General features: G+C 43.8%; 58 protein-coding genes (2 of these 58 running past the window's edge). 18 read left to right on the forward strand and 40 right to left on the reverse strand.

Annotated elements, in window-relative coordinates; translation table 11 throughout:
- Window positions 1-1,864 carry the 3' portion of an aminomethyl-transferring glycine dehydrogenase gene (gcvP, locus tag L3V37_RS10610; RefSeq protein WP_053349136.1) on the forward strand. It extends 1,001 nt beyond the left edge of the window, so the window shows 1,864 of its 2,865 coding nt (coding positions 1,002-2,865); its start codon lies beyond the left edge, outside the window; the stop codon is at window positions 1,862-1,864.
- Between the two features lie 239 nt (window positions 1,865-2,103).
- On the opposite strand, the gene L3V37_RS10615 is transcribed toward gcvP, so the two are convergent.
- The 3 genes from L3V37_RS10615 to L3V37_RS10625 all read right to left on the reverse strand — a co-directional run bounded on the left by L3V37_RS10615 (window position 2,104) and on the right by L3V37_RS10625 (window position 4,755).
- Window positions 2,104-2,505, reverse strand: a complete 402-nt coding sequence (locus L3V37_RS10615) for a VOC family protein (protein WP_005388788.1) — start codon at window positions 2,503-2,505, stop codon at window positions 2,104-2,106.
- Between the two features lie 250 nt (window positions 2,506-2,755).
- Window positions 2,756-3,583: an MBL fold metallo-hydrolase gene (locus L3V37_RS10620; protein ID WP_213960945.1), complete on the reverse strand. Its 828-nt coding sequence runs from the start codon at window positions 3,581-3,583 to the stop codon at window positions 2,756-2,758.
- Between the two features lie 266 nt (window positions 3,584-3,849).
- Window positions 3,850-4,755, reverse strand: coding sequence for a LysR family transcriptional regulator (locus L3V37_RS10625; RefSeq protein ID WP_237306283.1), 906 nt, complete (start codon window positions 4,753-4,755; stop codon window positions 3,850-3,852).
- A gap of 93 nt (window positions 4,756-4,848) precedes the next feature.
- Between L3V37_RS10625 and L3V37_RS10630 the strand changes: the two genes are divergently transcribed.
- From L3V37_RS10630 to L3V37_RS10640, 3 genes are all read left to right on the forward strand, one after another.
- Window positions 4,849-5,760 (forward strand): DMT family transporter, encoded by a 912-nt coding sequence (locus L3V37_RS10630; protein ID WP_237306284.1) that lies wholly within the window; start codon window positions 4,849-4,851, stop codon window positions 5,758-5,760.
- Window positions 5,761-5,957: 197 nt separating this feature from the next.
- Window positions 5,958-6,419, forward strand: a complete 462-nt coding sequence (locus L3V37_RS10635) for a carboxymuconolactone decarboxylase family protein (RefSeq protein ID WP_005376442.1) — start codon at window positions 5,958-5,960, stop codon at window positions 6,417-6,419.
- Between the two features lie 104 nt (window positions 6,420-6,523).
- Window positions 6,524-7,264, forward strand: coding sequence for a helix-turn-helix domain-containing protein (locus tag L3V37_RS10640; RefSeq protein WP_170960428.1), 741 nt, complete (start codon window positions 6,524-6,526; stop codon window positions 7,262-7,264).
- Between the two features lie 119 nt (window positions 7,265-7,383).
- Here the strand turns inward: L3V37_RS10640 and L3V37_RS10645 are convergent, their stop codons facing one another.
- The 4 genes from L3V37_RS10645 to L3V37_RS10660 all read right to left on the reverse strand — a co-directional run bounded on the left by L3V37_RS10645 (window position 7,384) and on the right by L3V37_RS10660 (window position 10,520).
- Window positions 7,384-7,878, reverse strand: coding sequence for a YcxB family protein (locus tag L3V37_RS10645; protein ID WP_237306285.1), 495 nt, complete (start codon window positions 7,876-7,878; stop codon window positions 7,384-7,386).
- 224 nt (window positions 7,879-8,102) lie between these two features.
- On the reverse strand, window positions 8,103-8,363 hold the full coding sequence (locus tag L3V37_RS10650; protein ID WP_005376453.1) for a DUF5062 family protein: 261 nt from the start codon (window positions 8,361-8,363) through the stop codon (window positions 8,103-8,105).
- Window positions 8,364-8,445: 82 nt separating this feature from the next.
- Complete coding sequence (locus L3V37_RS10655) at window positions 8,446-9,522, reverse strand: low specificity L-threonine aldolase (RefSeq protein WP_237306286.1); 1,077 nt, start codon at window positions 9,520-9,522, stop codon at window positions 8,446-8,448.
- Between the two features lie 137 nt (window positions 9,523-9,659).
- Window positions 9,660-10,520, reverse strand: a complete 861-nt coding sequence (locus tag L3V37_RS10660) for an immunity 49 family protein (protein WP_237306287.1) — start codon at window positions 10,518-10,520, stop codon at window positions 9,660-9,662.
- 356 nt (window positions 10,521-10,876) lie between these two features.
- Between L3V37_RS10660 and L3V37_RS10665 the strand changes: the two genes are divergently transcribed.
- The 3 genes from L3V37_RS10665 (at window position 10,877) to L3V37_RS10675 (ending at window position 14,307) form a co-directional block, all read left to right on the forward strand.
- The gene (locus tag L3V37_RS10665) at window positions 10,877-11,491 is read left to right on the forward strand and encodes a PolC-type DNA polymerase III (RefSeq protein WP_237306288.1); all 615 of its coding nucleotides are present in this window, start codon (window positions 10,877-10,879) and stop codon (window positions 11,489-11,491) included.
- A gap of 173 nt (window positions 11,492-11,664) precedes the next feature.
- Complete coding sequence (locus tag L3V37_RS10670; RefSeq protein ID WP_237306289.1) at window positions 11,665-13,425, forward strand: ABC transporter ATP-binding protein/permease; 1,761 nt, start codon at window positions 11,665-11,667, stop codon at window positions 13,423-13,425.
- Between the two features lie 489 nt (window positions 13,426-13,914).
- Window positions 13,915-14,307 (forward strand): hypothetical protein, encoded by a 393-nt coding sequence (locus tag L3V37_RS10675; RefSeq protein WP_005376463.1) that lies wholly within the window; start codon window positions 13,915-13,917, stop codon window positions 14,305-14,307.
- 40 nt (window positions 14,308-14,347) lie between these two features.
- On the opposite strand, the gene L3V37_RS10680 is transcribed toward L3V37_RS10675, so the two are convergent.
- The 4 genes from L3V37_RS10680 to L3V37_RS10695 all read right to left on the reverse strand — a co-directional run bounded on the left by L3V37_RS10680 (window position 14,348) and on the right by L3V37_RS10695 (window position 17,991).
- Window positions 14,348-15,352 (reverse strand): metal-dependent hydrolase, encoded by a 1,005-nt coding sequence (locus tag L3V37_RS10680; protein ID WP_005388760.1) that lies wholly within the window; start codon window positions 15,350-15,352, stop codon window positions 14,348-14,350.
- Between the two features lie 328 nt (window positions 15,353-15,680).
- Entirely contained in the window at window positions 15,681-16,139 is a 459-nt protein-coding gene (locus L3V37_RS10685) for a hypothetical protein (RefSeq protein WP_005388759.1), read from the reverse strand.
- A 93-nt stretch (window positions 16,140-16,232) separates the two neighbouring features.
- Window positions 16,233-17,261, reverse strand: a complete 1,029-nt coding sequence (locus L3V37_RS10690) for a phospholipase A (protein WP_005376466.1) — start codon at window positions 17,259-17,261, stop codon at window positions 16,233-16,235.
- Window positions 17,262-17,487: 226 nt separating this feature from the next.
- Entirely contained in the window at window positions 17,488-17,991 is a 504-nt protein-coding gene (locus tag L3V37_RS10695) for a DUF2938 domain-containing protein (RefSeq protein WP_237306290.1), read from the reverse strand.
- 84 nt (window positions 17,992-18,075) lie between these two features.
- Between L3V37_RS10695 and L3V37_RS10700 the strand changes: the two genes are divergently transcribed.
- Window positions 18,076-18,483: a helix-turn-helix domain-containing protein gene (locus L3V37_RS10700; protein WP_031778925.1), complete on the forward strand. Its 408-nt coding sequence runs from the start codon at window positions 18,076-18,078 to the stop codon at window positions 18,481-18,483.
- Window positions 18,484-18,555: 72 nt separating this feature from the next.
- On the opposite strand, the gene def is transcribed toward L3V37_RS10700, so the two are convergent.
- The 6 genes from def to L3V37_RS10730 all read right to left on the reverse strand — a co-directional run bounded on the left by def (window position 18,556) and on the right by L3V37_RS10730 (window position 24,274).
- Window positions 18,556-19,062: a peptide deformylase gene (gene def, locus L3V37_RS10705; RefSeq protein WP_047101472.1), complete on the reverse strand. Its 507-nt coding sequence runs from the start codon at window positions 19,060-19,062 to the stop codon at window positions 18,556-18,558.
- A gap of 234 nt (window positions 19,063-19,296) precedes the next feature.
- Entirely contained in the window at window positions 19,297-19,761 is a 465-nt protein-coding gene (locus tag L3V37_RS10710) for an ABZJ_00895 family protein (RefSeq protein WP_237306291.1), read from the reverse strand.
- 32 nt (window positions 19,762-19,793) lie between these two features.
- Window positions 19,794-20,123, reverse strand: coding sequence for a YceK/YidQ family lipoprotein (locus L3V37_RS10715; protein ID WP_005376478.1), 330 nt, complete (start codon window positions 20,121-20,123; stop codon window positions 19,794-19,796).
- Between the two features lie 416 nt (window positions 20,124-20,539).
- Complete coding sequence (locus tag L3V37_RS10720) at window positions 20,540-21,985, reverse strand: AGE family epimerase/isomerase (RefSeq protein WP_237306292.1); 1,446 nt, start codon at window positions 21,983-21,985, stop codon at window positions 20,540-20,542.
- A gap of 107 nt (window positions 21,986-22,092) precedes the next feature.
- Entirely contained in the window at window positions 22,093-22,635 is a 543-nt protein-coding gene (locus L3V37_RS10725) for an AAA family ATPase (protein WP_130545342.1), read from the reverse strand.
- 295 nt (window positions 22,636-22,930) lie between these two features.
- A complete protein-coding gene (locus tag L3V37_RS10730; protein WP_033906508.1) occupies window positions 22,931-24,274 on the reverse strand; it encodes a magnesium transporter in 1,344 nt (447 codons plus the stop codon).
- A 215-nt stretch (window positions 24,275-24,489) separates the two neighbouring features.
- Between L3V37_RS10730 and L3V37_RS10735 the strand changes: the two genes are divergently transcribed.
- Window positions 24,490-25,365 (forward strand): universal stress protein, encoded by an 876-nt coding sequence (locus tag L3V37_RS10735; RefSeq protein ID WP_170896960.1) that lies wholly within the window; start codon window positions 24,490-24,492, stop codon window positions 25,363-25,365.
- A 43-nt stretch (window positions 25,366-25,408) separates the two neighbouring features.
- Here L3V37_RS10735 and L3V37_RS10740 read toward each other — a convergent pair whose 3' ends face one another.
- Entirely contained in the window at window positions 25,409-25,798 is a 390-nt protein-coding gene (locus L3V37_RS10740; RefSeq protein ID WP_237306293.1) for a MazG nucleotide pyrophosphohydrolase domain-containing protein, read from the reverse strand.
- A gap of 26 nt (window positions 25,799-25,824) precedes the next feature.
- Window positions 25,825-26,253, reverse strand: coding sequence for a PaaI family thioesterase (locus tag L3V37_RS10745; protein ID WP_017820983.1), 429 nt, complete (start codon window positions 26,251-26,253; stop codon window positions 25,825-25,827).
- Between the two features lie 211 nt (window positions 26,254-26,464).
- On the opposite strand from L3V37_RS10745, the gene gloA reads away from it, so the two are divergent.
- Together gloA and L3V37_RS10755 are read left to right on the forward strand one after the other, a co-directional pair.
- Entirely contained in the window at window positions 26,465-26,851 is a 387-nt protein-coding gene (gene gloA, locus L3V37_RS10750; protein ID WP_237306294.1) for a lactoylglutathione lyase, read from the forward strand.
- Window positions 26,852-26,862: 11 nt separating this feature from the next.
- Window positions 26,863-27,963 (forward strand): alkene reductase, encoded by a 1,101-nt coding sequence (locus tag L3V37_RS10755; RefSeq protein ID WP_237306295.1) that lies wholly within the window; start codon window positions 26,863-26,865, stop codon window positions 27,961-27,963.
- 117 nt (window positions 27,964-28,080) lie between these two features.
- Here the strand turns inward: L3V37_RS10755 and L3V37_RS10760 are convergent, their stop codons facing one another.
- On the reverse strand, window positions 28,081-28,356 hold the full coding sequence (locus tag L3V37_RS10760; protein ID WP_237306296.1) for a nitrogenase-stabilizing/protective protein NifW: 276 nt from the start codon (window positions 28,354-28,356) through the stop codon (window positions 28,081-28,083).
- 241 nt (window positions 28,357-28,597) lie between these two features.
- On the opposite strand from L3V37_RS10760, the gene L3V37_RS10765 reads away from it, so the two are divergent.
- Complete coding sequence (locus tag L3V37_RS10765) at window positions 28,598-30,448, forward strand: acyltransferase family protein (RefSeq protein WP_237306297.1); 1,851 nt, start codon at window positions 28,598-28,600, stop codon at window positions 30,446-30,448.
- Between the two features lie 79 nt (window positions 30,449-30,527).
- On the opposite strand, the gene L3V37_RS10770 is transcribed toward L3V37_RS10765, so the two are convergent.
- The 4 genes from L3V37_RS10770 to L3V37_RS10785 all read right to left on the reverse strand — a co-directional run bounded on the left by L3V37_RS10770 (window position 30,528) and on the right by L3V37_RS10785 (window position 35,520).
- A complete protein-coding gene (locus L3V37_RS10770; RefSeq protein ID WP_005376497.1) occupies window positions 30,528-30,998 on the reverse strand; it encodes an RES family NAD+ phosphorylase in 471 nt (156 codons plus the stop codon).
- A gap of 1 nt (window position 30,999) precedes the next feature.
- Window positions 31,000-31,452, reverse strand: coding sequence for an antitoxin Xre/MbcA/ParS toxin-binding domain-containing protein (locus L3V37_RS10775; RefSeq protein ID WP_017820987.1), 453 nt, complete (start codon window positions 31,450-31,452; stop codon window positions 31,000-31,002).
- Window positions 31,453-31,617: 165 nt separating this feature from the next.
- Window positions 31,618-33,792 carry a catalase/peroxidase HPI gene (gene katG, locus L3V37_RS10780; RefSeq protein WP_237306298.1) on the reverse strand — a complete coding sequence of 725 codons (2,175 nt, stop codon included), beginning with the start codon at window positions 33,790-33,792 and terminating at the stop codon, window positions 31,618-31,620.
- Between the two features lie 186 nt (window positions 33,793-33,978).
- Window positions 33,979-35,520 (reverse strand): glutamate synthase-related protein, encoded by a 1,542-nt coding sequence (locus tag L3V37_RS10785; protein ID WP_237306299.1) that lies wholly within the window; start codon window positions 35,518-35,520, stop codon window positions 33,979-33,981.
- A 156-nt stretch (window positions 35,521-35,676) separates the two neighbouring features.
- Between L3V37_RS10785 and L3V37_RS10790 the strand changes: the two genes are divergently transcribed.
- The gene (locus L3V37_RS10790) at window positions 35,677-36,156 is read left to right on the forward strand and encodes an aminoacyl-tRNA deacylase (protein ID WP_005486498.1); all 480 of its coding nucleotides are present in this window, start codon (window positions 35,677-35,679) and stop codon (window positions 36,154-36,156) included.
- A 77-nt stretch (window positions 36,157-36,233) separates the two neighbouring features.
- Here L3V37_RS10790 and L3V37_RS10795 read toward each other — a convergent pair whose 3' ends face one another.
- Both L3V37_RS10795 and L3V37_RS10800 read right to left on the reverse strand, forming a co-directional pair.
- Entirely contained in the window at window positions 36,234-36,911 is a 678-nt protein-coding gene (locus tag L3V37_RS10795) for a response regulator (protein WP_130545335.1), read from the reverse strand.
- Entirely contained in the window at window positions 36,908-38,482 is a 1,575-nt protein-coding gene (locus L3V37_RS10800) for a sensor histidine kinase (protein ID WP_237306300.1), read from the reverse strand. Before L3V37_RS10800 ends, L3V37_RS10795 begins: the two co-directional genes overlap by 4 nt.
- 273 nt (window positions 38,483-38,755) lie before the next feature.
- Here L3V37_RS10800 and L3V37_RS10805 point away from each other — a divergent pair, with 273 nt between their 5' ends.
- The gene (locus L3V37_RS10805; RefSeq protein WP_237306301.1) at window positions 38,756-40,159 is read left to right on the forward strand and encodes an anion permease; all 1,404 of its coding nucleotides are present in this window, start codon (window positions 38,756-38,758) and stop codon (window positions 40,157-40,159) included.
- Window positions 40,160-40,226: 67 nt separating this feature from the next.
- Here L3V37_RS10805 and L3V37_RS10810 read toward each other — a convergent pair whose 3' ends face one another.
- The 3 genes from L3V37_RS10810 to L3V37_RS10820 all read right to left on the reverse strand — a co-directional run bounded on the left by L3V37_RS10810 (window position 40,227) and on the right by L3V37_RS10820 (window position 42,900).
- The gene (locus tag L3V37_RS10810; RefSeq protein ID WP_237306302.1) at window positions 40,227-41,639 is read right to left on the reverse strand and encodes a coniferyl aldehyde dehydrogenase; all 1,413 of its coding nucleotides are present in this window, start codon (window positions 41,637-41,639) and stop codon (window positions 40,227-40,229) included.
- Window positions 41,640-41,764: 125 nt separating this feature from the next.
- Window positions 41,765-42,337 (reverse strand): GNAT family N-acetyltransferase, encoded by a 573-nt coding sequence (locus L3V37_RS10815; RefSeq protein WP_237306303.1) that lies wholly within the window; start codon window positions 42,335-42,337, stop codon window positions 41,765-41,767.
- A gap of 104 nt (window positions 42,338-42,441) precedes the next feature.
- A complete protein-coding gene (locus L3V37_RS10820; protein ID WP_005376504.1) occupies window positions 42,442-42,900 on the reverse strand; it encodes an NUDIX pyrophosphatase in 459 nt (152 codons plus the stop codon).
- 169 nt (window positions 42,901-43,069) lie between these two features.
- Here L3V37_RS10820 and L3V37_RS10825 point away from each other — a divergent pair, with 169 nt between their 5' ends.
- Window positions 43,070-43,975, forward strand: coding sequence for a DMT family transporter (locus tag L3V37_RS10825; RefSeq protein ID WP_005376505.1), 906 nt, complete (start codon window positions 43,070-43,072; stop codon window positions 43,973-43,975).
- A 79-nt stretch (window positions 43,976-44,054) separates the two neighbouring features.
- Here L3V37_RS10825 and L3V37_RS10830 read toward each other — a convergent pair whose 3' ends face one another.
- A complete protein-coding gene (locus tag L3V37_RS10830; protein WP_005376506.1) occupies window positions 44,055-44,369 on the reverse strand; it encodes a multidrug efflux SMR transporter in 315 nt (104 codons plus the stop codon).
- A 394-nt stretch (window positions 44,370-44,763) separates the two neighbouring features.
- Here L3V37_RS10830 and L3V37_RS10835 point away from each other — a divergent pair, with 394 nt between their 5' ends.
- A complete protein-coding gene (locus L3V37_RS10835; RefSeq protein ID WP_237306304.1) occupies window positions 44,764-46,128 on the forward strand; it encodes an endonuclease/exonuclease/phosphatase family protein in 1,365 nt (454 codons plus the stop codon).
- Between the two features lie 284 nt (window positions 46,129-46,412).
- Here the strand turns inward: L3V37_RS10835 and L3V37_RS10840 are convergent, their stop codons facing one another.
- The 4 genes from L3V37_RS10840 to L3V37_RS10855 form a co-directional block, all read right to left on the reverse strand.
- The gene (locus tag L3V37_RS10840) at window positions 46,413-46,946 is read right to left on the reverse strand and encodes a hypothetical protein (RefSeq protein WP_033906497.1); all 534 of its coding nucleotides are present in this window, start codon (window positions 46,944-46,946) and stop codon (window positions 46,413-46,415) included.
- On the reverse strand, window positions 46,940-47,326 hold the full coding sequence (locus tag L3V37_RS10845; RefSeq protein ID WP_005376510.1) for an MAPEG family protein: 387 nt from the start codon (window positions 47,324-47,326) through the stop codon (window positions 46,940-46,942). The genes L3V37_RS10840 and L3V37_RS10845 overlap by 7 nt, the downstream gene beginning before the upstream one ends.
- A gap of 209 nt (window positions 47,327-47,535) precedes the next feature.
- Window positions 47,536-48,441 (reverse strand): EamA family transporter RarD, encoded by a 906-nt coding sequence (gene rarD, locus L3V37_RS10850; RefSeq protein WP_031778926.1) that lies wholly within the window; start codon window positions 48,439-48,441, stop codon window positions 47,536-47,538.
- A 102-nt stretch (window positions 48,442-48,543) separates the two neighbouring features.
- Entirely contained in the window at window positions 48,544-49,266 is a 723-nt protein-coding gene (locus L3V37_RS10855) for a sulfite exporter TauE/SafE family protein (RefSeq protein ID WP_042520743.1), read from the reverse strand.
- 444 nt (window positions 49,267-49,710) lie between these two features.
- Between L3V37_RS10855 and L3V37_RS10860 the strand changes: the two genes are divergently transcribed.
- A complete protein-coding gene (locus tag L3V37_RS10860) occupies window positions 49,711-50,247 on the forward strand; it encodes a prepilin-type N-terminal cleavage/methylation domain-containing protein (protein ID WP_053307631.1) in 537 nt (178 codons plus the stop codon).
- A gap of 49 nt (window positions 50,248-50,296) precedes the next feature.
- Here L3V37_RS10860 and L3V37_RS10865 read toward each other — a convergent pair whose 3' ends face one another.
- A complete protein-coding gene (locus tag L3V37_RS10865; protein ID WP_025998672.1) occupies window positions 50,297-51,277 on the reverse strand; it encodes a chemotaxis protein in 981 nt (326 codons plus the stop codon).
- A 683-nt stretch (window positions 51,278-51,960) separates the two neighbouring features.
- On the opposite strand from L3V37_RS10865, the gene L3V37_RS10870 reads away from it, so the two are divergent.
- Window positions 51,961-52,569, forward strand: coding sequence for a response regulator transcription factor (locus L3V37_RS10870; RefSeq protein ID WP_165401651.1), 609 nt, complete (start codon window positions 51,961-51,963; stop codon window positions 52,567-52,569).
- Between the two features lies 1 nt (window position 52,570).
- Here the strand turns inward: L3V37_RS10870 and L3V37_RS10875 are convergent, their stop codons facing one another.
- The 5 genes from L3V37_RS10875 to L3V37_RS10895 form a co-directional block, all read right to left on the reverse strand.
- Window positions 52,571-53,458, reverse strand: a complete 888-nt coding sequence (locus L3V37_RS10875; RefSeq protein WP_130545329.1) for a LysR family transcriptional regulator — start codon at window positions 53,456-53,458, stop codon at window positions 52,571-52,573.
- A 157-nt stretch (window positions 53,459-53,615) separates the two neighbouring features.
- Window positions 53,616-54,986, reverse strand: a complete 1,371-nt coding sequence (locus L3V37_RS10880) for a GGDEF domain-containing protein (RefSeq protein ID WP_005376517.1) — start codon at window positions 54,984-54,986, stop codon at window positions 53,616-53,618.
- Window positions 54,987-54,995: 9 nt separating this feature from the next.
- Window positions 54,996-55,592, reverse strand: coding sequence for a response regulator transcription factor (locus tag L3V37_RS10885; protein WP_017635347.1), 597 nt, complete (start codon window positions 55,590-55,592; stop codon window positions 54,996-54,998).
- Window positions 55,585-56,751 (reverse strand): EAL domain-containing protein, encoded by a 1,167-nt coding sequence (locus L3V37_RS10890; RefSeq protein WP_237306305.1) that lies wholly within the window; start codon window positions 56,749-56,751, stop codon window positions 55,585-55,587. Before L3V37_RS10890 ends, L3V37_RS10885 begins: the two co-directional genes overlap by 8 nt.
- Window positions 56,735-57,420, reverse strand: the end of a protein-coding gene (locus L3V37_RS10895) for a transporter substrate-binding domain-containing protein (RefSeq protein ID WP_237306306.1). It continues 2,977 nt past the right edge of the window; 686 of the gene's 3,663 nt are visible here — the last part of the coding sequence; its start codon lies beyond the right edge, outside the window; it ends in the stop codon at window positions 56,735-56,737. The genes L3V37_RS10890 and L3V37_RS10895 overlap by 17 nt, the downstream gene beginning before the upstream one ends.

Here is a 57,420-nt window from a genome sequence, read left to right on the forward strand (position 1 = left end):
TGCTCAAGCACTGCTAGCGAACATGGCGTCTTTCTACGCGGTTTACCACGGCGCAGAAGGTCTACGCACGATTGCTCGTCGTACGCACCACATGACAGCCATCCTAGCCGCTGGCCTAACTAAAGGCGGCTTCGAGCTTGCTCACAACAGCTTCTTCGACACCATCACTATCAACACAGGTGCACAAACTGAAGACCTATACGCGAAAGCACTAACCGCAGACATCAACCTACGTAAGTTGGATACTCAGCTAGGTGTGAGCTTCGACGAAACCACAACCGTGGCAGATGTAGAAGCCCTATTCGCAGTATTCGGTGTGAAAGAAGAAGTCGCAGCACTATCAACTGAAATCGCAGGCAACGAGTTTGCAGCCATTCCAGAAGCATTGCGCCGCACAACAGAATATCTAACACACCCTGTGTTTAACACGCACCACAGCGAAACACAGATGATGCGTTACCTAAAACAGCTAGAGAACAAAGACTTCTCACTCACGCACGGCATGATCCCACTGGGCAGCTGTACGATGAAGCTGAACGCAGCAGCAGAGATGATTCCAGTAACTTGGCCTGAGTTTGGTTCGATCCACCCGTTCGCACCAGCAGAACAAGCAGCTGGTTACGCTGCACTCGCAAAAGACCTTAAAGAAAAGCTATGTGAAATCACTGGCTATGACGCATTCTCACTACAACCAAACTCTGGTGCATCGGGTGAGTACGCAGGTCTTATCGCGATTCAACGTTACCACGAAAGCCGTGGCGAAGGTCACCGCAACGTATGTTTGATCCCAAGCTCTGCGCACGGTACTAACCCTGCGACAGCATCTATGGTGTCAATGAAAGTGGTTGTGGTTAAGTGTGATGAAGAAGGCAACATCGACATCGACGACCTAGCAGCGAAAATCGAGAAACACAAAGACAACCTATCAAGCATTATGATCACTTACCCTTCTACGCACGGCGTTTACGAAGAGAAAGTGAAAGAAGTGTGTGAAATGGTTCATGCCGCTGGTGGTCAGGTTTACCTAGACGGCGCTAACATGAACGCGCAGGTTGGTCTAACATCACCAGGCTTCATCGGTTCAGACGTTTCTCACCTAAACCTACACAAAACCTTCTGCATCCCGCACGGTGGTGGCGGTCCGGGTATGGGTCCTATCGGTGTGAAATCTCACCTAGCTCCTTTCTTACCAGGGCATATTGAAGACGGTGTAGAAGGCGCAGATTTCGCAGTATCAGCAGCAGATATGGGTAGCGCTTCTATCCTGCCTATCTCTTGGGCTTACATCGCAATGATGGGCGAAGCTGGCCTAACAGATGCTACAAAAGTAGCAATTCTGAACGCAAACTACGTGATGGAAACACTTCGCCAACACTACCCTGTTCTTTACCGTGGCAAAAATGGCCGCGTAGCGCACGAATGTATTATCGACATTCGTCCGCTGAAAGAAGAAACAGGTATCAGCGAAGAAGACATCGCGAAGCGTCTAATGGACTACGGTTTCCACGCACCAACTATGTCGTTCCCTGTAGCGGGCACGCTAATGGTTGAGCCAACGGAATCGGAAGATCTAGAAGAGCTGGACCGCTTCTGTGATGCGATGATCGCTATCCGCGAAGAAATGGAGAAAGTGAAAAACGGTGAATGGCCACTGGATAACAACCCACTTGTTAACGCGCCACACACACAAGTTGATCTTTCAGCTGAAGATTGGGACCGCCCTTACTCTCGCGAGATTGGCTGCTTCCCGTCTAAAGCGACCAAATCTTGGAAGTACTGGCCAACGGTAAATCGCGTGGATAACGTATACGGTGACCGTAACCTAATCTGTTCATGCCCAAGCATCGATAACTACGAAGATTAATTTTTGTAGAATCTAAATAAACAAAGGCGAACCGATTGGTTCGCCTTTGTTTTTGGTGTGCCGCCCTAACATTTGTTGATACATCGAGAAGGAATGATGGCTAGTTATTGTTTGCACAAAAGTGATTTAGAAATACAGTGACTTCTGAGAACCTTTGAATTAGCACTAATATCTCAGGCCTTAAAAGCTTGTTGGAAACTCCTCATGAACACTATGTTATGCAGGTGCTGTGTAGTTTCTCAGTTCAGTTGCAGTAAGTCCCATTTATTACCATAGAGATCTTGAAACACCACCACTGTCCCGTATTCTTCCACACGAGGCTCTTCATTAAAAACAACACCATTTTTCTTCATCAACTCGTAGTCACGCCAAAAATCATTAGTTTGCAGAAACAGGAAAACACGACCACCTGTTTGATTTCCTACTGCATGCGTTTGCTCCGGTGTACTCGCTTGAGCTAAAAGTAGGTTTGTACCATTGGAGTTTGGAGGAGAAACTTGAACCCAGCGTTTACCACCACCTAGGTTGGTATCTTCAACCAGAGTGAATTGAAGTTTTTGAGTATAGAATTCGATAGCATCGTCGTAATTTTCAACGACTAGAGCAATGTTTCCGATTTGCTGCTGAACAGTTTTGGCCATGATGATTTCCGCTGTGTCAAAACGCTAATTGTACGCTATTTTGAGACTTTTCTAGAAAGCACATAACGCCTTGCAAATGTGTAAGGCACACAATACGAATGTTTACGCACAGCGCCTTTGTCACTAGAACCTACAAATAATATAGCTACCACAAGTGTCGAATCTTGATTGAGCAACTTATTAAAGCCTTAGCTATAACTCAAGAGCAAATCTCTAACCTAATAAAGAAGGCTGCTCGTATACCACGGTATTATAGTTCTTCTAGTTTTCCCTTAGCTAAATCTTCTTGTTGCTTAAGGAACATGAAGAAGTTTGCCTCACTGATAAACGGGTTACCGCTTGTGCCGAGCTTCTTCCTATTTTCAAAAAGGAAATTTTTATGTGGATGGTTCGAAAGGTTAACGTTCACAATAGGTGCCTGTAGTGAAATTTTTCTAATTTTCTCCATGCTAGTCAGGAACTGGCCAATAACTTCTGGATCATTGCTACTTACGCTATGCCCACCAACGATAAAAGCACGATATTGTTCGCCATTATCTTCAACAGTGAAGTCTAAGGAATAATCACCTTCCGTGTGGCCAGGTGTGAGATAGAACTTAAACTCATGTCCACCAATAACCATAGAGCTATCGCTTTTTATCTCTATGTCTAAATTTGGAGGAAGGAACTTGTTCTCACCTTCGCTTTTGTTTGATTGCTGTATAGATAGTTCATGAGCGCTTTTGGTCATCACGACTTTGGAACCATACTTCTCTTGAAGTAACTGGGCGCCTCCAACGTGGTCAGAATGCCCATGAGTTACCAATATGTGCGTTATTGGCTTATCTTTTAGCCCTAGCTTCTCTAGGTTGATAGGTATCCACTCAGAGTAAGGGAAGTCAAGCGTATCAATGATAACGAGTCCGTCGTCTGTAGCAATGGCATATGATGAGACCCACTTGTCTCCTACATAATAGACATTATCAAACATTTGAAATGGTTCTACATAACCGTTCTTATCATTCATTGCTGGAACATATTGACTTAAGGAAGCAAAAGACGAAGCACTTAAAAGTAAACCTACAATAATTTTTTTCACGAAATCACACACAAATATATCCTTAATAATTTCTTATAGAACCTCGCGGATGAGAAAGCTCTAAACGATTTTCAGAGGCAAATACAACTGCAAATACTTTCTACTTAGCTTGAGTTTTAGCTGACCGAATCACTGGTAAACTCGAATCCCATTAACTGCCTATGTATTCATGATTCTTTTAGAGGTTAAATAAATGAACTCAATTGAAGCAGAGTCATGAAGCTTCAATTGAGGTTACCGGCACAGCACAATGTGATAAACCTCTTTCAAGCAAACATTTGAATGCGATTTTTCCAATTTAAGACATGTTCAATAAATGCATCAACTCTTGCAGGCCTTTTATCGCGGTCTCGATACATAATGAATACTTCTTTACCCGAGCATTGCCATTCTGGCAACAAAGGCAGCAGGTTATGTTGATCATGATTTAGCTCATGAAAGTAATAGGTTGGAATCCACGCAATTCCTAAACCATGGATGACAGCGTCTCTAACTAGTAGTACATCATTTGAAGTGAATTGAAACTTTAGCGGATGATCAAATGTTTCATTGGTGATTTGATTAACTAATTTCCATTGGCTGTCGTTGTTTACCGTAATTAGGCGATGATGCACAAGTTGTTCAGGATGGGTAATCGGTTGGTGTTGTTCTAAATAGCTTCGTGATGCACAAAGCGCAAATGGAATCGACCATAATTTCTGAGCAATCCAGTCTTGTTCAATAAGATCACCAAGACGAAAACTAACATCGACACGGTTAGATACAAGATTGATTTTTTCATTCTGTACATCTAAATCGATACATATCTTCGGATGTTGCTCTGCAAATTCATAAACGCACCGCTTTAACCACGTCTGTGTCATGTTAATTGGCGCTGATATTTTGATCGTTCCGCTTAAAGACTGACGCTCAGTCGCAATTCTCGATGTCACATTATTTAAGCTAAGAAGTAACGGCTCACAGAGTTGATAATATTTTTCGCCATCAGTTGTTAACGCAAAGTGGTGTGCACTGCGGTTAAATAGTCTGCAATTTAAGTTTATTTCCAGCCTTTTTAACTTCCGGCTTAGCGTGGCTAACGGGACATTAAGACGCTCAGATGCTTGTGTTAGGCTTTGATAGCGAGCAACAGAAACGAATAACAAAAGGTCATCCAAAGAGTGACGTTCCATATTTGGGATTAACCCTCTTAAATTTGGCTATTAAAAATCAAATATGAAATATATAGCATTATCGCGTCAAGTTAATTTTTATCAGGAAGATCTATGTCTAAGCATTTATCAATTTGGTGCGGTGTTGTTGTCGCTATCTTTTTTTGGTCTAGTAACTTTAACGTAATAAAGGCTATTAATAGCGATGTCTCTCCTTTGGATTCAGCGACGTTACGATTTTCCGTTGCAGCTTTAATACTCTTACTGATAAGAGGTACTAAACGCTCTCCATATGGAGCCAAACTCACACGAAAACGTATGTTGTCGTTGTTTGTTATAGCAACCGTGGGTGTAACTATCCAAAACTTCTCTATTTTCTCTGCAATGAGATTTACTACCCCAGTTAACGCAGCGGTTGTTCAGGCAAACCTACCACTTGTCACTATCTTGTTGTCGGGCTTTATTCTCAAGACTTCCATTTCGGTTAAAACTCTTTTAGGTGCACTAATCAGTTTTTGTGGAGTGGTAATCGTCATTACAGGGGGAAATATTCATTCTATTAGCAGCAATAGTAATATTGGTGGTCTATACATGTTATTTGCTTTAATTAGTGGGTGTTTATACACAATTCTAGCGAAGCGTTTAACATCTCATATCCCAGTAACTCAGCAGTTACGTTGGGTGTTAAGTATTGGTGCCATTCAAATGGTCGCTATAGCGATTTACCACGGCGACTGCAGCCGTAGCTTAAACGCCATAACATTTAAAGACCTATCACTAATAGCGTACATGAGCCTGTTTGGAACTTTGATTGCTTATTACTTTTGGATGAAAGGCGCTATCGTTCTTGGTCCAGATAAAATGTCTCCATTATTTAATATTATGCCGGTATTCACTCTACTGATTTCGTTCATTTCTGGTGATCAGGCTCAATGGGAAAATGTTTTAGGCGTCTTTATCGTTGCGGCTGGTGTGTATATAGGTAACTCAGCACCTTTTGCTCGTTTACGGAAGGTGGTGGAGTAAAAATAGACGCCAACCTTAAGTCGCATTATTTAGAGCAATACTTTGTTAATTGGCATAAGTTTTCTTGGTTTCCAATAGGTACATTTTTTCGCTTTCGTCGTTCACTCTTTTATCTAACTTTATTGAGTGCATGTCGAAAATCTTCAATCTTTTGCTAAGAGCGTTTTTTACTATGTAAAAAACAAAGGAGAATGACCATGAAGAAACGACTCAACTATATTGAAGTAGCGCCAAAGGCAATAGAAATCCTATACGCTCAGGAAGCTTACTTCCATGAACAATTTAGCCAATCAGAAACCATGAACATGATCATATGGGAACTGGTTAAGTTACGCATATCGCAAATCAATCAATGTGCATTTTGTATCGACATGCATAGTAAAGATGCGCTTAAGTTAGGTGAAAAGCCGGAACGCATATGGGGGCTTAGTGCATGGAAAGATATGCCATTCTACAGCGATGCAGAACACGTTGCACTAGGCTGGGCTGAACTACTAACTGCTGGCCTACCAGTAGATGATGATACCTATCAGCTGACCTTGAATACCTTTGGAGAAGAAGCTATGGTCAACCTAACAATTGCGATCAACGCGATCAATAGTTGGAACCGAATAGTTAAGGCATTTAAGCCAAAGGTTGGAGTCTATAAACCTCGATAATTCTATTTGACGGTTCTTACTTGTAAGCCGCTGCTTATACCTCAACTTAATAGGATGAAAAGTACATGTGTATCACTTTCTCATTTAAGTTGAGGTTAAATAGGATGATTCATTTGAACTTAGAATTTGATATTTTAAAACCTCAAAAGGCTTTAGCTGGCTATGTTCAAGCCATTTGGTCAGCATCCGTCAAACCTGATACGACGCAAACCGTACGTAAACAATTACTCAGTGATGCTGGTACAGGTGTGGTATTCATTTTACAGAATGAAGTACAAATGGATGGTGAGTGGCAAACGCCAGGGGTTGTCCTACTGCCTATAAGCATTCTGGCACATCAGGTCTGCCTACCGCCAGGCGCGGTGATGACTGGCGTACGCTTTCATCCTGCTGTTGGTTATCAACTATTTGGTAAACGTCTAGAACAGCTATTGCGGATTCAAGACGACCACCCTTTGGCTTCTTCTGCGCTAGCAACATTTGAGTCTCTGCAAACAGCGCGTTCGCCATATGCAAGGATTTCTACGTTATATCGCTGGGTTCAAACACTGATTGAGGAATATGAACCGCAGTATGTCGGCCACATTATTGACCAACCTACAGGGACCATCAGTCAGCGCCAGAGAGAGCGCAATTTTCAGAAATGGTTGGGGATTACTCCTAAACATTACCAACGCATTAAACGAGTGAAGCACACTTTAGAGCAACTCCGAGCGCAACCCGATCTTACTTTATCGGAGTTGGCGCTGGAGCAAGGTTTTTCCGATCAAGCACACATGACTAGAGAGTGTAAGCAGATTGCGCGCATGACACCGAAGCAGTATGTCCGAAAGAGAAACCTCTAAACCTTATTAGCTTTCTACATCAAACCCCATTGATTCAGAATCGACCATATACTTGTTACAATGTTCGATCATATATCACCTACTTTTTCGATCGCTCATTCCAGCTTGATGTGAGTTGGTTAGCTCGCTTTTGATGCCGCGTGCCGCTCTACCATAAACGCGATCACTTCTTCGTTTAAGCAAGATTTGCTGATGTATTGGCGTTGTTTACCAAGGTGAAGGATAAAGCCCAAATCAGTTTGTTCGAGTTGGTCGATATCATTCCAAGCGAGGCTGCGGTCAACTTTACCGCTTTTGTAGCGCACGCCATCTGCATTCACTTCAAACACCACTTTACTGCCGCGACTTGAGCTGATGGTTTGACGCCACAGCCACCAAGTTCTTTTGAAGTAAACGCTGCACGCTTCAATCACACTCAATACGATAAAGAACCAACCGACGTAACCGTTAGGTAGCAGTTCAAACTCCAATAAAACCACACCAAAGATAAGAAACAGCATCCCTTTTAGGTACGCTTGTGGGAACTTCGTTGGCTGGCTAGTTTGATCATAACACTCAGCAAAGAAAGGTTTGTCGAGTATGTATTCTGTAATGAATTCGAAATCTTTAGACATGTATGGTTACTTCAAGGCTTCTGTAAATGAGTATTCTTGGTTGCACTCTCGCAACGCATGCATTGTAGCGCTTCTCGGGATTTATCTTTAGTCATTTTGATTCTGTTTTGTAAATCAATGATACCGCCACGCCAAAAGACCTCGGTGCACTTGCCAAGAGCAAACAAGGCGAACCATTTGGCTCGCCTTGCTAATTAATAACCTGTGTGACTTGTTGAGGTTTTCTACTTTAGAGGGTCGTTGTCTGGCAATGCACTGTGTATCCAGACTGCCAGTCGGTGTTTGATGCTTGCGCCGTCTAGCTTGCTTTCCGGTAGTGGCGTGATCTGTTTGGCATCGACCAAGAATAGGTAAATCGCTTTTACTCTTAGAGGTTGTGGTGACTGAGGAAGGTCAAAACCTTGTAGCTTCGCCATCTTCCCACCAATCTCTAGTGCCTTCTTAACCAGTTTGTCTTCATTGTGAAGCTTGGAGCTTTTTGACATTGATAAATCCTCTTCTTCGCTTCAATTAAGAATACATGAAGTGTCACGTATGGCGTGTTAGTAAGCTCGCATATTGATAAGTTTATGCGTTATTACCGAGTAACTGATTGAAAAATGACCTTAATTCGTAATCATCAAGGTTGATCAGGTAGTCGCCAACATACCATTCAACAATGGATTGATTTGGATGTGCCGTGACTTGCGGGTTACCAAACCAAATGCCCTTTTCCGTGGCAAACGTGTGTTGGAGTTCTTTCAACTCTTCACAGCTAAATGGCAGGATAAGATGCAACATGTTTGCTTGAGCCTGAGTAGGTCTTACCGCCAAAGATGGGAACTCTTCAATGATCTTGTAGATCTGCTTTGTTCGTTCAAATAGAGCTGGCATTTTTGCCAACCTTTCATCAAACTGCATTGCCGCAGACACCACATAAGGTGTTCTGTGATACAAGTTGCCACCTTGGCGCTTCATCCACATTGAAGCCAGTTCAATGAACGACTTTGAGCCAAGCAGCATAGAGCCGCCCATACCGTTGATGCCTTTGTAGAGTGAAACATAGGTCGTATCAAAACCAGCGGCGATCTCGCGGTATTCTTTCTGATAGTAAGCTGCGGTTTCCCAAAGTCTTGCGCCATCCATGTGGAGATGAATGTCATTTTCGGCGCAGTACGCTTTGATTTCTTCCAGTTCTGACCATGAAGGTAGCTGACCACCAATTTCTCTCATCGGGAGTTCATAAAGAACGGCTGCGATTTCATCCGGCCACGCAGTGAGATCCTCAAGCTTCCATGTTTGATAAGGGTTCCCTACTGGCAAAATACTAAAACGATGTTGAAGCTGGTAGCCTTGTTTTTCATGCACAGGAATATGGCTAGATGCGTGCATAGCGACAATAGGATTACGCTTTTGTCTTGTGACAATTTCGAGCACTGTTGGCTGCGTCATCGTCCCTGTTACAACAAAAAGCCCTGCCTCGTAACCCAGCAGATCGGCAACCTTTTTCTCGAAGGCCTGAACCGTTTCGCCCTCGCCGTAGACATCGTGATTGACGTTGTTTTCTTCGCACCACTTTGCCATTTTCACAAAGTGTTCGGCTGGAGAATCTTCTTTATTACCAGGGAGATGGGTATGACAAAGCTGTTTTAGGTGGGCACTCATTGTTCTGTCCTTTGAATCAAAGTTTCAACAATGTAACTTGTTAAAACGGAGGCGTAAACTGCATTTTCGCGATGCATTTTCTGCTTATGCTTCCATGCTGAACCTCCGATTGGACATAGATTTAACTTAAGAGTGATTTACGCAGAACGAAGATCATGCTCACCGTAAACAAGCCATTTCGGTAAATATGCGGCTTCTGGAATCGTCCAGCCATACTTATCGTATGCTAATGCAGCAAGACCAGTCAGTTTCAGAGAAACATTTCCTTTTGGCGAATAGCGAACATCTTCATTCATGTAGAACTGGTAATGCGCCTCTAACGCATCCCTCAGTGCCTCTTGATAATGTGCCTCATCGCCATCGATAATGGCAACAAACACATTCACAAATGGAATAAACAAAGAGTGTACATATGGCACTCTGGTTGATTCTAAGTATTGCGGGGAGGATTTCTCCATCACAGTTTGCAATAACTCTGGTAACGCTGATGAATTGCTAAATACACCGTTAACGAACTCGACTAGCGCAACATCGAATGGATCTTTTAAACGCACTAACGACTCATCCATGATGGTCATCAGCTCTACGCAGCGCCAATCTCTCGCGGCCATCGCTAAACAGATTTCATCCAACCAAGCATCCATCGTTCCCCCTGCAATAGAACGGTTACCTACTTCCGAAAAATGTCGTTGCCCAACGGAGAATTCAACCACTTTGTCTGAATGATTGGCCAGCAAGTACACGTTATTCAGTAACTCAAGCGCTCTTTTTATATAAGCTGGTGAGGCCTGATGTTGTCCGTATTTTGAAGCTGTGAAGAATGAATCAAGCGAATACCAAGCGTCGCCTTTCATTCTTTTGAGAGGTTGCTGATAAAAAGATTGTTTTTCATCAAGCATTTTTTCCCAAAAACTGTAGAAACGTTCGTCTTCTTCACGAAAAATACGCAATTTTCTTTCTTCAGGTATCTCTAAATAGTGATTTTCCATTGGTTCCATCGTTACCTAGCCTCGCTTTATAAGTTGTTCTAATTTTTTGGCGTGATGATATTCATCCTCAAAATCAAGCCGTGAATGATGCCGAAGTTGATTTATAAAATCAATTTATAATCAGTATGTTGTATCGAAAGTTAATGCTTAATTGAAATGAATCGAAAAGCCGAAAAACATTTGAAATATAAGGCTACTGCACAAGCCGCGATGGGTAAGCCAGAACGTACCTGTCCATAAACAGTGGACGACGAACACTGACTTTGTGGAGTAAAGATAGACAGATATTCACCATTGTGTTCGCCTTTCTTTTTCTGTCGCTTTCGATAATACTCTTGCGCAATATTACTCAGCTGGAAAATTTTATGCCTCAAGCAAACTCTGTGGTCGTACTCGACTTTGAAACCACAGGTCTCTCTCCTACTTTAGGTGATCGCGCAATAGAAATTGGTGCAGTAAAGTTAGTCAATGGCGAGGTTGTCGATAGTTTTCAGCAACTCATGAATCCCGGTTTCAGAGTGAGTTCTTTCATTGAGAACTACACCGGCATTACCAACAATATGTTGCGATCGGCACCAAGCTGCGAAGAGGTAATGGCGTCATTTAGTGAGTTCATTGCAGGCGAAAACCTTATCGCTCACAACGCGTCCTTCGATAAACGATTTTTAGATGCGGAGCTTGAACGAATCAACTGTGGTTATTCGGGTGAGTTTGCTTGCTCCTTACTGGTAGCAAGACGGCTCATTCAAGAAGCCCCATCACATAAGCTAGGTGAACTTGTTCGCTATAAAAATATCGACAACGACGGTGTTTTCCACCGAGCACTAGCCGATGCGCAAATGACAGCCAAGCTTTGGCTCTTAATGGTCGAAGGGATAGAAAACTCAGGCGTCGAAAAACCAAGTTTTCAGTTGATGCAAACGGTCAGTAAAACAGCCAAAGGAAAAGTCGACCGGCTACTCGCCAAAAGCCGTGCGTAACACCCTCCGAACTAAAAGCTGATTCTAGTCTCTTAGACGTTTAAGTGATTTTCGATATACATGCGATATTGGTTATCCCAGTTAATTTCCTGATCCGAAAGCGGCAGTTCGCTGGTCTCACCAACCAAACTGGCTTACTATGCCAGGTACCTAAAACGCTTTGTGAGTCACTCATGAGCAGAAAAAATAACAAAAATCTCTGCATTCTTCTTAAACTCAACACCTTTATTGCACCTTATAAATGGCGGGTTGCGGCGGCCTTGATTGCCCTTGTCGCGACAGCAAGTTTGACGTTATCCGTTGGCTATGGAGTACGCATACTTATCGACCAAGGCTTTGCTCAGCAATCATTGCAAGAGCTTACCAATGCGATTCAGTTTATTGTCGGTGTCACATTGTGTATTGCCATTGGGACTTTCTTTCGCTTTTACCTTGTCTCTTCCGTAGGTGAGCGCGTTAGTGCGGATATTCGCCTTGCGGTGTTTAACCATGTGATTACGCTGCATCCGAGCTATTTTGAGACCAACAGTAGTGGCGACATTATGTCGCGCCTGACTACCGATACCACATTGCTGCAAAGCATTATTGGTTCATCGTTCTCGATGGCGATGCGTAGCGCTCTGATGTGTTTTGGTGCCATCATTATGTTATTCGCTACCAACGTTAAGCTCACGCTGATTGTGCTTGCTTCTGTGCCTTTGGTTCTGGTTCCGATTTTGTTTTATGGACGACGCGTGCGTGCGCTCTCTCGCCAAAGTCAGGACTCAATGGCCGATGTTGGCAGCTACGCTGGAGAAGCGATAGAACATATTAAAACCGTGCAAAGTTTTAGCTCAGAGTCGCATGAACGAGCGGCTTTCGCTGTCGAGGTGGAAAAAGCTTATGAAATAGGTAGACAGAGAGTAAAGCAGCGAGCGATCCTGATATCAGGCGTTATTGTGATTGTGTTCAGCGCGATTGCAGGCATGCTTTGGGTAGGCGGCAGCGATGTGATTCACGGAAAAATGTCTGCGGGTGACCTAGCCGCATTTGTGTTTTATGCCATTATGGTTGCCTCATCGACTGCAACCATTTCCGAAGTCATGGGTGAATTGCAAAGAGCCGCAGGTGCTACCGAACGGCTGATTGAGATCCTTCAAGTAGACAGTGATATTAAAGCGCCAAGCAACCATTTGCCTGTCCGTTCCGACATGCCTGCTGAGATTAACTTTAATTCGGTGAGTTTCAACTACCCTTCTCGCCCAAATCAACCAGCAATCAAAGAATTAAATCTAACCGCTGAACAAGGAAAAGTACTGGCGTTAGTCGGCCCTTCTGGTGCAGGTAAAACAACACTATTCGAACTGCTGCAACGATTTTATGACCCACAGCAAGGGCAAGTGTTGTTTGGTGGTGAAGATATTCGACAGTTCGACCCAAACGAACTTCGACGTCAAATGGCGCTCGTACCACAACAACCAGCGCTGTTTAGCCATGATGTTTTTCATAATATTCGCTACGGTAATCCTGAAGCGACGGATGAACAAGTTATCGAAGCCGCGAAAAAAGCCCATGCCCATGAGTTTATTGAGAAGCTTCCCGAAGGCTATCACAGCTTTTTAGGCGAGCGCGGCGTTAGGCTATCGGGCGGACAAAAGCAGCGCATTGCGATTGCTCGCGCGATTCTAAAAGATCCAAAAATCTTACTGCTAGACGAAGCTACCAGCGCCCTTGATAGTGAAAGTGAACATCACGTTCAGCAAGCACTTGAAGCTCTAATGAAAGGACGCACAACGCTGATCATTGCTCATCGTCTTTCGACTATCCAACATGCGGATAAAATTGCGGTGCTCGACAATGGCGAATTAGTCGATGTTGGTAACCACCAATCATTAATGCAAAGCTGTGAGTTGTATCAGCGACTTGTGGCATTGCAATTTAAGCACTTGGAGTAACGCCTAGTTAAGCGCTCAAAAATAAGCAAAGGCGGACCAAATAATTTAATAACAGGAGTTTAACGATGTTTTTGTGTCAGTCCAGCGAGCCTTGGCGAGACTAGGAATCTAATAGCTGCGCTCTGAGTGGTTAATGAGATATTTTAGACCATGAAGAGCTAGGATAGAAGATCCCACATCATGTCCCATCGTCGCTGTACAAGGTGACGAAATACAAAAGATGCCACTCGCAGTTAAACGAGCGGCATTAAACCAAGCAGCTCGCCTTTTAACAAAGGAATTCCAGTAAGAATCCAGCAACCAGCGTATTCTCCCTTCAACTAAAAACACTCGCTCACAACCACTATATAAAACCCAATCAGCTTCATTTGTAACAATTCAGGTTTCAAAAATAGGAAATCATTACTGAAAAAGTTTACCGCGTTTTGTGTTGCTATCTATGGTTACAATATTTGAGACATCAATGCCTTTAAACCAAGCAACACCGATATGAACAGCGAAGCGAAACAACTATTTTCTTATCTATGTCAGCGATACGATGCGCTTTCTCAAGAGCTTGAGTCTCGCCCTTTTCCTGAATTTTCTGAGACTATTACTCATCCTCTTGGGCACTGTTTAGTCCGTTGCCCAGCAGGTAGCCAACGCTTTTCTATTGTAGCAGTCAACTTTGCACCCTCCGTTCGCGGGCAAGGCGTGCTTACTGCATTTATCGACTACATCAAAAGCAATCCTTACCACTACCAAGGTGTTGAGGTTGCAATCATTGAAAACAAGAACTTAGCTAAACGGCTTTTGTCTCTTGGCTGGAAGTACAAGTCCCTGTTTGGCAAGATTTTCTTCGCTAGCAAGCCGACCCTAGTAAAGGACTTTCAGTCTGCGTAATAGTTATTACGAAACCGCATCGACATCCAAAGTAAAACCATCACTCAAAATCCGTAAGCATGTTGAAAAAAACTTGGCGATCTTCTGCAGTACTTCCTCGATGAGCAGTGTATTCAACGTGCGCGTCTGCGCTGGCTTTTGGGGATAGATTGATGCCCCATAACGCATTAATTTGGTTTGGTACGATGGAATAACGCATATCAACAATTCGCATTTCATTATTCGGATCCGTCGCTACAAAACCGTTTGAAAACCAACGGAAACGTTCGATGTCTCTTGCTTGTTGCGATTGCGGGTTTAGCCACGGAAATTGCTCTTTTATATTTAACTTTGGAGTTGATTCGCCAGGGTAAATTTTTATTGAACGCCCCACCCTTACGGCATCTACATAGTAGCTCTCTTCCGTTTCATAAATTAGTTTCCAAACCAAAAGATTGCTGAAACTTGGTTTGGCTTTTAATTGTATAGCGTTGTGTTGTCGCTCTTTGACGATTTCCCAACCAGCTACTTCTGCTCTATCTCGTTGTATCGTTCCAAGACTTAGGTAAGCCAGGCACCATAAAAATGCAATGCGGGCATAGTTTGGGCTTCGCTTCAGTGCAACAAACAAAAGCAATATTAAAATAGGGAGTGTGAACGCGGGGTCGATTACCGAAATAGTGTTCCAAGCATAACGCGTGTTGCTTATCGGCCATAGAAGCTGTGTTCCATAACTGGTGCATGCGTCTAATAACGCATGGGTACTATAACCAAGCGCGCAGTAAAACCAACTCTGCCGGAAGCTTAGTCCTCGCTTTTTTGCGAACAATGGATACAACACCAAAGCACAAATGAAACTACCAAACGGGATAAACAAGAGCGAGTGAGTAAATTGGCGATGGTATTCCAAATACAGCAAAGGATCAGTTGAAGAACGGATGAGCACATCTAAATCCGGAGCCATCCCAGAGACCACGCCCAACACGCCAACAACTGCAAGGTTTCGCTTGTTGCTCACGGCCAGTGGCAAAGCTGCACCCAATAAACCTTGCGTTAACGGATCCATCGTTCACTTCCTTTAGATAGATGAAGCTCAGCTGGAAAGCGTACACGCTCAATAGTCGGTTCCAATTTAAAAACCAGAAGGTTCTTCGACATAAATTATCCGCATTTAAGTGGAAAACAATACACGACTTAGTCATGCATTTGCTTGTTTAGCAACAAACACCTTGATTTAGTGTAAGAAGGAATCACGCCGTTCGCTAGTGAACGAACAAATCTGAGTCTAGGCTTGTTTGTTATTTCAAACCCGAAGGTTTATCTGACGCGAAAAAACAAGGCGAACCAAATGGCTCGCCTTGTTTCTAATTTACTGAACGATAAACGACAGGTGTTTAGTCTTGAGGATTCTCTTTCGCGTTGATTTCAGCGTAAGTGTGCAGCAGCTCCGTCAATGTTTTTACCCACGCAAAAACATCCGAAGGTGCATTTTCGATTAGTTTTTCCACTAGAGCACAGTGTGTTTCTAGCGTGATGGCCTCTTCCAAACGGAATGAGATCGCGTAGAAATGCCAAAGCACCAATCGCGTCATTCGCTCGCTATTTTGCTTTGCGTTGTCTGAGTCATCAAACGCTTGTTGAATTTCACTCAGTGCGATTGCTGTCATGCGTAGCATTGCATCAAGACGTGCAGACAACATGCGGTCTTCACTATCCACTTCTTCTTGATCAAAAGTGAACAGCTCATTCATCACGTCTTCTGGCACCATTTTACTGATCATACGAGCACTAAACTCTTCCAGCTCATGGCGAGGCATAGTTACAAGACAATCGAAGGTGTAATCACGAAGCATAAAATCACTCTAGGTTAGAAATCAATTTCAGCCTCGCATTCTAAATATTGAAATTTCAATTGCCAGTGTTAATTTCTATCCATCTACGAAAAACTACAAAACACCGTTGATTGCAATACCAACACCAATCCGCTGCTGATTATGATCATAGTCGATCAAGCTCTTACCATAACCCGCTGAGTATTGTGCGTACCCCTGAACTTTGCCCCAAATCGGAAATGACACACCCAGTTCTGCAAAACCCTTATGTGTTTGAAAGTTCTGGCGACCTAAAAAGGTAAACTCGTAACCATTCCACTTGTAAGCACTCGATAGCTCAAAGTGTCCCATATAGTCTTCGATATCCGGGTTATCATCACCTTTGGGATCATTAGGCGATGTCTTTTCATCTTCAGGTATACGCCACCAAGGCTGGATAGAAACCGCAAAATTGTCTTTTGCAAAGGTTACGTTGGCATAGACACGGTTCCAACTGCGCGATAGCTCCTGTCTCTGACCGTTAGACTCATGTTCAATACCAAAACCTAACCAAGTCGAACCATCAAGTGGTTTCCAGTCAGTTGGGGTGTAGTAAAAAAGCTCTGGACGATAATTGGTTTCACGGAATGGACGAGATGCTGCCCCCGTGTATACCTGCCAAAATGATTTAAGAGTCATTCCAAAAAACAGACCATCGCCATCAAACAACAAGTCATCATAGTTCATTGGTACTTTAAAACTGATTTGGAACTCCGCCTCTTCCTTACGCAGTTCATCGCCGTATTTGGTGTCGGCATACGCGCGTTTATTTACTCGATCACTGTACGTAAACGGAAGAATATAGTTAACGCGATGCGCGACTAGGCTAAACGGTTCGAACGCGTTTTCTCGTTCTGATTCCAAACGCTTGTCGACCAAGCTTTCCTGAAGTTCTTCAGGCTCTTCAATTTCTGGATCAGCGGGCACTGTGCTGGTTACTGTGTCAAGCTCACACTGCGCGCGAATGCTCTTTATGGTTTCTTCACCTTTGCTTTGCTTTATTTTGTCTAGCAAACATAAATCATAAGCACTGGCTGTTTCTCCCATCGCAACTGGCGCTGCCAATAAACTCAGTATTGATATCCCTGCCACTTTTGAAGCCATCTGAAACCCTTAATATTCTTTATGTCAAACCAGATAATTTTAGTTTTTCTTGGTAAACCGCTTGCCATTCTGACGTTAAGGCAATGTTAAATGTCCGCCAACTTGACGTCTTGGATAAATGCAACAGACTTTAGACATATCGGTCAACTATGATCAAAGCGCAAAAAACAACCAAGAGTTGAGCATCATAGATAAAAACCACTCGTTTGCATGATGCTCATTTTATCTATGCAAAATACTGGCTCGTAACTTTGATTGCAAACCCGGCTATGAATAAACCCAAACCATAACCCAAATGCGCCAATGTGCTAAGAAAACGGGCTTTCCAAGGTGTTGGGGTTTTACTCGCAGCAAAACCAAATCCTAGACAAGGTTGAATGACCAAAAATGGGAAGATCAACGTTACCACGCCTGTAATTAAGCTGGGCATTAGACTGGGCTCTACCAACCAATGATGACCAAAAACAGTAACGTGAGCCAAAGCGAAAGTAACGCCGATGGCATAATGCAAAAACCAGCCAAGTGACTTTTCTCCCGGCATCGCCTCTGACGCCATAATTGGCGCATGCGTAAGCTTTCCTTGGGGCATGTACAAAACCCAGCGCGCAACCAACGCATAGTTTAATGAAGGAATACCAAACACTCTCCTTTGTAACCATGCCCATAAATCCATTATCAAAGTGGCACCAATCCCTATTAGCACCGCTTGCAATCCCATTAAAAGCAGCATTTTTCTCTCCTCATGTTTTTGATTTGTTAAGGTCTTAGTTGCATGCTACAACTTAAAGCCAACTTGAAGTCAATGGGGAATAATATGGATATTGCAGAAGTGGTTAGAAAATCAGGATTGCCGACTTCAACGCTCAGGTACTACGAACAGCTGGGGTTAATTCGCTCGATAGGAAGGAATGGATTGAGACGCCAATATTCACCAGAGGTACTCAATACACTCAATTTAATTAGTTTGGGGCGTATCGCTGGAATATCGCTTAACGAAATGGCAGAAATGTTGAATCAATCAGAAGTTTCAAAGCCATATATCGATCGTGACTTACTAACGAAAAAGGCACTTGAGATTGATGAGCAAATAAAACGTTTGAAAGCGGTGCGAGACAGCCTCAACCATGTCGCCACCTGCCCTCATGAGTCACATATGGACTGTTCTTCATTTCAGAAGCTTATGAAGGTCGTAAAGCGTTATGTCCCCCAAAAACAGAGATAAACCGCTCTCCCTACCTTCCTATTCTTGATTTAAAAGGAAGTAACTCGACATGGAGGGTTACTTCCTCTCATATTACTTAGCTTTCGCTTTTACGTACTTCTTCACTTTTTTCATCGCCATTTTTTGCTTTAACGGTGAGAGGTAATCAATGAACAAGTTACCCGATAGGTGGTCAATTTCGTGCTGCATCACAATCGCCAAGAACTCATCGCTCTCGATTGTAATCGGGTTGCCATCACGGTCTAGTGCAGACACAACAACTGACGTGTAACGCTCTACATCTGCGTAGTACTCAGGAACAGAGAGACATCCCTCTTGACCAAGTGCTTTGTTTTCTCCGCTCACCACTTCTGGGTTAACCAAGATTAAAGGGTCATTGCGTTCGTCAGAGATATCGATGACAACAACCGCCTCTTTTCTGCCTACTTGGGTTGAAGCTAAACCGATACCATTGCCCGTTGCGTAAAGTGTTTCTAGCATATCGTCGATCAACGTTTGTATTGTCGATACATCAGTGACTTTTTCTGCTTTTACTTTAAGCCTTGGATCAGGAATTGAGAGAATTTCGAGAACTGCCATACTTACCTTTCATATCTATAAATCGTAATTCGTGGCGAATTATACACACGTTTCTCGATACATAAACCTGCTAAGCTATCTTGCGCACAAGGCATAAACCATTAACTCAAACGACAACACAATAAATTGGTTTGCCTTTTAAACAAAAAATCCTACAAACAGGAAACTAAAACGCCAGCACATTATGGCTGGCGTCTTGTCATGATCCTAATTGAATCGTTTGTTGTATTTTATCTACTGACCTTCCTTGGCTTTGAGTAACACTCTAATCGCCATTTTCTCACCACTTTTTAAAATTAAGTAGGCGATGCCAATCGTTATTAGCATTATGATAGCAATAAAAATACTTACCCCACCGAGCTCAGATAATAAATAAAACGGAGAAATATCTAACGACATTAAGATAAGAGAGAACACTACCAAACTTGCTAAAGTCCACAGTAAAACAGCATACCATCTTGTTTTTGATGGCATTACATCTCCAGTCTTGTAGCAGAAGTAATAACCAACACTCATGGCTGGGATTAACGTGCTAAGAAAGCCTGTACCACTCATTTCTATCCCAACAATATATTCAATGGCCAACAGCAATGCTGCCCAACAAAGGGACGCCAGACACAACAGAGACGTAACAAGAAGTACCGATGGTGGCTGGTTTATTTCTGATTCTGAATAGTTATTTTTTAATTCCACTTTCATTTCCCTCCATTTATTTGAATAAAATAAGCGTTTTAGATCATGCTTCCGCTTGGACAACCTAGAGAAACAACACCGCCATAACTCGTTGTTGGCGTAACTACCATGACTAAATCAACAGGAAGAAACACAACGTCCGTTGCTAACGACAAAGGAATGTCAATCAATGAAAGTGGGTATAACGCGATAGAAGTAATATCAGATCTTAAATAGCAAGGTTGTCGCGCAACTGATAACGCGGTGCCTGAAAACGGCTTTCCGTATCCGCCACCAGCATGCGCATCTATAGACGAACACCCCACCATTAAAGATGCTGACACCACAAGAAATACAACTTGTAGCTTTTTAAATAGTTTTATTTTCATTTAACCTAGATTCCAACTAACTATTATTTTTACAACTAAACCCTCTCTCAAATTGTATGTTCAATGAATTTACTCATATGGGCCAAGTGCAACCATGTTAATACGCTCTATGTATTAGAAACAATTCATTTATTTCCAATGACACTAGTGAGACTATGCGACGTGATTGGAATCTCACTTAAGTTTTCATGGACCTATCGCGCTGAAAATTGAATCCTCTACCTGTCATAGAATAAAAAGCCGTCAAAACCAGTGGTTCTGACGGCTTTTTATAAGCGCCCAGGGGTCATTACCTACACAATTACTGCTTGAAGCTTATCTAGTGACAGACCTAGATAGCTAATAGTCATCCTTGCTATCGGAGGACTTTATTGGCTTTTACGCGGACTTTAACTAACACATCACCATCGACCAACCTAAGGTCGAATATTGGTGAATGTCGCGGTGGCGACTCCATCACTTTGTGACGACAACGATTTTACGTCTGCGCTAAAGTAATACGGATTAAGTGGCATTTTATTCTCTGCTGGTCGCGTGTAGTAAAGCTTGGCGGGCTGTTTTGCCATTTGTTGCGCGTACAAATACCCGACCAACGCATGTTCAAACTGGTGGTAACCATTTCCCCAATGGAACGCTTTGGTTGATTTAGGACTCAGACCGACTCCTCCATATTGATGATCCACCCATACGTCCATAAAAGTGGGTAACGTGTATTGAAGCGTTTCTTTCATCGAACCATCGACAAGAGAAACTGTCATCGCCGCTTGATCGAGTTCTGCCCATTCCCAAGACGAACTGTAATGCTTGTGCGGTCTTGATTGCCAAGCAGGAATGCTCTCTTGTGTCCATTTACTCTGCCATTCTGGTGAGAAGAGCGCTTTGACTTGCTCAAAGTTTTGCTGGTATTGCGCTTGTTTAAGTGTATGTTTCATTCCTTTGAAGCCAAACTCTGTCCAATTGGAATTCTCCAACAACTGACCAGTGAGATACGTCATCCAATACGCTTTGATGGTGTGTCCAAAATCATTGTGTTTCGCATCTGGCATCATTACCGCTTTGTGGTGTATCGCGCCATAAAAACGCTGCTCTTTGACGGAATGGTAGTTATCTAGCATCACTTGCGTCAGCCATTGCAGATCTTGCTTCCACTTGGCTTGCGTTGGCGCTGGTAAAAGTGGCGCCGTTAACAACAGATAGCCATTGATCTGGTCAAGTTGAGCGACTAGCTCTTGCTGCTTCGCACTTTCCCCATCACCGTCTTTCAAAACCCACGCCAGACCGCGATCATCGCTTCGTCGGTATTGTTTAAATATAAACGCTTGCTGGTCGATAAGCGCTTGTTCGACCTTTGGATCTTGCGTTAAGTAGTAGTACATCGCCAACCCCACCAAGGCGTAAGCTTGGTCTTGAGAAGTTCGTTGTTGCCACTCCATCCCCGGTTTTCCACTACGCGTAAAGCTCACGAAGCCGCCGTTTTTCTCATCTTGTAGGTGATCAATCAGGTAATAAGCACCTTTCTTTGCCAGCTCTAATGCTTGCTTGTCACCCGTAAGATGAAAAAGCACGCCATAAGCGTAAGTTTGGCGCGATTTCATGCGGGTGTATTCGCGATCGAAGTGCGGGCTAATCCACCCTTTGTTTAATTCATCACACGGCTTTTGTGGGTCGAGAATGACACCGTTATCACAACGAAATGTCGGAAAATTCCCCGCAGGTTGGCCATGCGCGCTTTCCATCATCCAATATGGGGCTAGGCCATTCGTCACATGGTTTAACCAATCATCCCCCGAAGGCAGGCCTACATCAGCAAAGCTGTTTATGCTCGTCGTTGCGAGGAATAAGGTAAGATATTTAAAAGACATAATGCTCAATTAAGTTATTGAATTTTATCCAGTATAAATAACTCCCTTTACGCATATTGTTGTCGTGCTCACAATCGCCTTACGCATTTGTTTGCATCAATCATCTTTCAGCCTTGTTCGATGACTGAGCCGAGAATAAACGCTACTCTGTCTTCGACTGACATTTTGGGCACTTCGATCAATTGATAACCAAATTTGTGATAAGCGCTGGCCATCTGTTGATACGTAGCCACCGCTTCAGAAAAATCTTGCTTTCGCTCTTCGTCGTTGCTGAATATCGATGCCCAAGGTGGAAAAATGAATACTTGAGATTGATAACGAAGCGTCTGGCAATGCGTGATGAGCTCATGCGAGATTGGCAGTTGTTCCAACTTACTGTAGCCATATACGTCCACAATACTGCGATCAAAAAACACGTCCCCTTGGTGAGCATTGAAAGCTCGGTAATTGCTCACTTCTGCCTTCATCATTTCGTCTCGAAAAGCTTGTTTGTCATTCCAAGGTAATGCTGAACCGTGATTGGCAACCTGCGTTTGTATTATTTGACGGCCGGTTTCTGGCGCGCAGATAAAGCCTTGTGTTTTTAGTTGTTCGATAACCGAGGTTTTTCCTGCACCGGGACCACCAGTGAATACGATGAGTTTGTTCAAAATCTTTTCCTTATTTTTTTGTTTGAGTGAAGTAATGCGTGTACAGCCAAGAAAATTGGCATCATTTGGCGTTTGAAATTGGCATGGCATTTGGCACGCCAGCGTTAAGCGAGATCGTTAGTGGAAAGTTTTGGGGTAGAAATGAGCAGTGGAAAATATTGATGAAATGAAAGCTTAAACGGCGTGTTCATCGGTTATGGAAAACGGAGGAATGCTGAGCGAAGCAAGCTCGCCCAAAATACTCGGTTGGGAAGTGGTGCGATTGGTTCTGATGGTTAACACGTCAATTGGCTTTCTATATCAAGAAAATGGCACCTAAGCCTAAGAACGCAAAGAAACCGACGACATCGGTAACGGTTGTTAATACTACCGAGCCAGCCACGGCGGGGTCAATGTTAAACTTCTTCAACGTGAATGGTATCAACGTACCCGATGCCGCGGCCGCCAAACTATTGAGGAAAATTGCACAACAGATAATAAGCGCCAATGGCCAAGAGTCAAACACCATGTAGACGACACCCGCGATGACTAATCCCATGATCAAGCCATTAATGGTGGCGATTTTTAATTCCTTATTCACCAATAGCTTCAAGTTACTTTGGTGCAAGTGGTTCAATGCGATACCCCGAATGGCCACCGCTAAGGTTTGGCTACCTGCGATGCCGCCCATACTCGCCACAACGGGCATTAAGATAGCAAGCGCAACGACTTGCTCGACCACATTATCAAAAAGCCCAATGATGGCGGAGGCTACGAAAGCGGTCAGCAAGTTAATCACCAACCAAAGTGCTCTTAGCCTTGTAGCCACGCTTAATGGTGTAAACAAATCTTCTTCGCTTCGTACGTTTTCTGCCACTACAGCTTGTAGGCTGAGTTCACGCAAGGTAATCGCGATGGTCGCCATCGACAAGACGCCCATAATTTTGCCACCAGCCATGATAGGAAACCAATGTGCTCCACCATCAATCGAGACTTGTTTGCTGACGCTTTGAATCGTTTGAATATCTTCTAGAATTGGCGTAACTACGGTCAAGTCGGTAAGTTTGATATGATTTTCGTGCAGCAACAGGGTTTGCGGCTCTATCGTACCAATCACACCACTTGCATCACGCACAATAATCAACCGCACTGGACTTTGCCCACGTTTTAGCAGCTCGGTTTTGATGCCTCCTACGCTGTTTTTAGGGTTTGCGACCAGAAAGTGAGGCTCGGCATAACGTCCAACTTTGTTGTCTTCATACGACAATGCTTGTTGGATATGCGCGACAGACTCTTCACTTTGATCAATAAGGTATTCATCTACAAATTCGGTCGGTAGAAAGTCCGCAAAGATGATCAGTTCAGAATCAGTTATGTACGCCAAGCGTTCATGTTGTAAGTCTTTATTGAGTGATTGATGAATGTGCTTGGCGGTGTCGTATCGGAGCAAATTTAATACCGTCCAATACTTCTCAGGCGGCACTGCTTCTATGACACGTTTACGGTAAGCAATGTTGACCGATTCCAAAATGTTCGCAATCTGTGCTTCTTGATAGTCTTTCAAAAAGCTCAAGTCTTCGGTCGATTCTATCGCTTTAATGATCTCAGCAAGCAAATGTGGCACTTTGCGGTTAATTTGCAATTGGTTGGAATCTATCATTACTTTTACCTATAGCTTTCACTACCACATTCGCCGCATTGACGATATGTGCTATCCGAAGGCATGAATTCTTGATGTTAAAATTCTAGGCGATAGTTGACTTAATTGCGGAATTTATATTTCGCTCGCAGAAACAAAACGCCTCTGCATCAGTTCATGGTATAGACTTGAATGTGTGTCAGGCTCATTCGCCTTGTTTGATAATGGAGTAATCAATGGCACCTGTATTTTTTCTGACTCAGCAGGCCGCCTTACCAAGTCGTAAGGTGCTTCGTAAAGTGATTCAATTTTCGACAGCGCTGGCTCAGCCTATTGTAGTTTTAGTGGAAGACCATCGCCGAAGTGAAGATCACGCATTCGCTCATTTTCTCAGTTTCAACTCTGACCATATAGAAAAAAGACAAGCTGAGTTTGAAGCTTGGACCTTAAAGTTCAACGCATTAATTGTCGAACTTTGTGAAGAAGAAGAGCTTGAAACGCCAACGCTCTCTTACGAGCATTTCAAAGGGAGTCATTGGGTTGAGCAAGTTACGAAACGGCTTGTTGACCACACTGACTTACTGCTCGTGGGACACTTTAACAAACACGAGATTCAAACGATGCTCACAGAACTAGCACAACAAGATTGCGACTTGTTGCTACTGAGTGAGCGTTCATGGCCTTCTCACGCCAACATGCTTTGTGCAATCGACCCACTTCATCGAGGGGATGAAAAGTCGATAGTAGATAAAGCCATCGTCTCGCGAGGCTCAAAATTAGAACAAACCTTAAGCGGGAAAATGACGCTCGTTTACTGCCGATACGTCGCGCCATACCTCTCTCGCTATCGTGCAGAGATATTAAGCAACCAAAAAGCAGGCATTACGGACTTTATTACTGCGCAAAAGTTAACTCGAGTACCACTACTGCTGCCAGAAGGAAACCCTGAAACGGCGTTACCAAAAGCAGTTAAGCAATCACAAGCAGCGATTTTGATTATGGGGGCATGTAAACGAAGCATGTCATCTCAATTTTGGTCTGGCAGCACTGTAGACACGTTACTTGATCAACCACCTTGTGACCTACTGTTGGTCAACAGCTCCAAGGGCTGACTAGGTATTCCCTATTAACCTATCCTTTCAATACCAAGCGCAGTTATTGGCTCTTTACATCTTCTAACTGCGCGGCTTCATGCTCTGCGTTCAAGGCTTGTTTCTGCTGCTGTTTAACCTCATCCCAACTGCGTCCCGACTCAATCGCAGATACACGCTGATCGTATTTGTTGCAGGCTCTTTCGAGTACTTTCTCAGGATCTATACCCTTTTCTCTTTCCAGCGCTTTTAATACGTTAAGATAGTTCCACAACACATCGCCTAACTCGTCTTCCAAATGACAAAGGCGATCCTCACGAATCTCTTCGCGGACTTCATCAACTTCTTTGCCAATGGCCTCCAGATAAGTCTCTACGCCTTTAAACCAAGTATTGGTTTGGTCATATTGAGATTTTCTCGTCGCAATTACATACAGCTCATCAAATTTCTTCATTGCCTCTCCGTAGAACACGTTTTTATTTATGCCTTTTTAGGACGAATAAACTTCCCTTTAGCCGTCACTCTAACTTCGCTATTGACCCGTAATTGAGCCACAAGTTGATATATACCGCGTCGTTCACCTTCACAGTGTGCAGTAATCGTGACTCGATCATCTAACTGAATAGGTGCATGGTAGCGCACATCCAACTGCGCCGTAAGGGCTTGAATGTCTCTAGATAACAAACAATGCGTCATTGCACCATCGAGAAGCGAACTGGCAATACCACCATGCAACAGGTCTGTGTAACCTTGATGACGCGGTAAAACGTGAAACTCTCCGACAACAGAACCATCGGCTAGGTATTGGTAGTTCACGGCCAAAGAGTTCGGATTCACATTAATTGAAGAACAAACCGCACATTGATGATGAGATTCGTGAGTGTAATGACAGTAGCTGTTTGTGGACATGATAGTTACTCGGTTTCTCAAAAGAGTAATTAGCATATGCCAACAATTAAAAAGAAACGGCGAGTAATCTTTGTTTGCATGTTGCAGGGCCAGCAACCTCGCTTTTCATAACACTAAATAATCATTTTAATAATTAACGATAATTTCCAGTTCATTTAGAGTGGCGATATGGTTTGCATAGTGATTACGCAACGTTATGAAAAGGCGACTTATGAAGTTTCTCCACACGATGATCCGTGTAGCTGACCTAGACAAATCTATCGAATTTTATACAAAAGTTCTGGGAATGAGTGTTTTGGATCGTTTTGAAAACCAAGAATACCGTTACTCACTGGTGTTTGTTGGTAACCCTGATCAACCAGATGGCGCGACCATCGAGCTAACTTATAACTGGGATACCGACAGTTACGACTTGGGTAATGCATTCGGACACATGGCACTGGGGTCTGAAGATATTTACGCCGCTTGCGAAAAAATCAAAGCGCTTGGTGGCAACGTTACTCGCGAGCCAGGTCCAATGAAAGGCGGAGAAACTCACATCGCGTTCATTAAAGATCCCGATGGTTACCAAATCGAACTCATCCAAACTCAAGAATAACGAGGTTTCCTATGACAGACGCATTATTTCAACCCATTCAACTTGGCTCTCTCTCATTAAAAAACCGTATCGTTATGCCTCCGATGACGCGCTCTCGTGCTTCTCAACCAGGTAATATCGCTAACGACATGATGGCGACCTACTATGCTCAACGTGCTGAAGCGGGCCTAATCGTTGCTGAAGGCACACAAATTTCGCCAATGGGTCAAGGCTATGCATGGACACCAGGCATTTACAGCCCAGAGCAAATTGCTGGCTGGAAAAAAGTAACTGATGCAGTGCACGAGAAAGGCGGCGTTATCTTCGCGCAATTATGGCACGTTGGTCGCGTGACTCACCCTGATAACATTGGCGGTGAGCAACCTATTTCTTCTTCTGCGCTAAAAGCAGAAAACGTGAAAGTATTTGTCAATAACGGCACAGACGAACCGGGTTTTGTCGACGTGGTTGTGCCACGTGAAATGACCAAACAAGACATCAAGAACGTTATTGAAGAGTACCGCCAAGCCGCACTAAACGCGATAGAAGCCGGATTCGATGGTATCGAGCTTCATGCAGCGAATGGCTACTTGGTTAACCAGTTTATCGATTCTGAAGCGAATAACCGCACCGATGAATACGGTGGCTCTATTGAAAACCGTCTGCGTTTTCTTGGTGAAGTGATAGAAGCGATGACGCAAGCTATTGGCGCTGAGCGTGTTGGTGTTCGTCTTGCACCATTCACTTCGTTAAATGGCACCGTTGATAGTACGCCAGTCGAAACCTACACCGCCGCTGCAGCGCTGCTTGATAAACTCAATGTGGTTTACATTCACATTGCTGAAGTGGATTGGGACGACGCGCCAGACACTCCGCACAACTTTAAAACCGCAGTTCGTGAGGCGTACAAAGGTACACTGATTTATGCCGGTCGTTACAACGATGAAAAGGCACAACACGCGATCGAAAGTGGTTTAGCTGACATGATTGGCTTTGGCCGTCCGTTTGTTGCAAACCCAGACTTACCAAGCCGCATCAAGCATGGCTATCCACTGGCAGAACATGACCCTGCCACATTGTTCGGCGGCGGTGAAAAAGGCTTAGTGGACTACCCTGCGTACCACGCGGGTTAATTCATCTACGTAAAGCTGATTCGCAACTCACGACAAACCAATAGCTAACCCAAAAGAACCTTGCTCTTCCCCCTGTAACGCCAAGATGCAGGGTTCTTTTTAGGCAAGCCACCAGAATTAACGTCTTTGACAAGATGTACAACCTCGGCACGCAGAGCGCGTCGTTTTACTGAGCAAACTGCGTTGTACTTTACAGTAAGCACTCTTTAAAGCACGACGACCTGAAAACCAATCATCCGGTTTAGTGAGGATTAAGTAGCCGTTAAACCTCTTAACCAACTCGGTTCGATTGTTTTCGATAAATCGGCTATCAAACTCGATGTCGAAGTAATTCAAAGCCTCTTCGATACAAGTAAAGCTGGCAATTTTTTCCTGAATCGTATTCTCTGTCATCGTTTCTTTAGCGTAATCATTTTCAATGAAGTCTAAGTGCCTCGCGCTTTACGTTCTTTGATTTAGCGCTTCTTAAGATCATTCTTTATGGGGTTTCCATATTGAAATTCAATTTGGGAATTCGTTAACCCACCTAGCATTTTCATTTTGAAAATCACTTTAAGGCACTGATTTAAATAAACATTATTTCTGGTTCATATTTTGCTCTACTTCATTAAACGGAATGTTGGAGCAACACGATATGACTTACAGAGCAGAAGTAGATGGATTAAGGGCGATTGCTGTCACGTTGGTGATTTTGTTTCATGCAGGAGTTGAGCAATTCGCTGGTGGCTTTATTGGCGTCGACGTGTTTTTTGTGATCAGCGGCTATTTGATCACCACCATCGTGATTAACGACTTAGAAAACCAGAAGTTCAGCCTTGGTGATTTTTATGAGCGACGCATTCGTCGCATACTCCCCCTCTTACTGGTGGTGATCGCCGTCAGCTATTTGATGTCTTGGTGGCTATTTTTGCCGCAAGCACACAAAGACGTTGGTCAGTTTGCAGTGTCTTCCATTCTTTCCTCATCCAACATTCTTCTGTATTTAAAAGGCCACAATTACTTCGGTTTAGAAGATCAAGCCAATCCGCTATTTCACACCTGGAGCTTGGGCGTTGAAGAACAATACTACATTGTCATTCCTTTGCTACTCATGCTACTCGCTCGTGGCAAAAACGCGTTTTACCTGACTTTTTTCATCGCGGTATTTGCGCTGAGTTTGATGACTATTGTTTATGCGAGCAACGATCCAGATTTCGCCTTCTACATGATCTTCTCTCGTGCTTGGGAGCTGGCAACCGGTTCATTACTCGCATTAGTAATGAGAAAAACCCAAGTTCAATCTAACGATACTCTAGCAACCATTGGCATCGTTTTGATATTGGCCTCTGCACTTTTGTTTGAAAAATCGCAAGATGGCGCGGGTATCACTTTGCTGGTGCCAGTCATCGGTAGCGCGTTAGTGATTTTGTTTGCCTCTAAAGACAATGTCTGCGGTAAATTGCTGAGCCTAAAATGGGTCGTGTTCGTCGGCTTAATCAGCTACAGCTTATACTTGTGGCATATTCCGCTATTTGTGTTTTACCGCTACATGCTGGACTCAACTCAAGACGTCAATATCCCGATTTACATTGCCGCTCTTTTTATACTGTCTTACTTCACTTGGCGCTTTGTTGAAAAGCCGTTCCGCAGCCGAAAAGCCATGAGCATGCGCACTGCGTCCGCGGTTATTGTGTTGTTGACGTTGCCCTTGCTAACGCTCGGCGTTATCGGTCATCAGAACGGTGGTTTTCCAGAAAGAAGCGCATTTTTCGAGGCCATGCGCGTTAACAACGGTTATGGTTTAGATTGCAACGGCAACACCAACGTTAACGATGTGTGCTCGTCTGCGCCGCAGCCCGCCATCGCTGTGTTAGGCAATAGTCACAGCATGGTTTACGTGAAGCGTCTATCCGAAGTAACACCAACTGGCGTGGTGCAACTTACTCAAGATTCCTGTGCGGTCGGTTATGTCGACACCATCAAAGGTGCTGGCTCAGTTCCTTGCCGACAGTTCTTTAATGAGGCTGTCGATACCATTCTAAGTACCCCTTCCATTCGTCGCGTTGTTATCTCTTCTAACTTCAATAAAGAGCTTTCACAAGCCGATTATGAAGCATCATTAACCAAATTATTGAATGAACTGAAAGGAAAGGAAGTGGTCGTTTTCGGTCCAACCCCTTCTGCACCGTTTGCGGTAGGAGAATGCCTTTGGAAAGCGCGTTTGTTTGGCGAGACAGAAGAGTCTGCCTGCGACTTTTCTCCCAAACAACATCACCCTCGAAACGTGGCGAAGTTAGTGAACTACTTTGAGCAATTTGAGCACGTTGAGTTTGTCGACTTGACCGATGCCATTTGCAGGAATGGCGTATGTCGAATGAAAGTTGGAGCAAACAATGCGATGTATACGGATGACAGCCATTTATCTTACAAAGGTGCTGAGTTGGTGCTTGGGCATTACCTCAACACTACAAATGAAGCGCAACAGTTCACTTACGACCGACAATAACCAAGGAAATAAACTTTTATGCTTCAGCGCTTATCTCAGGTAAGCGCTGAATGCTTTAAAGCAAGACAAAGCTAGGCGTCTATTTGAAAATGCGCGGATCAAACGCGAAATCGAGCTTTTCGGCTTTCTTGATGATCTCTTTCATTTTGGGATGATTTGGATTCACCACGTAGTTTTTATCACGAGGTGAAATCGTTGAAGGCACTTGCAGCGCGGCAAACTCTGGATGAGGATCATTGAGAAACTGATCACCAATGTACTGCGTAGACTCGCTCGCCGGTATTGCTCGCCACGTCACAGGGAGATCTTCTTCATCTAAGGTGGCGATGAGGTATTCTGGCATTTCAATACGATATAAATCGTAAAGTTTGGTGATAGCAGGATCGTTGTTTACGTGCACAAACACTTCCAACGAGCAAAGGGATTCCGATTCAGAGAAGTAGAGGGCTTCGGTTCCTTTTGAGTTCCATCGCCCTCCAAATAACTTTGCGCCAACGGGGCTGAATGGCGTGTCAGCAAATTTCTTTTGTGTGAGACGATAGAGCTTCATATTACGAGAATACCCCGTGCTCTAAACGGCCGATCAAATCTTTTACGATTTCAAAATCCACCGTGGTCGAGACCATATCAAGTGGACGTTTTCCACCTAAGCCATACACATTCTCTCTCATCCATTTTAACGCGCGCTCTTCGTCGTCAAACAGTTCTGTCGCGAGTTTCAATAACATCGCTAATCGATAGATTGCATCACTTTCTTGCGTATTGAAGCGCTCATCGTTTTTTAGACGACGCTTGATCGTGCTAACAGGTATCAATGTGACGTTTTGAAACTCACTCTGAGAAAGCTTCACACGCTCAACAATATTGCGATACACCTTTGGCTCAAAGCCTTTGTGAACCGCATCAGTGCGACCTGTTTCAGCGTCTTCAATACCCAACATAAACCAGAAATTGGCTTTATGAGGTTGTTTCGGTTTGAAGCTTTTTAATGCTGCAGTTGCCATATCAAGCTCCTGTGGTTCATATGGTCCGGTTATTATGGTTCAAATGAGCTTAATTTTCAATCAAAGTAACAATCAAAGTAAAAAGATAGGTAAAGAAAAAGGCGAGCTTTTCGCCCGCCTCTCTTACTTATTCATCAACCCATTTACCGACGGGTATCGTTTCACTTATTGCAAGTCAAAACGATCCGCGTTCATGACTTTCGTCCATGCGGCGATGAAGTCATGGATGAATTTTTCCTGATTATCATCTTGCGCATACACTTCCGCATACGAACGCAGGATCGAGTTTGAACCAAAGACAAGATCCACTCGAGTAGCCGTCCACTTTACAGCGTCGGTTTTACGATCACGGATTTCATATTGATTAGCACTCACTGGTTTCCACGTATATGCCATGTCAGTAAGGTTCACGAAGAAATCATTCGACAAAGTGCCTACTCGGTCAGTAAATACGCCCTCTTTTCCACCGCCGTAGTTACTGCCTAGAACGCGCATACCACCGATAAGTACCGTCATTTCTGGCGCCGTTAGCCCCATAAGCTGAGCACGATCTAATAAAAGCTCTTCTGGCTTAACCGCGTAGTCTTTCTTCAACCAATTTCGGAAACCGTCAGCAACAGGCTCAAGTACTTCGAACGATTCCACATCCGTCATCTCTTGGGTGGCATCACCTCGGCCTGGCGCGAATGGTACGGAAACATCATGACCTGCGGCACGCGCAGCCAGTTCAATACCTACGTTACCAGCAAGCACGATAGCATCTGCAACACTACAGCCCTCTTCTGCTGCTATTTTTTCTAACACCGCAAGAACACGTCTTAGACGTTCAGGTTCGTTCCCTTGCCAATCTTTTTGCGGAGCCAAGCGAATTCTCGCGCCATTTGCACCGCCTCGGCGGTCAGAGCCACGGTAAGTACGTGCACTATCCCACGCCGTACTTACTAACTCACTAATGGATAGGCCACTTGCTTCGATTTTTGTTTTTACTAAATCAACATCGTAGTCTGTCTTACCTGCGGGCGTTGGGTCTTGCCAAATAAGATCTTCGCTTGGCACATCAGGGCCGAAATAACATGATTTTGGTCCTAGATCGCGGTGTGTCAACTTAAACCAGGCACGAGCAAAAACGTCATCAAAGTACGCAGGGTCATTTTGGAACTTTTCTGCAATCTTACGATATTCAGGGTCCATTTTGAGCGCCATATCGGCGTCGGTCATGATTGGATTGTAGCGCTTAGAACCGTCTTCAACATCGACAGGCTTGTCTTGTTCTTCAATGTCGATTGGCTCCCATTGCCATGCGCCAGCTGGGCTCTTTTTCAGTTCCCAGTCATACTTAAATAGTAGGTGGAAGTATCCGTAGTCCCATTGTGTAGGGTGTGTTGTCCAAGCACCTTCAATGCCACTCGTTACCGTGTCACGACCAATACCACGTGTTTTGTGGTTAATCCAGCCAAGACCTTGCTCATGAACGTCTGCTGCTTCGGGCTCTGGGCCAAGGTTTGCGGCATCACCATTACCATGACACTTACCCACCGTGTGACCACCAGCTGTGAGCGCGACGGTTTCTTCATCGTTCATTGCCATTCGCGCAAAGGTCACGCGCATGTCATGTGCTGTTTTGAGAGGATCTGGGTTACCGTCTACCCCTTCAGGGTTCACATAGATAAGACCCATCATTACCGCAGCAAGCGGGTTTTCTAAATCTCGCTCACCAGAGTAGCGGCTGTTATCAGCGTCACTTGTGGCTAACCATTCTTGCTCAGACCCCCAGTAAGTGTCTTTTTCTGGGTGCCAAATGTCCTCTCGTCCAAACGCAAAGCCAAAGGTCTTAAAGCCCATGGATTCGTACGCCATGTTACCGGCAAGGACAATCAGGTCTGCCCAACTTAGTTTGTTGCCATATTTTTTCTTGATTGGCCATAAAAGGCGTCGAGCCTTATCGAGGTTGGCGTTATCTGGCCAAGAGTTGAGAGGAGCAAAGCGTTGGTTGCCTGTAGCAGCACCGCCACGGCCATCCGCAATACGATAACTGCCCGCTGCATGCCATGCCATTCGGATCATTAAACCACCGTAGTGTCCCCAGTCGGCAGGCCACCAGTCTTGGCTATCAGTCATTAAATCTTTTAAATCTTTTTTAAGTGCTTCGACATCTAGCTTTTTCAGTTCTTCTTTGTAATTAAAGTCCTGACCAAATGGGTTGGTTTTGGAGTCCTGTTGATGCAGGATGTCTAAGTTCAAGGCATTCGGCCACCAATCCATCACCGACTTATCTGTAGATGTTTGCCCACCATGCATAACTGGACATTTACCTACCGAACCGCCGTTTGCTTTGCTCATATAATGCTCCTTCGTGTCGTGGTTGTGGTAACCACTCTTTGTTATTCAATAAATCGAATATCCACCTCAAACAGCGTAGTTCATACACTGTTTTTTTAGTTAACGCCAAGTCAAAATTTCAAACATTTCAGCGAATAAATAATTGTTATCAAACATGTACCTATATGCAGAAAATATGGATAGAGATCAGTTTAAGTCCATACCTGAATACTTAATCCCAGACAGCCTCGCCATGTTGTGATCCCAGGTAGCTAAATCATGATGACTAAATTCATTCAGAGCGTGATGACCACACGCCCTCGCCATGACTTTCATGAGCTCAACCGAAGATTCGAAGAAATTTTTCAGTTGCTGGGATGACTTTTCGACGTCGAGACGCTGCCTCAAATCGGCATTTTGTGTCGCAATGCCTGCCGGGCAATTATTGGTGTTGCAGATGCGAGCCGCGACACAACCGATCGATTGCATCGCACTGTTTGCTATCGCTACTCCGTCTGCTCCAAGTGCCAACGCTTTGACAAAATCCGTAGGAACTCGCAACCCACCGGTGATGATTAATGTGACACGGTCACTTACGCCTTTTTCATCTAAGTACTTACGTGCACGAGCTAATGCAGGGATGGTGGGTACACTAATATGATCACGGAACATAGTTGGCGCCGCACCCGTGCCACCACCGCGACCATCTAAGATGATATAATCAGCCCCAGCATCAAGCGCAAACTGGATGTCTTGCTCAATATGGTTGGCACTGAGTTTAAATCCAATTGGAATACCGCCTGTGATGCCACGAACTCTGTTAGCAAACTTTCTGACATCGTGAGTAGTGTGAAGATCTTTGAACGTTGGTGGTGATATCGCTGGTTGTCCCTCGGGGATGCCCCTCACCTGAGAGATCTTACCTACATTTTTATTTGCAGGCAGATGACCACCCGTGCCCGTTTTTGCTCCTTGCCCGCCTTTGAAGTGAAACGCCTGAACATTAAGAAGCTTAGATTCGTCGTAGCCAAATTGAGCACTAGCAAGCTCATAGAAATACCGTGAATTGGCGGCTTGCTCTTCCGGTAACATGCCACCCTCACCAGAGCAAATCCCAGTCCCTGCCAACTCTGCACCTTTTGCTAGTGCAATTTTCGCCTCTTCAGAAAGTGCGCCAAAACTCATGTCCGACACCAACAAAGGAATGGCGAGTCTGAGCGGCTTACGCGCGTTTGGTCCCACAATCAACTCGGTAGACACAGGAACGTCTTCCAACAACGGTTGTGTCGCCATTTGCGCCACCATGATTTGTATAGCATCCCAATGTGGTAGCAAATGCCTAGGAACCCCCATTGCAGCCATCGGACCATGATGACCGAGTTTAGAGAGTCCTTCTCTCGCTAATTGGTGGATAAACTCGAGGGTTGGTTCTTCTTGAGTAGCAGACGCCGTTGGTTTGTCTCTTTTCTCTCGCTTTTGTTCCGGTCCCTCTTTACCGACTTGCTCTGCGGTAAATCGCTTGTGTGTACCATCACAAAAAGGAGCATTGGCGGTATGCTTACATTGGCAGAGATAGGCATCTTCGTCTTTTTCCGCACTAAAGCTCATTGGCTTTAAGCCGGTTCCCGAATGAGACCCATCGCAGTAAGGTTGATTTTTAGAACGCCCACATCGGCAGAAGTAATATTCTTGCCCAGCTTTCAACTCTACTTTGATCGGCTTGTTATCAGCGATGATTGGCTTGCTCATGTTGCCCCCTATTTATTATTGTTAACCATGCTTTCTCGCTGGCTTGCAATAAGCGTAGAACAGGAGCGTAAAGAGCGTCAGTGTCGCCGAGTAAAATGCGCGATTGTCGCCCGACTAACCTATACTTTTTATGGGTCTCATACACGTGGAGGCTATATGACGATTGCAACCCGATTAGATGAATATTTGACTGAGCATAACATTCACTTTCAAACCGTGAATCACAGCCACAGTCATAGCTCGCTACAAAGTGGTGTTGCAGCAGGTGTGCCTTTAATGAATATCGCAAAAGGTGTGATTCTAGAGGATCATGAAGGGCGTCATATGATGGCGGTCTTACCTGCCAACAACAAAATCAGTTTGTCGAGATTAAACGACGAATTTAATGCCACCTTCCACTTGGTGAAAGAGCGTATGGTTTACCGACTCTTCACCGATTGTGAACACGGCGCTATTCCACCGATTGGTAGTCCTTACCACATGTCGACAGTTTGCGATGAAAGATTAGCAAATTTGGAACATGTCTACCTTGAAGCTGGCGATCATGAAACTCTGATTAAGCTGGATAGAAAGGCATTTAAAGATTTGATGAACGACTGCAAATACTTAAGATTCAGCAGTGAAGTTCTGCATTAAACTTGCCAAAATATGTCGACATTTCGTGAAAAAGGCTCTTTCAACAAGAGCCTTTCTTTGTGCTTTATCTCAAACACTTAGCTTTCTGAGACTAACTTATTGCGATAAACCCGAGTCGGTCGCCCTACTTTCCCGTGTTCTAAAAATGCCACCAACTCACCGTGTCCAACGGCTTTATCCAAATAACGACGCGCCGTGCTCTTACTGATGGTTAAGCTTTCCGACACACTCAATGCGGTGTGCTCGACATGCACGTGCGTAAACAGATCCACCACCTGACGGAACATAAAAGGATCTAAACCAGCCAAATCCGTTGGCGTGCCTTTTCCAAGATGGAACAAATCATCAAGCTGCGACTGTCGAAAACTCTCTTGGCTACGCATATGGCTTTTAACCTTTGCGAAACGAAGCAAGCTTTCGGTTAGTCTTGAGTAATCAACGGGCTTGACTAAGTAATCAAATGCACCGAAACGATGGGCTTTTTGAACCGTAGATGCGTCATTGGCCGCCGTGACCAAAATGCATTCTGGTTTCTGGTCGCTCTCTAACCATTGATAAACCAGCTCGACACCTTGCCCGTCTGGCAAGTAGTTGTCGACGATGACCAAATCCGGCTTAGTATGCGTCACTAGCTGCTGGGCAATGTGAATACTACCAGCAATACCGACGACTTGATATTGTTCCACTTGCTCAATGAAATGGTGATGAAGCTCTGCAATGTTGGGATCATCTTCCACTATGACTACTTTTATCATCCTAACTCCTTGGGGAAATAGATCGTAAACGCGGTTTCTTGCTCGTCACTGTCCAACTCCATATGCCCATTGCCTTGCTCAACGATGGAACGTACAAGGTACATGCCTACTCCATGATCGGCTTTGTTTTGCTTAGTGGTAAAGCCCAATTCGCACAACGCATCAAATTCACTCTCGATCAGCGGGCCATTGTTCGAAACCTGAATGGTGTACTCGCAGGCCGATTCTGAAATACCGATGTGTACATGACCGTTCTCTCGTCCTTTCACCGCTTCCAAAGCGTTTTGAGCTAAATTGCCAATCAACCCACACAATTGTTCTTCTGACAAACGGCGAGACAGCGCGCTCAAATCACTTTGGCAGTCAATGCTCAGTGCCACACCCAGTTCGTTGGCTTTGCTCGCCTTTGCCAAAATCAAGGCTGACAAGGCCGGTCTGCTATTCAGCGCATGTAGCGAATCCAGTTGTGATTGACTGGCTTTCGCTTGCGACAAACAAACTGAAAGCGCTTTATCGTAAGCCCCCATTTGTAAGAGGCCCGAGATAGTCGAAAGCTTATTTTGATACTCGTGACGCGCAACGCGCATGTTCTCCATGTACTGCGTCACCTGACTGATTTTCTCCGAGAGTACGTGCATCTCATTTTGGTCACGCAAGCTAAACACTGCGCCATAAGGCTCACCTGTCGACGTACGAAGCGTAACTCGGTTCATCACCAAGTTTTTGCCATTCACGCGAATCAATCCATTAATGTAATCGTCACCTTTCAGCGAAAAACTTTCTGGGTTATCTATCCCATAGGTAAATACGTTACCAAGCTCTTGATGATAGTTGAGCATAGCGCGAGCGGAATCATTAATAAGATACAAACTTCCCTCGGAGTTTATCGCGACCAATCCTTCATACGTCGCTTGCAGCACGCCTTGATGCGTTTTTAATGCCTGCTTAAGCTGCCAAGGTTCTAACTCTTGCATTTGAGTTCGAACATAGCGAGAAAACTTCCAAGACAACCAAATACAAATACCGACGGCAATGATTCCGAACGATATCAAGGGCAATAACCGTTCGCTTGTCCAGAGATCCAAAGTATCAATCAAATAGCCAACTTTGATCATGCCAATCACATCGCCTTCATTGGAAAAAATGGGAGATATGTAACGAACCGATGGCCCTAAAGATCCCACGCCATAAGAAAGGTAGGACTCGCCGTTTTCCAGCGCTCTTTCAATGTCACCTCCCAGCACAGGCAAACCAACGCGTTCAGCGACAGGATGTGCCAGCCGAATTCCTGCGCGATCACTCACGGTGATAAAGTCCGCATCACTCACCGCCTGAACCGCATTGATGATTTCTGACGTTTTGCTTGCGCTACCAGCCCCAACAGCGGCGATAAGGCTGGACAATTGCGAGAGCTGCTGCGACTGAACTTGAGCACGCAGGCTGATTTGATGAGTGAGGATGTCGTCCAACTGATGAGCACTGTAACTCCACCAACTCAACATGCCCAATAGCATTACACCACTGAGCAATACCGCCAGTTGTTTAGTAAAAGAAAAGGAAGCAAACGGCACGATAGGATTCCAAGAAATGACTTGCCCTAAGCTTACCGCAATTCCTTATTCGACTTAGGGCCTCTCACCATGAATTTTGACGCGGATCTCAGTGGTAATTTTTATGACTTTTATTAATTTAATGCGTTTATTCTCAATTATTTTTCAAACAGATTTTGTCGTGACATGCAAATTGATAAAGAGCTCAAGTACGTCGTTGATGAAATTGATTTCTCTCAGTTTTTTGCCATTTCCAAACCCTATGATGAAGAAAAATAACTTGGAGATGGATGTATGAATAGTTCCCAAATAAAAATGCTCCTACTGGTCGCGATAGGCTGCATCTTATGGTTTATCCCAACCCCGGAAGGACTCACCGATCAAGCTTGGCAAATGATGGCGATTTTCGTCACCACCGTACTAAGCTTGATCCTCGCCCCACTTCCTCTTGGCGCGATGGCCTTGATGGGTTTGACGCTCGCGACACTGCTTGGCGTACTACCAATCAAAACCGCACTGACTGGCTTCGCTCACCCAACGATTTGGATGATTGCAGCTGCGTTCTTTATCTCTCGCGGTTTTATTACCACCGGCTTTGGTCGACGCGTCGGATACTGGTTTATCTCTAAACTTGGTCACAACTCATTAGGCCTTGCTTACGGCTTAGTGTTGACTGATTTGCTGTTTGCACCTGCAACCCCAAGTACCACAGCACGTTGTGGCGGTATTATTTCTCCGCTATTTCGCTCGGTTGCGAGTGCTTATGATTCCGACCCAGAAAAAGGTACTGAGAACCGAATCGGCGCATTTTTGGTGCAATGTATCTTCCAATGTAACGCGATTACTTGTGCGATGTTCCTAACCTCTATGGCAGGTAACCCACTCGCCGCTAACTTCGCAAAAGAACAAGGCGTTGAAATCACATGGGCTGGCTGGGCAACCGCGGCGATCGTCCCTGGTTTGTTGTGTTTGTTCCTCATCCCACTCGTGATGTACATGGTGTTTCCACCAGAGCTAAAAAAGACGCCAGAAATGCGTGAAATTGCGCGTCAAAAGCTGGCTGAAATGGGCCAAATGACGCGTGACGAGCTGATGGTTTGTATCACTTTTATCGGTATGGTTTCACTTTGGGTATTGGGCCCAACATTAGGCATTCATGCAACGGTTACGGCTTTACTTGGGTTAGTTTTCTTGCTTCTCACTCACACCATCACATGGGACGCCGTTCTTGGCGAAAAAGAAGCATGGCACACCATAACTTGGTTCGCTGTATTGGTAATGATGGCTGCGCAACTTAACAAACTCGGATTCATCAGCTGGTTCAGCGAGTCTATGGCCGAGTCACTGTCCGGCTTTGGCTGGGTGACAACCATCGTCGTGCTTCTTTTGGTTTACTACTACAGCCACTATTTGATGGCGAGTGCAATGGCACACATCAGTGCGATGTACTCCGCGTTCCTGGCAATTGCGATCTCTGCTGGCGCGCCTCCGATGCTTGCTGCGATTGTTCTTGGTATTTTCAGCAACTTGTATATGTCAACCACGCATTACTCGTCTGGCCCTGCGCCAATCTTGTTTGGTGCTGGTTTCCACACTCTGCAAAACTGGTGGAAAATCGGGTTTATCTTCTCACTCATCGTCATTCCAATCTTTGTTTTTGTTGGCGGTGCGTGGTGGAAGCTTCTCGGCCTTTGGTAATCCGCAATTTAGAACGCATAGAAACCAAAAAACCGCCCGTTTGGGCGGTTTTTTATCAATCCAATCACTATCGAACAAAAATCTTTTGAATCGCTTTTATCGCCATTGCTCTGCGACGCATTAAAGCCCCCGTCCTTGGCAGCCATTTCGGCGTGTGGAGTACGGTTTTCGCATGGCTAAAGGTTCTGAATCCTTCCACTCCGTGATAATGACCAATGCCCGATTGACCAATGCCACCGAAAGGCGCATCTTCAGCGCCAACGTGTAATACCGTGTCGTTAATGCCGACGCCGCCACTGTGTGTGTTGCGCACGATCTGTTTGATGGTCGATTTGTCGTCCGACATAACATACAGCGCAAGTGGTCTTTGGCGCTGATTAATGTAATCAATCGCTTCATCAACCGCATTGTAGGGCTTAACAGGTAGAAATGGCCCGAAGATCTCCTCTTGCATGATTCGCATATTCGGCGACACATCCGTGACCAAATGAGGATACAGAAGTCGTTCCTCTTGGGGCGACGCTTCAACAGTGTGAAGGTTAGCACCTTGCGCTTTTGCATCCTCAAGTAGCGCAGTCAAACGATCATATTGTCGTTGGTTGACAATATGGGTCAGCTTTTGATTCTTGTTGGATTTTAAATAGAGCTTTTCAAAACGTTTTAAGAATAGCGAAATGAACTCTTCGACACGTTCTTGCGGTACAAATGCGTAGTCAGGCGCGACACAAATCTGGCCTGCATTAATGCATTTACCAAACAAGATAGCATCAACGGCTTTCTTCATGTCTGCATCTTTTGCAATGATCACCGGGGACTTTCCACCCAACTCTAACGTCACCGGGGTAAGGTTTTCCGCTGCCGCTTTTGCCACTGCGCGACCAACACTCGTAGAACCCGTGAACAAAAGGTGATCGAATGGCAGTTGGCTGAATGCTTGTGCGACGTCTGCTTCACCCTCAAAAACTTCGACATACTCAGACAACCCACGGCAAATATCGATGATGACTTTATTGGTTTTTGGCGTAAATTCGCTGAGCTTCATCATCACGCGGTTGCCAGCAGCCAATGCTGTCACTAAAGGCGCAAGGCTCAAAATCACAGGAAAGTTCCACGGTGAAATGATCCCGACGACACCTAACGGTTGATACTGAACGGTGACTTTAGAAGGTGCAAGCAATAAGCCGGATTCGCGCTTGCTGGGTTTGCACCATTTTTTTAGTCGCTTGAGGGTATAATTAATATGCGAGACCGTTGGCAAAACGTCGGTCATAGCGGTATCAAATTCTGAGCGATAGCCAAAATCGTCACTTAACGCTTCAACCAGAGCTTGTTTGTTCTCAAGCAGCGATTTTTTTAACAAAACGAGGCGCTGTTTACGTTCATCCACACTAGGATAAGGCTCGGCTGCATATGCCACTTTTAAGCGTTCGAGGCTTTGCTGTAACAAGTTATCTACTTCAACCTCTGTGATTGCGTTCATGATGCTTCTCCTAGCCTAGTTTCTACCAATGACGCCCCAAGTTAACACGAGCGCAACAATGTTACTATTGTAGCGCTCGTGAAGTTAGAGTTCGAACTCTGATTAAAATATCTCTGGGGTGGATACTACATCAAACGTAGTTCATAAATGCCTAGTCGTTGAGAGCGGTCAAGCATATCGAACTCATGATCAACGTATTCTTTTAATGTGGCGCCTGCACGCTCAGCAATATTGATGCTAGCGATGTTATCTTCCATACAATGGAACTGAATGAATTGTGCGTGCCCTTTCTGCTTCAAAAAAGGGATCAATACTGCGAGTACTTGATCAATCACACGATGGCCTCGTCCATTGTTGGCAAGCCAGTAGCCAATTTCAGTAACACGTGTATGTGAATCCACACCTTTAATGCCAATAACACCCGTAAGTTGCTCATCAAAATAAATTGCACACCAGTGGGAATCCAGCGCGTTACTGTTCACTCGCTGGGAAATGTAGTTCACGGCCTCTCTATGATTCGTGACAGAATCCGTCCAAGGTAGATAACCCTCAAGGCTCTTTCGGTGAGTGTTCACAACCTCTAGTAAAGCGGACGCGTGTTTCGTGTTGAGCGGCTCAATTGAGACCCTTTGCGAGACGGAAAAACGCTTCTGTAAGTGATTTCCTTGATACGTCTCTTGGCATGTAACTTCATCCATAGATGTTATTCCTTTTTATTGTGAACGCTCAGCGCAAATCCTAACGCTTCATTTTATGAGAACAAACCTCTCTATAAAAACTAATCAAAGCCGTTGCCGTTCATTTAGCCCTTTTGATCGATCAGCGTAAATGGCGTTAGTGATGCCACATCTACATAATGCTTCCATACATGTTCATAGAGGTGATGCTGATTGGCAAACGGAGCCAGCTGCTTAGCTTCTTCAAGCGTACACCAGCGATACTCTGTATGCTCTTCGTTAAGAACAACTGATTGGTTAGGCGGACAAAATAGCACAAAACATGGGATAACCATGATACGGTTATTTTTTGCTTCGTAGAACTGCTCTAGAAAGTCTGCTGTATGTAACTCAACTTGGTCAATTAGTGTCTCTTCTTTTAACTCTCTTAAAATGGTTTGCCACCCGGCTTCACCCGCTTCGATACCACCTGCAACATGGCACCAATAGCCACCTTTTACGCGTTTGAGTAACAGCATTTTTTCTATGCCATCAATTTTTGAAATGACAACGCCTGAAACATGCGTTGCTTTTATCGGGATCATGTAAGCTCCTTAAATATCGAGTTTTTATTGTTACGCTGAAGAGAGGCAGATTAATTGCTACGTATTCTACTGTTTATTCATCTTGTCGACAGAAGTGTTTGAGTTGAGAGGATTTAATCGCTAACTAAGTATGCTAAAGTGAGATCTGTCGCAACAAATGAGCAGTAAAATGTCCAATTCATTCAACACTATGATTCCCATCGGTGTGCGCTTTATGGTGCTTTCCGCGTTCGGCTTTGCTCTGATGTCGGCTACAGTAAAGCACGTCGGCAACTACGGTATCCCCGTTTTTGAAATCGTTGCAGCAAGAGCGCTCGTTTCACTTATCATTAGTTATTTCGATGTAAAGCGAAAACGAATTTCTGTATGGGGCAATAATAAGCCATTACTATTTGCACGCGGTGCTGTGGGCACGATGGCTCTGATGTGTGTATATTATTCAGTGACCACCTTACCTTTGGCAGAAGCGACGATATTCCAATATATTCATCCGGTGTTTACTGCACTACTCGCCGTATTTTTCTTGAAAGAGCGCATCCAGCCGTCAACTTTCCTTTGTATTGCGTTGTGCTTACTCGGCATCTATATCATGGTAAGCCCAGAAACTGGGCAAGGCTCAGATAGCGCTTTACCAATGTTTAGCGTCATGATTGCGATCTTAGGCGCATTTGGTAGCTCAATTGCCTACGTCATTGTCAGAAAACTGAGTCAGACAGAAGACAGCTCAGTGATCATTTTCTATTTCCCGTTGGTTGCTCTCCCCGCTTCACTCTTACTGATTGGCGACGATTTTGTAATGCCCGATCTATATCTGACTTTCATGTTGGTTCTAGTTGGTGTCTTTACCCAAATTGGACAATTGGGGTTAACCAAAGCGATGCAAACTCAACAAGCGGGTAAAGCCTCCGCTTATTCGTATATCCAGATCGTATTTTCTGTGTTGTTGGGCATCATTTTCTTTGGCGAGGTTCCGATCATTTGGACGTACGTCGGTGGCGGTCTGATTGTTACAGGCGCATTAATTAATGCGTTTGGTCATCACTTACGGTTACCTTTTATTAAGCGCAACGCTTGATATACCTCGCCAGAACCGTAAACACGACATTTAGAAAAACAGCCAGAGTGACTCTGGCTGTTTTGTGTTTAGCCTAACGTTAAGCTGATATTTTTAACCCTGCGATACCAGCGACAATCATTAACAAGCTTAAGGCTTTGATAAGTGTTGCTGGCTCATTGAACAGATAAATACTCACGACTGCCGTGCCTATTGCGCCAATCCCTACCCATACTCCATAAGCAATGCCTAAAGGCAAGGTTCTTAACGCAATGCCAAGCAACCAAAAGCTCAATAACATAAAGACAATAGTGAATGCCGAAGCACCGAATTTGGTAAACCCTTGTGAATATTTAAGACCGACAGCCCATGCGATTTCACACAAGCCCGCAATGAAGAGAATTCCCCAAGCCATGTCATATTTCCCAACGAGATGGGGTCGTCCCCGAGAAAAGATAGAGCGGTGAGGTCGTCCTCACTTCTGATTGACTGCTTATTATATACGGAAATCTAAACATAAAAAATAAAACACGGCGATAAGCATACAACTCAAACATCTCATGCACGCTTAAATTCTACGCTTTTCTTTTTAACGGTGGCGGACTCTCTATTTCGCATCAATAACGACACCGTTTTTTAACAATTTACATATAACCTTCTGGTGTTGAAAGTGTTGCATTTATTGCACAAATCACACAAAAACTAATTGAACATGTAAATATGAAAACGTTTGTGTGACTAATATCGCTTAAAACAATGACTGATGACTTTAATATTCAGCCGAATTAATTATAAGGTATGACGTACCCATGAAAGCAATCAAAACCTCTATCGCTGTCCTTGTTGGCGCCGCTCTACTATCTGGATGTAATGACGATACTGAATACGTCAATGTTCAGCCTAAAGAAGTAAAAATAGCGACTTACAACCTCTCTTTTGACCGCGCTACCTTCGAAACTTTGGTAGATGAAATGCAAATTGAACCAACGCAGCAAGCTGCGTTGGTCACCTCTTATTTAGACGGTTCAATCGCAGCCGAAGACAAAACCACTGCGGAAAAAGTCATTCAAATTCGTAACGTTGCAGCAATCATTCAAAAGAATCGTCCTGATGTTCTCATGATGGCGGAATACAACAACGATGGAACAGGTGAAAACAAAGCAGCCATTGAAGGATTCCAGAAGAACTACTTGTCTGTCGCGCAAAGTATCGATGGCGCGGGCGGTGAAGCAAACCTTGAGCCTATTGAATACCCTTATGCTGAATCTTATTCAACCAATACAGGGTTGTTGAGTGAGTTTGATCTCGACAACAACGGAACCGCAGGTCAAATGCCAGGTGATGCATGGGGCTTTGGCATGTACCATGGTCAATATGCATTTGCCCTTATGTCTAAGTATAAAATTGACACGGCAAACACACGTACATTCCAAGCATTTAAATGGAAAGATATGGAAGGTGCGAAAATTCCAACCATTACTATCTGTGACGGTTCGCAAAAGATTCCAGACGGCATGAAGTGTGGTGATGAATGGTACTCAGCGGAAGAATGGGATCAAGTGCGTCTATCTTCGAAAAATCACGTCGACGCGCCAATCATCATTCCAACTCGCAATGGCGAAGAAGTTGTACACTTGTTGATGTCTCATCCTACTCCACCAGTATTCGACACCGGTAAAAACAAAGCGCAAAACGCAGCAGAAGTGGAGTTTTGGCATCATTACATTCAAGGCAAAGACTATTTTTACGACGATGCGGGTAAAACAGGTGGCTTAACGAACGGCACTAAATTCGTAATGATGGGTGATCAAAACCTTGATCCAGTGGCTGGTGACGGTATTAGCTCTGTAATGCAGGAGCTGCACAACGATCCATTGGTTAACCAAACCGTGATGAATGGTGAGCTTTACCCAACAAGCTTTGGTGCAGCTGAACACGCTGTTGACCACAGTTCAACTCACCCATATCCGAATCGCATCACTTCAACGTTTGGCTTAGGGGTAGACTATGCCTTGCCTTCAGCAAATTTGAATGTAATAGACTCTGGTGTGTACTGGTCAGCGTCTTATGAAGAAGGCCGTAAACTATTTAACGATGCACGTATCGGTAAGTATGGTGATGGTAAGGATGTATCTTCCGACCATCGCATGATCTGGATTAAAGCACAGTTCTAGACTGCATAAAAAAAAGCCAACCACAAGGAGTCGTGATTGGCTGTATATATTTGTGAACAAGATGGTTCACTAACAACGTCAGTTGGCTAGGTGACCCTCGGCTTAGAAAGGGTCACTCATACTAAAGCATGAGGCGTGCCAACTTTTCAGCGCACAAAAACAGGTTGTTATTTAATCACTTTCATTAAAACTTAACCAATAGCTACTGTTTGCTCACAGAATAAATTGCAATTTGCAAACTACCATTGGCATTTCGCAATAAACCTGATCTTTAGCTCTTGCTTTTATTGCTTCCTAGCTAAGTCGCGTGCAAGGATTAACGCAAGTCCGAATACTTGCAAGAAGAGTCCGATATTCTTGTACCAAGCGATCTTTTCATCCTGCTTTGCCATTACCTCATTGAGCTCTACATTCTCAATGTAGTAATTATCGATGCGGTCTCTATACGAAGCTTGTGCCTGATTTATCTTTGACATTAGTTGAGGAAGTTGATCAATTTTTATTTCATCCGACTCGTTGAGAACCCAAGAAGATAAATGCCCTGCTAATACCTCTTCTAGCTCTAAAGGTATCGCTACGCTCTGACTTATGTGCACATGCAGCAGTAAAGCTTCTCTTTTCCTTTCTAGGGTTTCCACACTGTTCCATGCGAGTTGGATGGAATACAAGTTTTCTGCTGTTTGCTCTGCGAGCTGCGAGTGCTGTTTACCCAACTTATCAAGGACTAAGCTAGTAACGATGATCGCGCCAATATTCAGTACTAATCCAATCAGAACGAGTACCCAAGGTGGTGGAATGTAACGTCGCAGACTTACCATAACTTATCGTATGGCAGGTAAATCATATTTAACACAACCAATGAAAGTATCACCAGAAATGTCACCTGCATCCCTCTAATGCGTTTTTTCAAGTCTTTTTTCAATATGCCTTTAGCATGAATAACTCGACCAATTACAAAAATAATACCAGTGAGATGTATCCATGTTGGGTAAGCACTATTGAATTCTAAAAGTGCCATTAAAATCAGGGTGATGGGGATATATTCTGTCGCATTACTCTGGGCACTACGAGCAATTTGTAGAGCCTCTACCCCACCATCGGCATAAGCAATTTGATTTAAGCGACGTTGCTTAATTACTTGAACAGCTAACCAAATAATGAGTATTGCGAGAATGTTGGCATACAGAGCAGTGATCATATGTCGTCCTTCTTGATCTGGTTTTCACTTATATAAGCGTGTCACTTGGCTATAACTATAGCGGTATCATTATGATAATGCGTCAAATAATCTCAAGTTATGATTTCTATTCGGGCAAAAAACGAAAGCCCATGCTTCATAACATTAAAAATGCCCTCGAATGGAGGGCATAAGAATAAAGAAGCTAATATGTGAGAATATTGAAACCACTATAAGGGGTGTTTGACCAGCTTTTTGCGCCGATGCCCTTTGATAATACTTTCAAAAATTGTGAACAACAGCCCTACCCAAATAAATGCAAAGGTCACCGCTTTCACTTCGTCAAACAACTCGCCAAAAAACATAACTGCCAACACAAACTGCAAGCTTGGCTCGATGTATTGCATTAGACCGACGGTTGATAAATTAGTTATACGTATTGCGATAGAATAAAATACGAGTGGTAAAAGTGTGATAGGTGCACTGCCAAAATACAAAAGCAATGTTGTGGTATCTGTGCCCGAAGCCAGTTCACCAGTTGCCCATTGTTTATAGAGCAAATATGCGAGTGCAACTGGAGTCAGTAACAACGCCTCAACAAACAAGGTTGTACTCCAGTCATAATTTATCTTCTTCTTGTACAGCCCATACAAAGCAAAGAACAACCCCATCGTTAGTGCGATAACGGGCAGCTGACCATAGTGAATCACTTGATACATAACACCAATTGTTGCCAACACTATTGCAATAAGTTTGCCTTTTGAGAGCCTATCCCCAAGAATAAATACGCCCAGCGCAACAGATACTAATGGTCCAATAAAGAAGCCTAAGCTGGCATCGATGACCCGATGATGGGTCAAAGCCCAAGTGAACGCACTCCAAGAAATACACATCAAACTGCTCGCCACAAACGTGTACCACAAGGATTTTTTATCAAGCCAGATTTCTTTCCAATTCAGCCCTCGACGGGTTATCCCAAGTACAATTAGAAACCCGACAGGTACAGACCCAATGATTCGCCATGCTAGCAACTCATCCATAGAAGCATTCGGTAAATAACGATAATAAATTGGTAGCAATCCCCAGATCACAAAGGAGAATGCTGCCATAAAAGTGCCATAACGAGTGTTATTCATAAAACTATCGCCCATCTAAACGACCAATTTGGCGTAAGTAAACAAGTCCGCCATACATAAAAAGGAATGCAATCCCGCAGTGACTTTATGATGCAGATGGCATTATTGGCTCAACGCTTGTACGACGGCGGTAAAGCCACTCACAAAACACAACATAAGTGCCCCAAACCGAATCTTTTCTTTTGGTAACGACTGGGTAGTTTTCATTGCTAGCCAGTAACCAAGCGCCGCAGCAGGTAATAGAGGAATAGTAATGACCAAATGATGCAATGTGAAGAAGCCCACTGGGATTTGTACTATTAGTGAAATAATCGAACTGAAAACAAAAAAAGCCGATAAGTTGCCGCGTAACTGATTTGCTTCTTGATGCTGCAACAATAACGCCATCGGAGGGCCTCCAATCGCAGAACTGGTACCAAACAACCCAGAAAAGAAACCAGCACATGTCATACGCGAAGGCGTAGGCTCAACCCGAAACGGTAAAACACTCACCACGACTGCAAACAGCACCAACAAACCAATCCAAAGCGTGAGAGTTTGTGTAGATACAAAAAAGAGTAGCAAGCCACCAGCAATTGATCCCGGCACTCGCCCAATCAACGCCATCTTTAAGCCGCCGATCTCAACACTACTGCGGTGCTTCATCGCATTCATCAACGAAATAAATAACGCGACTAAACAGATTGGCGCAGGAACATATTCTGGCGCCCAAAGAATCAGTAAAGGTGCGGCAACAATAGCCAAGCCAAAACCGATTGCGGTCTGGACATAAGAGCCAAGAAATATCAAACCTATTGCAAGGAAGTTTATCGAATCGAATTCCATTTAGATTATTCTTATATTTGAAAAATAAACACAAAACCAAAGCACATTCGCATGATGAATACCTCAGGCACGCTGCGATATGAATTCCGCGTAGCATTCATCAAAGTGAATAAAAAGACAATCCATTTGTGCGGTTCGCCCTCATTTGCATTTTGTATTTCATTCCGCTGATGTACATGTTTGCTTACATCGAAGAGGATTCATGCTCGCCTGTTCACGCAGCATTTCTTCAACGGAATTAATGACCTCTTAAAATCTAGCAGAATTAGACCCGTGAATTCTCCATTGCATTTAATGGATTCAGTCAATTAGTGCGGCGTCGGTATAGCACTTTACAACTCACCTCTTTATACTACTGATCGATTTATCATTACCGTACTTATTTACACAATAAACAAGTGTACGGTCAGTGTTTTTCTACCTTTAACTTGCTGTGAAAATAATATGAAAAAACAAACGGGATTTACTCTAATAGAGTTAGTCGTAGTTATTGTCGTGCTCGGTATTCTTGCTGTCACTGCCGCGCCACGCTTTTTAAACCTTCAAAGTGATGCACGTGAAGCTCGTTTGGAAGGAATGAAAGGCGCTATTGCATCAGCATTAGGCGTGGGTTATGGGAAAATGGCGATTGCAGGGTTGGAACATTATCCATATATATCAAATAAACACACTGACGCAGGTTCAGGTAAGGGCCCAGAAAGTCTGCCTTTCTCAAGCTGTGAGTTAAATGGCTCTCTTAGCTGTACATTTAGGTACGGTTACCCAGATGCAGATGAAACAAGCTTAGCTCTATTAGTCTCGGAACTTGAGAATCAGCACGGTGATAGTGACTGGAAAATTGTTCAGACTAACAACATTAAAGTCGTCATTTCAGCAAGAGATGATAAAAATAGTAGCCTAACTCAATGCGGAATTTTATATGGGCCGCCGCAGACTCCAAACGAGAGTTACACCTTAGAGATTCTTCCCTGCCCTCAATAAAAATAAGGCTGCCAATCGGCAGCCTTATTTGTTTCATCTGATCGGTTTTTTACGCAAAGTTAAACACGTATTTATCCATCATATTCACCATGCGGCCAATCTCTGGCTTGGTAATCGTATCATTTGCGCCAAGAGATAGTGCTTTCGCTCGGTTATCCTCACTCATCAATGACGAGAACATAATGATCGGCATTTCATGAAACGCTTCGGTATCGCGTAGTCTCTTCACTAAGTGCATACCATCCATTCGAGGCATTTCTACGTCCGTAACCACCGCATCTAATAGCTCTTTAACTGGCAAGTTTTCTTCTTTCGCGACCTCGATCAAGCTCATCAACTTCTCATGCGCCTCACCACCGTCTTTACATGTGATCACATTGTAGCCTGAAGAAGCTAATGTATCTTGGATCAAAGAGCGAATAAATGCTGAGTCATCCACCACCATGATCGTTTTAGCATTACGCTTACCGACCATTCTCTGGTTGAGATCCACCGACTTGTCCCCTTTCACATCGTATTTTTCCATACTCAATTCTGGGTTGATGTCTGCGATGATTTTTTCAAAGTCGAGAATCATGATCAGGTTGCCTTCTTTACGGACAACGGCTACTACACAATCTTGTTCGCCCGCTTCCAAAAACTGACTTGGTGATTCCACATCATTCCAAGAGATACGATGAATACGCGAAATGCTGTCAATTAAGAAGCCATTGGTCATTTTGTTGAAATCCGTAACGATTACAAACTTGCGCTCCAGATCTTGTCGTGTTGGCACACCTAACCAACCAGCTAAATCCACTAAAGGCGTCAGTACATCTCTGGATGAGAACACACCAATCATATGAGGTTGTGCGTTTGGATAATCGGTTGTTTCTGGCACGCGAATCACTTCTCGTACTTTCGCAACGTTAATGCCGTAATAACAAGTTTTTGTGCTGCCATCTGGCAATGTTTTTTCTAAATGAAACTCGATGATTTCAAGCTCATTGGTACCACTTTCTGTCAAAATGGTGCTGGTTACGTTACTCATAAAGCCAATTATCCAACCAAAAATACGCATCAGAAAAGTTTGATGCAAACGCCATGAGAAGCCATTCTCTGGCTAAAAATCCAAAAGTCCTTTTTAGTCGTTACAACAAAATTTGTAAACCATCAAAAGGACGGCTAACGCACATTTCCATACCAAACCATGTAAAATTGTCTCATTTTTGAACACGACATTATGAGTGGCCAAAGTGCGAATTAACACCTCCACTTTTAGCGGCAGAGTCAATGAAAAGTTTAGAAATAATTTGAAGTGATGTTCAGCGTCAATAGCCAAACCTATCCAACAGATATCAGTACAAAGTTGGCTACCGTGCTCATGCCTGGTGTAGAACAAGCTCTCTTCAAGTGGCTTGGTATAAAACTGCGCTTGCTAACACACGGGTTTAAATCGAAGCGCTAGAGGCATCGCAAGAAAATCTGAAGGCATAGAACACTGAAAGAACACTTTCAGTTTGTTAGTTTTCTGTCAGCGTAAGTTTTAAGCAATCATCCTATCACTAGGTATTTCAATACCTGACATCGCTATTCCCATAATCAAGACACTGATTTTCATTTTTTGAAAGAGTCATTTTCCTTCCTCTTAGCAAGGTTTTTCCTACAATCCTACTCATCCAATTGCGCTGTCGCCTGACGGCACACTAGTTGAAGTATTAGGTGAGGTTCACTTTGAGTAATGTTCTTATTATTGACGCTCAACCATTGTATAGCGAGGCACTTGCTTCTCTTGTTGAACATGCAATCAATGCAGCTGAAGTAATTCAAACTACTGACAGTGCGGAGATTATGGAGCTTGTTCGCAGTAATAAAATTGATTTGATTATTTTAGATGTAGTGCTTGGTGAACGCGATGGTATGCGTTTAGCCAGAAATATTTTAGCGACCGGTTATCTTGGACGACTGCTATTTATCTCTTCACGAGACTACTCTAGCCTTTCTAAGGCGGCTCACGAAATGGGGGCCAATGGTTTCTTAAATAAAAGTGAACCAAGGAAAAGTATTATTGATGCAATTGCTGGGATTTCTCGAGGTTACTCTATGTTTAAGTCAACTCTGACAACGTCGTCGGGCAACGTAACGCTTTCTAACCGCGAAGCCATTGTTTTCCACTATCTCGTGCAAGGTTACTCAAATAAGAAGATTTCTGAACAACTATCACTTAGTGCAAAAACCATCAGTACCTACAAAGCACGTATTTTGAAAAAGTACCAAGCAGCATCACTAATTGAGCTACTGAACACCCTTCCTACGTCGAAAAGTTGCGAGTTCTGCAGTTAAGTTATGTACTCACGTATTTTGCAATAGCACCGATTAACAATTGGTGCATTGCATCATAGCGATGTGTTTGCTTCACCTGAACTACAACTTTTGGCCAACCATTGACATATAGACTCTCCGGCACCCTTATAAAAGTGTAACCTTCAATAGGAGCTTGAAACTCAAGCAGTACCGTTGCGGCGTTTTTTTTCTTGAGGAGCTTTAATACACTGCTTACATTGTCCAATGCCGCGATACGTTTGATGACCATTCCATGCTTTTCCATTGCACGTATAAAGAGCTGCTCTTTCTCTTTCCAACCGATAATCTCTAACATGATAAAGGGAAGTTTGGCTGCTTCTTCCAGGGTGGTAATTCCCAGCTCTTCAGGGACAACTACCACAGCAGGCGCATAGCCAATGAACTTTTGATAAACAGATTTCGGAACATCCTCGTTGAAGTAATGTAACTGCGCATCCACTTTGCCTAGGATTATCTCTTCTATCGTATACTCTGTAATCGTTGCTATCGAAATGTGCGCCTTGGGAAACAGCGCAATTAAATCCATTGCAAGTAAATGCCCAAATGAGTATTGAGCGGTTTGCGGTAAACAAATGGTGATGTCTTTTTCGTAATTTTCCGGTTCAAACTCATCTCTAATTAGACAAGTTTCAAGCTTCTCGAGTGCATCGGAAATTTTAGGTAATTGACGTTTTAAATAGTCCGTTGGTTCCATGTGATGAGGATGCCGAATAAACAATTCATCGTTTAGCTGGAGTCGCAATCGGGCAAGGTATTTGCTGATTGACGCTTCACTTTTTCCCATCGCTTTCGCAACGGGTTTGAGCTGACGGTGCTTATCCAGTAAGACAAGTATTTTAAGTAAGTTTAAGTCGAGATCTTTGTTCACGTGCGACACCAGATGTAAGGTCGAGAATAAATAGAGCAATCACTATTTGTTGACTGCTCTAATATAAAAGACCACTCATTCTGTTTGGTCAAATTAATCAAACAGTTATGTCATGGTTATGTTCCGTAACTTAACATTGAGTCAATACTAGCGCTGCTTAATGGGACTTTTGTCTGTGTTTTTTCATCTCATAGAGATCTTCATCTGCACGTACAATAACGTCCTGAAGCGTTTCGTGTAATTCATTCGCCGCGATACCAGTACTCACACTAACTTCGATATCCAAGGTCTTTAGTCGGTTATCTTTAACGACACTACGAAGCTTCTTCGCCAATATTGAAGATTGACTGATACTGCAACCCGGCAGAATCGCAACAAACTCATCACCACCAGTTCGAACTAGATAATCACTATTTCGAAACACTTTAGACATAGCATCAGCAATAATCCCAATAACTTCGTCCCCTACATGGTGACCGTAATGGTCATTGATTCGCTTGATCCTATCGCCATCTATTGCAATAACGGAATATGGCGCGGTTTCCAAACGACGTTTGAATTCGCTATCTTGAAAGACTCTGCGGTTAAACAATCCCGTTAAATCATCTTTCGTCACGTTCGTCAGTGCTTTCGCGAGGCGAAGTTTGCTCTCTTTAGATTCATAAGCTTTGTTGTAATACGCTAAGGTTACGAAAAAGAAGATGATAAATAAGAACACGTAATCCAATACAATTTTACTGAATGGGTACATGTAAACGATAAGGTTGTTGTTGTCTGCGACATATGATTGGGTGTACGCGAATGATGGAAAGGGGTAGCCAGCGAAATAAATCACCATTTGCTTGTTCCCATTCGCTATTTGAACATCCACCGCTTTCCCATCATTGTAAAGCGGCGAGAGGTACAATTGTTCCGAGAACTCTCCCACTAACTCACCTTGAAAGTAAACCGGACTCATGATGCTTATCGCCATGTCATCGGAGTATGTCGTTTTAAATGGTAGGGAAAACAATACCCGGTCCGTTAGTTGCTCTTTCCACGCGGCTAACACACAAGAATAGTTACTTTTACACCAATCAACATCAAATGTGGCTTTCACTCCCTCTAGCGCTTCAATCGGTCTCTCTAAGATGAGTTTGTTTCCAGTATAAGAACGAAAATACATAACGGCATTTTGTCGATTGAACGCATTTGATAAATACGCTTCAGCCTGATGAAGCGATTTCCGTGCAACAGCTTCAACGTAATTGAGTTTTTCATAAGGTGACAGGGAGTAAATCGCATCTTGAAAGCTCAGCTCTGTTTGCGCTTCTACTTCACTCACGCTCATGCCTTTGTATTGCTCGAGCTGCGCTTCCGTCAATAAACCCATGAGAATCACTTTTTGTTTTATTTTGGCTAAATTATTCGCGTAAGTGTTGAACTGCTTTACTTCATAAGAAATTAACACCGCACCAATCATTGTGACAGAAGTGACGAATAGTAATGTTGCGATGAAAAGAGACAACGCGATACTTTTAAGTGTCATGATGCGATCTTACGCCCCCGCCACTCTTGTTAGCTCAACAATGTTCTTTACGTTAAATTTATCCAATAGACGACGTTTGTATGTGCTGACTGTTTTGTCACTTATTGATAGCACTGAAGCGATTTCTCGATTGGACTTTCCTTGTAATAAATACTTCATTACTGCGCTTTCTCTGCTTGAAAGTTGTGGCATTTCTCGAACGCTATTAACAACTTGCTTAAATTTGAAGAAGGTATACCCCTTCTCTACCGCTTCTATCGCGTCTTTAAGAATGTCGTGATTTTCCGATTTACACACATAGCCATCAGCGCCAGAACGAAAAGCCATTTGGCTGTACATTTGGCTAGTTTCTGCGGAGAAGAAAATGACTTTGCCTTCATAACCATGGGATTTAATACGTTTGTAGAAATCAAACCCATCGCAATCTGCCAAGTTCACATCTAAGATCAACAGTTGAATTTCTTCCTTTTTCAATATTTGTAATGCCATCTTCGCTGATGTTGCAGTAAATACCCCATTTGTTTTACCTAACTCTTCCAGCAACGACTTGATTGCAACACAAACGAGAGGATGATCGTCAAAAATCAAGTAATTCAATTTATTCATATCTTTCATTTAGTATGGTTATGGCTTCTAGTGGCATCGGTTTATCAATGTAGAAGCCTTGGCAAAGATCAATGCCATACTCACGTATCGCTTGCAGTGTGACTTCGTCTTCAATACCTTCCGCGACCAATCGTATATTCAAACTTTTCGCTAACGCGCAAATAGCAACAACGATGTTTCGTTTTTTGATATCGCATTCGACACCTTGTACAAACGAACGATCGATTTTTAACTCGTTGAATGGCAGTTGAGCCAGTTTTTCAAACGTTGATGAACCCGTGCCAAAATCATCTATTGAGACAGTGACACCGTTCATCCTCAACTTGAGTAAATTCTTGTACAGGGACGCGCTAGTCTGAAATGTATCTCGCTCTGTAATTTCAATGGTGATTTGTGATGGGTCAATCTCGCTCTCTAAACATTGCTGTAAAAAGTAATGAGAGAACGCCGTATCTTCTAAATTTTCATGGTCTACATTGATGGATACGTTTTGCGTCAATCCGCGGTGTTTAATGTCATAGATAACATTACTCAATACAGCTTGAAACAACTCTCCTGAAAGGCGGCAACGCTCTACAATTGGCAAAAAATAATGAGGGGGTAACACACCATAAATAGGATGATTCCAACGCGCGAGCGCTTCATACCCAAGCACTTCCCCACTTTGCACATCGACTAAAGGCTGGTAATAATTTTTCACGCGCCCTTCAGCCAGAGCAAACAGGAATTCTTGATCTTCCACTTCAATAGATTGAGCAAAGCTGACTTGTTTCGCTTTTTCATCTTTTATTTTACGTAACAAATCAACGACTTCATTTTCATCGTATGGCTTAGGCAGCTTCCCTAATACTTCAAAGCTAAATCCCTCGCACATGGCTCTTACCGCAGAAATAATGGTCAATTCCATTGCACTGACCAGTACAACTTGCCCCTGGTACTGGACTTCATCGAGCATTTCCATCATATCGATGCCGTCTTTTCCGGGCATTTGGATATCACAAAAAATTACGTCAAAATGTTGTTCCTGCACACTCTGAATAGCAGCATCCACACAGTTAAAGGGGATGACTTGCGCGCAATAGCGATCCAATATTTGCGTAAGTATTGTGGTTTGTAGCGGATGGTCATCAATCACCATCACATTAAATTGTGTATTCATTTGTCTCTACCCAATAGTTTATGTTTTCGATCTCCTGCTCGATTCGTAAAATTAGCTCCGCTGTTCGCCTGTCAAACTCCGCAGCAGTAACTCGTTCTGCCTCAATACAAAGCTCAGCCAGCATGCTTACCCCTATCGCCCCAACCGCTCCTTTGATGCCATGAATGACCCGTTTTTTGTCTCGCTCAGTCGATGCGGCGTTTAAGTTTTTTATATCTGTAGACATTGATTGACTAAACACGCGCGCAATCTCTTTTGCGTCCTGTGCTTTGAACCGTTTAATCCAGCCGGGCAGCCTACCCCTCTCTTTTTCGCCAATAAATGGAATCAAAACGGTTTTTAATTGATTAAGGTCATAGGGCTTGTAGAGCACATCATCAATGCCGATATCCTGTGTACGTTCAATGGCAAGACGAGCATCTTCTGCTGTCACACCGATGATTGGAATTGCTTTAAATTCGGAGTTTTTCACGTGCCTAACAAGCTCATAGCCATCCATTTCTGGCATATGAAAATCGGTCAGCAGCAACACAACGTTTTCATCTTGGTTGATGTATTCCCATGCTTCGCGGCCGTTATTCACAATGACAGGTTCGATTCCAAGTTCATGAAGCTGCATTGCTATCACACTTTGGTTAATGGGATTATCTTCTGCGACCAGTACCGTGC

Origin of the sequence: Vibrio sp. D54, assembly GCF_021728075.1 — a bacterium.
In the GTDB taxonomy this organism is placed as follows: Bacteria; Pseudomonadota; Gammaproteobacteria; order Enterobacterales; family Vibrionaceae; genus Vibrio; species Vibrio alginolyticus.

Bases quoted from the DNA above. Each gene is read 5' to 3' on its own strand.
- L3V37_RS10615 (WP_005388788.1), bottom strand. From the start codon at position 2,505: ATGGCCAAAACTGTTCAGCAGCAAATCGGAAACATTGCTCTAGTCGTT.
- L3V37_RS10625 (WP_237306283.1), bottom strand. From the start codon at position 4,755: ATGGAACGTCACTCTTTGGATGACCTTTTGTTATTCGTTTCTGTTGCT.
- L3V37_RS10630 (WP_237306284.1), top strand. From the start codon at position 4,849: ATGTCTAAGCATTTATCAATTTGGTGCGGTGTTGTTGTCGCTATCTTT.
- L3V37_RS10635 (WP_005376442.1), top strand. From the start codon at position 5,958: ATGAAGAAACGACTCAACTATATTGAAGTAGCGCCAAAGGCAATAGAA.
- L3V37_RS10640 (WP_170960428.1), top strand. From the start codon at position 6,524: ATGATTCATTTGAACTTAGAATTTGATATTTTAAAACCTCAAAAGGCT.
- L3V37_RS10645 (WP_237306285.1), bottom strand. From the start codon at position 7,878: ATGTCTAAAGATTTCGAATTCATTACAGAATACATACTCGACAAACCT.
- L3V37_RS10650 (WP_005376453.1), bottom strand. From the start codon at position 8,363: ATGTCAAAAAGCTCCAAGCTTCACAATGAAGACAAACTGGTTAAGAAG.
- L3V37_RS10655 (WP_237306286.1), bottom strand. From the start codon at position 9,522: ATGAGTGCCCACCTAAAACAGCTTTGTCATACCCATCTCCCTGGTAAT.
- L3V37_RS10660 (WP_237306287.1), bottom strand. From the start codon at position 10,520: ATGGAACCAATGGAAAATCACTATTTAGAGATACCTGAAGAAAGAAAA.
- L3V37_RS10665 (WP_237306288.1), top strand. From the start codon at position 10,877: ATGCCTCAAGCAAACTCTGTGGTCGTACTCGACTTTGAAACCACAGGT.
- L3V37_RS10670 (WP_237306289.1), top strand. From the start codon at position 11,665: ATGAGCAGAAAAAATAACAAAAATCTCTGCATTCTTCTTAAACTCAAC.
- L3V37_RS10675 (WP_005376463.1), top strand. From the start codon at position 13,915: ATGAACAGCGAAGCGAAACAACTATTTTCTTATCTATGTCAGCGATAC.
- L3V37_RS10680 (WP_005388760.1), bottom strand. From the start codon at position 15,352: ATGGATCCGTTAACGCAAGGTTTATTGGGTGCAGCTTTGCCACTGGCC.
- L3V37_RS10685 (WP_005388759.1), bottom strand. From the start codon at position 16,139: ATGCTTCGTGATTACACCTTCGATTGTCTTGTAACTATGCCTCGCCAT.
- L3V37_RS10690 (WP_005376466.1), bottom strand. From the start codon at position 17,261: ATGGCTTCAAAAGTGGCAGGGATATCAATACTGAGTTTATTGGCAGCG.
- L3V37_RS10695 (WP_237306290.1), bottom strand. From the start codon at position 17,991: ATGCTGCTTTTAATGGGATTGCAAGCGGTGCTAATAGGGATTGGTGCC.
- L3V37_RS10700 (WP_031778925.1), top strand. From the start codon at position 18,076: ATGGATATTGCAGAAGTGGTTAGAAAATCAGGATTGCCGACTTCAACG.
- def (WP_047101472.1), bottom strand. From the start codon at position 19,062: ATGGCAGTTCTCGAAATTCTCTCAATTCCTGATCCAAGGCTTAAAGTA.
- L3V37_RS10710 (WP_237306291.1), bottom strand. From the start codon at position 19,761: ATGAAAGTGGAATTAAAAAATAACTATTCAGAATCAGAAATAAACCAG.
- L3V37_RS10715 (WP_005376478.1), bottom strand. From the start codon at position 20,123: ATGAAAATAAAACTATTTAAAAAGCTACAAGTTGTATTTCTTGTGGTG.
- L3V37_RS10720 (WP_237306292.1), bottom strand. From the start codon at position 21,985: ATGTCTTTTAAATATCTTACCTTATTCCTCGCAACGACGAGCATAAAC.
- L3V37_RS10730 (WP_033906508.1), bottom strand. From the start codon at position 24,274: ATGATAGATTCCAACCAATTGCAAATTAACCGCAAAGTGCCACATTTG.
- L3V37_RS10735 (WP_170896960.1), top strand. From the start codon at position 24,490: ATGGCACCTGTATTTTTTCTGACTCAGCAGGCCGCCTTACCAAGTCGT.
- L3V37_RS10740 (WP_237306293.1), bottom strand. From the start codon at position 25,798: ATGAAGAAATTTGATGAGCTGTATGTAATTGCGACGAGAAAATCTCAA.
- L3V37_RS10745 (WP_017820983.1), bottom strand. From the start codon at position 26,253: ATGTCCACAAACAGCTACTGTCATTACACTCACGAATCTCATCATCAA.
- gloA (WP_237306294.1), top strand. From the start codon at position 26,465: ATGAAGTTTCTCCACACGATGATCCGTGTAGCTGACCTAGACAAATCT.
- L3V37_RS10755 (WP_237306295.1), top strand. From the start codon at position 26,863: ATGACAGACGCATTATTTCAACCCATTCAACTTGGCTCTCTCTCATTA.
- L3V37_RS10760 (WP_237306296.1), bottom strand. From the start codon at position 28,356: ATGACAGAGAATACGATTCAGGAAAAAATTGCCAGCTTTACTTGTATC.
- L3V37_RS10765 (WP_237306297.1), top strand. From the start codon at position 28,598: ATGACTTACAGAGCAGAAGTAGATGGATTAAGGGCGATTGCTGTCACG.
- L3V37_RS10770 (WP_005376497.1), bottom strand. From the start codon at position 30,998: ATGAAGCTCTATCGTCTCACACAAAAGAAATTTGCTGACACGCCATTC.
- L3V37_RS10775 (WP_017820987.1), bottom strand. From the start codon at position 31,452: ATGGCAACTGCAGCATTAAAAAGCTTCAAACCGAAACAACCTCATAAA.
- katG (WP_237306298.1), bottom strand. From the start codon at position 33,792: ATGAGCAAAGCAAACGGCGGTTCGGTAGGTAAATGTCCAGTTATGCAT.
- L3V37_RS10785 (WP_237306299.1), bottom strand. From the start codon at position 35,520: ATGAGCAAGCCAATCATCGCTGATAACAAGCCGATCAAAGTAGAGTTG.
- L3V37_RS10790 (WP_005486498.1), top strand. From the start codon at position 35,677: ATGACGATTGCAACCCGATTAGATGAATATTTGACTGAGCATAACATT.
- L3V37_RS10795 (WP_130545335.1), bottom strand. From the start codon at position 36,911: ATGATAAAAGTAGTCATAGTGGAAGATGATCCCAACATTGCAGAGCTT.
- L3V37_RS10805 (WP_237306301.1), top strand. From the start codon at position 38,756: ATGAATAGTTCCCAAATAAAAATGCTCCTACTGGTCGCGATAGGCTGC.
- L3V37_RS10810 (WP_237306302.1), bottom strand. From the start codon at position 41,639: ATGAACGCAATCACAGAGGTTGAAGTAGATAACTTGTTACAGCAAAGC.
- L3V37_RS10815 (WP_237306303.1), bottom strand. From the start codon at position 42,337: ATGGATGAAGTTACATGCCAAGAGACGTATCAAGGAAATCACTTACAG.
- L3V37_RS10820 (WP_005376504.1), bottom strand. From the start codon at position 42,900: ATGATCCCGATAAAAGCAACGCATGTTTCAGGCGTTGTCATTTCAAAA.
- L3V37_RS10825 (WP_005376505.1), top strand. From the start codon at position 43,070: ATGTCCAATTCATTCAACACTATGATTCCCATCGGTGTGCGCTTTATG.
- L3V37_RS10830 (WP_005376506.1), bottom strand. From the start codon at position 44,369: ATGGCTTGGGGAATTCTCTTCATTGCGGGCTTGTGTGAAATCGCATGG.
- L3V37_RS10835 (WP_237306304.1), top strand. From the start codon at position 44,764: ATGAAAGCAATCAAAACCTCTATCGCTGTCCTTGTTGGCGCCGCTCTA.
- L3V37_RS10840 (WP_033906497.1), bottom strand. From the start codon at position 46,946: ATGGTAAGTCTGCGACGTTACATTCCACCACCTTGGGTACTCGTTCTG.
- L3V37_RS10845 (WP_005376510.1), bottom strand. From the start codon at position 47,326: ATGATCACTGCTCTGTATGCCAACATTCTCGCAATACTCATTATTTGG.
- rarD (WP_031778926.1), bottom strand. From the start codon at position 48,441: ATGAATAACACTCGTTATGGCACTTTTATGGCAGCATTCTCCTTTGTG.
- L3V37_RS10855 (WP_042520743.1), bottom strand. From the start codon at position 49,266: ATGGAATTCGATTCGATAAACTTCCTTGCAATAGGTTTGATATTTCTT.
- L3V37_RS10860 (WP_053307631.1), top strand. From the start codon at position 49,711: ATGAAAAAACAAACGGGATTTACTCTAATAGAGTTAGTCGTAGTTATT.
- L3V37_RS10865 (WP_025998672.1), bottom strand. From the start codon at position 51,277: ATGAGTAACGTAACCAGCACCATTTTGACAGAAAGTGGTACCAATGAG.
- L3V37_RS10880 (WP_005376517.1), bottom strand. From the start codon at position 54,986: ATGACACTTAAAAGTATCGCGTTGTCTCTTTTCATCGCAACATTACTA.
- L3V37_RS10885 (WP_017635347.1), bottom strand. From the start codon at position 55,592: ATGAATAAATTGAATTACTTGATTTTTGACGATCATCCTCTCGTTTGT.
- L3V37_RS10890 (WP_237306305.1), bottom strand. From the start codon at position 56,751: ATGAATACACAATTTAATGTGATGGTGATTGATGACCATCCGCTACAA.